Here is a 46,487-nt window from a genome sequence, read left to right as displayed (position 1 = left end):
GGCTCCGGACCGCAATCGGAGCCCCGCCCGCCCCAGGCCCACGCCGCGCCGGGCGTCTAAAGAACCCCAGTAATCAGGATCGCTTGAGATCCGCAGCAATACGAGCAAGCTTGTCCGGATTGCGCTGCACCAACACTCGCGTCAACCGCTCGCCATCGGTCTCGTAAGACTGCACAGATTCCAGCTCGCCGTCGATGAAACGCAGCAAGGTCCATTGTCCGTTCACCTGCACCACCTCGACCTCCAACGCATCGCGATAGCGGCGCTTGCCGGCATAAAACAGCTGCGCCAGTCGCTTGCCGCCCACCAGGCTGGCAAACGCCGTGACCTTGTCGCCGCCGTCGCCGATGAGTTCTGCGTCGTCGCTCAGCAACGCAAGCAGCCCGTTGAAGTCGCTACGCTGCATCGCATCGGCAAACGCCTGCAACAGACGCTGCAGCGTTGCCCGTGGCACTGCTTCGCGCGGCGCGCCCTGGCGCAGCTGCTGGCGTGCACGCCGCACCATCTGGCGGATGGCGGCCGGGTTCTTGTCCAGAGTCTGCGCGATGTCTTCGTAATCCGCGTCGAACACATCGCGCATCAGAAAAGCGGCGCGGGCATCCGGCGACAGGCGTTCCAGCATGAAAAGAAACGCCACCGACACGTCGTCGGCCATCTCGTGGATCTGTTCCGGCGTCGACGGCGCGGCCATCAGCATGGGCTCCGGCAGCCAGACGCCCACGTAGTGTTCGCGCTCGGCCTTCGCGGCGCGCAGGTGGTCGATGGACAGCCGCGTCGTGGCGGTCACAAGCCACGCTTCCGGGTTCTGGATGACGGTGCGGTCGGCGCCGTGCCAGCGTAGCCAGGCCTCCTGCACCACGTCTTCGGCCTCGGCCACGGCGCCCAGCATCCGGTAGGCGATGGCATAAAGGCGGGAACGGTGCTGGTCGAAGAGGGCGACAGAGTCGGTCATGGAATGGGCCAGCGCCGGGATGAGGGGGGAAGGAGGCAGGTATTTTGCCGCAGGGGCCCGACTGCGACAAGCGCGCGGGGCGTCCATGCCGGCCTCCCCTCCTGTCCTGCGCGGGCTACAGCACGATGTCATTCGTGCACAGCGGCGGCAGCGCCGTGGCGCCGCGCATCTGCTTTAAGTCGCGCTCCACCATCGTGCTCAACTGGCTGATCGGCACATCGTTGGCGTTGCCTTCGAACGGGTTTTCGGTGCTCTGGCCCACCTGTTCCAGCGACGTGTAGATCCACGCAATGATGACGCTGAAAGGCGCTGCCAGCCACGCCATCTGGCCTTGCATGAAGCCGCCGGCAGCCTCGCCGATCTGGTCGAACTGAGCGGTCAGGCCAAAGGGCAGGGCCACGCAGAATGCGCGCACGAAAAGCGTGTTGATGATGGCGTACTGGCGGGGATACGGAAAATCCTTGATGCGTTCGGCCTGGCCTTGCAGGTCGAGCAGGTCGCGCAGGCGCCCGTTCAGATCGGCGTATTCCGAGGCAGTGATCGTGCCCTCGTCCAGCAACTGCCTTGCCGTGCGGCCTTGCCCATTCAGCAGCTGCACCGCCTTGTTGTCGGCCGCAGCCAAGGCCGCGATTTCCGCCGCCGGCAGGTAACGGGCCAGCGCGGTTTCAAGCGGCATGCGGCGCTCGGGGATCGCGTAGCGCTTGCCGTATTCCGCATTCGGCCGGCTCTGCATGGACTCCCAGACACGGGGCGCGCGAAGCTGATAGCGCAGCGCAGTCAGCCACGCCAGATGCCGGTCGACCAGTCCGGCGTCGCGTCCCGCATCACCGGCGTAGTGACCGCACAGCACGCCCCACGCGCGGCTGGCGCTGACGATGCCCATCCAGATCTTCTGCGCCTCCACGGTGCGCGTGTAGGTCTGCACATTCTTGAAGCCCACGACGAACGTCGTCGCGGTGCCCAGCAGTGTCACCACCGATAGCGGCAGCGTCAGCCACTTCATGCCGGCCACCTGATACAGCAGCACGGGCACAAGGCTGAAGGCGGCGAGGCCGTAGATGGTCCGGCGTGTCCAGACGACGAATTCGCACAGGCGATAGGATTTTCCGAGGTGCATGATGTCGATCCTTGATTGCCTTCAAACGTCCGTTCAATGAACAGACGGACCGGCTTGGCGCGGCGTCTTCGCGCCCCACGCGCGCCGGGCATAGCGATAGACCAGGAAAAGCGCCACCGCCGCGCCGGCAACGACAGACGCGCGCCCGCCCAGCGCGCTCGACGCCGCCAGCAACGCTTCCACGCGCGCGGAAAACACCGCGCCCAGCAGCAGCCCCGCCGCGGCCCACAACGCCAGGCCCGCGCAGTCGTGCCAGACGAACGACCGCAACCGCGTGCCGCTGGCGCCGCACAACGGCACAGCCACCATCGACAGGCCGGGCATGAAGCGCGCGACGATCAAGAGGCGCACGCCCCAGCGGTTGAAGAAGCGCTCGGTCCGGCTGATGCACGCGTCGCGCGAGAGCGACAGGTTGCAGACGGTGTGCAGCGTGCGGGGGCCGTAGCGTCTGCCGCCGCGAAACCACAGCAGGTCTGCCAGCACGCCCGCCAGCACCGCGGCGGCCAGCATCACGGCCAGCGGCAGGGCGACGTGGCCCGCTGCGCCGGCGGTGGCCGCCTGGCTGGCGCCCACGGCGATAAGCGTGGGCATCACGGGCAGCGGCAGGCCGAGCGATGCGCCGAGCACGTTCAGGAACACGGCCAGCACCCCGTATTGCGCGATCCATTCATGCGGCAGCATGTGGCGCTCCGTGCGTCTGGCCGTGGCGGGCGATGGTGGGCGTGCGCATGGGGGATCTCCTGGAATCGCCGCGCCGCGGTGCGTGGCCGGTCAGGACAGATCCTAGAGATTGCGCCCGCGGCGCGGTAGACCCGCGCAGGGACGCACGGTGTTGTCCGGGCGACAACAATGTGCTGCGGGGACGACGCGGGCGAGGCTTACGCGCTTTCGCGGGTCACGATGCGAAAGCCGATTTCCACCACCGATTGCGCGGGACGCTGGCCGTTCGCGCGCAGACCGATCATCTCGGCAGCCTGCGCGCCGATCGCGGCGCCGTCCACGTGCACGGACGTAATGGCCGGGGACATCGACGCGGCGATCTCCATGTCGCCAAATCCCATCACGGCCAGTTGCCGCGGCACCTCCAGCCCTTGCGCGGCGGCTTCCGTCAGGACGCCGGCGGCCATCATGTCCGAGCTGCAGAACACCGCGTCGATGCCTTGGTTTGAGCTTTGCAGGGCGCGCAGGCCTTCGCGGCCCTGCGCGTGCGTCGTCGGCGCGGGCATGTAGTGCACCAGCGGTTCGGGCAGCCCCGATTCGACGGCCGCGCGAACCAGGCTTTCGGCGCGCAGCCGGGCGCGGTGGTCGTCGCCGCTCAGCACCGCCTGCCGCGTTTTGCCCGCGTCGCGCAGGTAGTGGCTGACGGCTGCGCCGATCGCGTCGTGCGACAGGCTGAGCAGCATGTCGATCGGCGCGTCCGTGGCGTCCCACGTTTCGACGATGGGGATGCCGGAGGCTTTCAGCAACTGCCGGCCTTGCGGCGAGTGCATCACCCCCGTCAGCACGATGCCGTCGGGACGGCGGCCGATGATGGCGCGCAGCAGGGCGTCTTCGCGCGGCGAGTGGTAACCGCTTTGGCCGACCATGAGCTGGAAACCCTTGGCCTCCAGCGACTGCGTCAGCGCGGTCAGCATGCCGCCAAACAGGGACCCGGCGATCGATGGCACCAGCACCATCACCAGATTGCTGCGCGACAGGCGCAGGCTGCCGGCCATCAGGTTTGGCACGTAACCCAACGCCTGGATGGCGGCGTTGACCTTGTCCAGCGTGGCGGGCGAGACCTGCTGAGGCGTATTGATGGCGCGCGACACGGTGATCATCGACACCCCGGCCGCCTGCGCCACCTCGCGCACGGTGACGTTGGCGCGCTCTGACGAGCGGGACGGGGAATCGGCTGGCGGCATTCGGGGCGGGTGCATCGGAAAAAGGGACGAAAAACGTGGCGTGAAACTGGCGTCAAGCCTAACCGCAGACGCCGCTTTTGCGGGCTGGGTGTGCTCAGGGTTTATCCGGATGGCGGACGGCGAATGGGCCGAAATATGCTAACCGCGCATTGATGTTAACGTTAACAAATGAAATGTTAACGTTAACGTACATAAAAGAACCTAAATCGGAGACAGTAATGACGAGCAATGCGCGCAAGTGGATTCTTGGTGTGACCCTGATGGCCGCCGCCAGCGTGGCGCACGCCTGGCCCGATAAGGCCGTCACCGTCGTCGTGCCGTTCCCGCCGGGCGGCGCCACCGACTCGGTGGCGCGCGCACTAGCCAACAAGCTGGGCGAACAGCTCAAGCAATCCTTCGTGGTCGAAAACAAGGCTGGCGCCACCGGCACCATCGGCGCCTCGCAGGTGGCCCGCGCCGCGCCCGACGGCTACACCCTGATGGTCACGTCGCTGGCGCCGCTGGTGGTGGCCCCGCACCTGATGAAGGGCATCACCTACGATCCGGCCAAGGACTTCACGTACCTCACCGTGGCCGTGCAGACCCCGAACGTGCTGGTGGTTAGCCCGCAGCTCGCCTCCAAGGTCAACAGCGTGCAGGACGTGCTGGCGCTGCTCAAGGAAAAGCCGGGCGCGATCAGCTTCGCGACGTCGGGCGCGGGATCGTCCGACCACCTGACCGCCGAACTCTTCTGGCAGAAGACCGGCACCAAGGGCCTGCATGTGCCTTACAAGGGCGGCGCGCCGGCCATTTCGGATCTGCTGGGCAACCAGGTGGAGATGTCGTTCCAGAACGTGAACGCCGTGCTGCCGCACATCAAGTCCGGTAAGCTCAAGGCCATCGCCGTCACGGGTTCCAAGCGTTCGCCCGTGCTGCCCGACGTGCCCACGTTCGCCGAAGCATCGGTGCCGGGCGTCGACGTCTACGCCTGGCAGGCCGTCGTGGCCCCCAAGAACCTGCCCGCCGACGTGCGCGACAAGCTGTCCGCCGCCCTGACCGCCGCCCTGAAGGATCCGGCGATCAGCAAGCCCTTCACCGACATCGGCCTGGAGGTCGTCGCCAACTCGCCAGAAGCCTTCACCAAGTTCCAGCAGCAGGAAAGCGCCCGCTGGAAGCAGGTCATTGAGACCGGCGGCATCTCCGTGCAATGACGCAACGCGCCCGGCCGTCGCGGCCGGGCTTTTTCAAGAAGCAATCATGACTCTTCACGCATCGCAAGCCTCCCAGACGCCCACGATCACCGGCATGCGCGTCGTGCCGGTGGCCGGTCAGGACTCCATGCTGCTCAACCTGAGCGGCGCCCACGCGCCTTACTTCACGCGCAACCTGGTCATCCTGACCGACAGCGCGGGCAACACCGGCGTGGGCGAAGTCCCCGGCGGCGAAAAGATCCGCAACACGCTGGAGGACGCGCGCGCCCTCATCGCGGGCAGCTCCATCGGCAACTACCAGCACACGCTGAACCAGATGCGCCAGGCGTTCGCCGGGCTGGACAGCGGGGGACGCGGCGCCCAGACCTTTGACCTGCGCGTGGCGATCCATGCCGTGACGGCGGTGGAATCGGCCTTGCTGGACCTGCTGGGCCAGCACCTGGGCGTGCCTGTTGCAGCGCTGCTGGGCGAAGGCGTGCAGCGCACGTCCGTGCAGATGCTGGGCTATCTGTTCTACGTGGGCGACGCCGCGCAAACGCCGCTGCCGTACCAGACGGCGCCCGATGCCGAAGGCTGGCTGCGCGTGCGGCACGAAAAGGCCATGACGCCCGAGGCTATCGTCCGCCTGGCCGAAGCGGCCCACGACCGCTACGGCTTCCAGGACTTCAAGCTCAAGGGCGGCGTGCTGCGCGGCGAAGAAGAGGTCGAAGCCATCCGCGCCCTGCACGAGCGCTTTCCCGAGGCGCGCGTTACGCTCGATCCGAACGGCGGCTGGCTGCTCAAGGACGCGGTGCGTCTGTGCCGCGACCTGCATGGCGTGATGGCTTATGCGGAAGACCCGTGCGGCGCCGAAGGCGTGTTTTCCGGCCGCGAAGTCATGGCCGAGTTCCGCCGCGCCACCGGCTTGCCCACCGCCACCAACATGGTCGCCACCGACTGGCGCGAGATGGCGCATGCGCTGTCGCTGCAATCGGTCGACATCCCGCTGGCCGATCCGCATTTCTGGACGATGCAAGGTTCGGTGCGCGTGGCGCAGACCTGCCAGGCCTTCGGCCTGACGTGGGGCTCGCACTCCAACAACCACTTCGACGTGTCGCTGGCGATGTTCACGCACGTGGGCGCCGCCGCGCCGGGCCGCGTCACCGCGATCGACACGCATTGGATCTGGCAGGACGGCCAGCACCTGACCCGCAACCCGCTGCAGATCCGCAACGGGTACGTCGAGCTGCCGCAGACCGGCGGCCTGGGCATCGAGCTGGACATGGACGCGATCGAACGCGCCCACCAGCTCTATCTGCAGCACGGCCTGGGCGCGCGCGACGACGCCACCGCGATGCAGTATCTGGTGCCCGGCTGGAAGTTCGACAACAAGCGGCCTTGCATGGTGCGCTGATCGGCCCCGCGCCGGTGACGGCGCAGGGCGCATGGCGCGGGGCAGGGGCCTACCTTGCCCCCGCTGCCTCCAGCGTGTGGGACAGGCAATAGACTTCTGACCAGGACGGGGCATCACCCGTCAGCGCGCGCATCTGTGCCGAGTTCAGGATGTCGCCGTCGCAGGCGGTCACCGCGTTGATCGCATAACCGTTGACGATGTAGATCCAGTCGGCCGCGCGGTCCTTCCCGCCGCGTATTTTCTGTTCCGTCGTGGCGTTCATTGCCGGCGTGTCCGTCACGATCAGATGTGCGCCGCTCAATCCGGGCTGCGCCGCCGCGCTCGCCGCATGCGTCTTCAGGTACGCATGCAACGCGTCCTCCGATCCCGGCCGGGGTGACAGGCGGATGGTCAACGCATATCTTGCCAGGCCGCCGCCGACGCTCTCGAGCACACGGCACTGGCTGCGGATCATGTTGCGATGCTGCGGCATGAGCTTCGTGGACCACGGGGTGGGGGCGTTGAGGCGCTGGAGGTAGCCGGGGGAGACCAGCGTCGCGTAGGCGTCCAGTTCGTACATCACGAAGAATCCTTCGCCGCCGTGCGCGCTGGTCCAGCGCGTCCCGCGCAGAAATCCGGGAACGCCCATGCGCTCCGGGAAGTGCTCATGGGTATGCCAGTCTTCGAACTCCGCGCGCCAAGCCGGCGCAATGTCCCACCACATTGCGATTGCGGCCTTTCCGAGCATGCCCATGGTCAGTTCTTGGCCCGCAAAGCGGCAAGTTCCGCGGTGACCTGCTGCATGACGTCGGGCCCGATTTCACCCGCGAATTTGTCCACCACCGGTTTGACGGCGCCGCGCAGGCGCTCGACCGCTTCAGGCGTCAAGGTGTTGACCTGCATGACCTTGCGCAGATCGTCGATGGCCACCGCTTCCTTGGCTTGCGAGATCCGCCGTTCCTCCGCCTTGGCCTCGGCGGCCGCTTCCAGAATGATCTTGCGCTCGGATTCCGACATGCTGTCCCACGTCTTGCGGCTCATCAGGAACGGCATGCCCGTGTAGATATGGCGCGTGAGCGACAGGTATTTCTGCACTTCGGCAAACTTCGCGGACAGGATCACTCCCACCGGGTTGTCCTGGCCGTCGATGGCTTTGGACTCCAGCGCGCCGTAGACCTCGCCGAACGTCATGGGCACCGGGTTGGCGCCCAGGGTCTTGAACATGTCGATGTAGACGGGGGCCGCGATGACGCGCATCTTCAGGCCTTGCAGATCCTGCGCCTGCGCGATCGGGCGTTTGCTGTTGGTCATGTTGCGAAAGCCCAGGTCCCAGATGCCCAGGCCAATCAGGCCGTGATCGGACAGGCCGTTCAAGAGGCGCTGGGCAACGGGTCCGTCCGACACCGCATAGGCTTCGCGTGCGTCGTTGAACAGGAACGGAAGGTCGAAGACCATGAAACGCTTGTCGATGCCGGCCAGCAGTCCCGTGGCCATCGAGGTGAAGTCCAGCGTGCCCCCGCGAACTGCCGACAGATTCTGGGGATCGCCGCCCAGCACCGCGTTGGCGTAGATCGACACCTTCATCTTTCCGCCGCTTTTCTCCGCGACAAGATCGGCAAATTTTTGCGCGCCCTGACCCAGGGGATGGTCCGCGGCCAGGCTGAACGCGAACTTCATCGTGCGCGCCTTGATGTCTTGCGCGGCTGCGGTTCCCGCCACGGCAAGGCAGGCCAGGACGGTCGCTGCCGCATTCACGGCGATGCGCAAGCACGTTTTCTTTGAATTCATCACAAGCACCTTCTTCGGTTGTCGTTGGCAAAGGTCCGGTTGATGCAGCTTCGGCGGCGGGTCATCGTGTGAATACCCGGCTGCGAGCATAGGGCATAATTTTGAATGCCGTTCAAAATTTGATCGAATTCAAAAATTGAACGATTTTCATGGACGGTCACCCGGAGAGCGCGATGAGCGGGGCAATCGAAAAGACACTGGCATTGCTTGAATACCTGGCTGCGCATCCGGACGGGGCAAACCTGGCCGACATCGCGGACGACCTGCACCAATTGCGCAGCGGATGTCACCGGACCCTGCACGAGCTGATGAAGTTCGGCTACGTGCGCCAGACATCCGTGCGCGGGGAATATGCGCTGACGACCAAGCTTGCGTCGATGGGCTTGAGTTTCCTGAGCCGGTCCGGCGTGATCGACATCGCCCAGCCGGTCATCGACCGTTTTGCCGCGGCAACCGGTGAGCTGGTGCGCCTGGCCATCGTCGACGGCAAGCGCTTGACGCTGGTGGCCAAGGCGCAAGGCGCGAAATCAGGGCTGCTGTACGACCCGGACATGGGCATCGACCTGCGTCTTTCTTGCAGTGCGGCGGGCCACGCGTGGCTGATGACGTTGCCCGAGGACCAGGCCATCGCGTACGTCACCGAACAAGGGTTGGGAAAACCGCGGGATTTCGGGCCGAACGCGCCCACGTCGATACGGGCGTTGCTGGCCAGCCTGGACGCGCATCGGCGCCGCGGCTACAGCATTCTGCAAGACGTTTACGCGGCCGGCATGAGCGCGATGGCGGCGCCCATCCGGCGTCCCGGGCATCAAAGCACCGGCATCCTGGTGGTTGCAGGTCCGTCGCAACGCTTGACCGTTAAAGCCATGGAGAAATTCGGGCCGGCGCTGCTGCGCGCGGCAAGCGAACTGGCGCAGGCCGGGGACGCTTCGCCGCTGTTGCGCTCGGCGCGCATAGGCACCTGGGGAAATGGCCCTGCGCGGGGTGAAGATCCGCCTGCGGATTAATCCGAAGACGCATCGTCTCCAGAATTGCGGCCCTGCATCGGAAAGCGCGTCCTGAACATCGGTGATGCCAGGCTGGCCAGCGCCAGTTCCTGCGCGGCCGCCAGCAGGTCGGGACCCAGCGTCTCCATCCGCGCTTCGGTCAGACGCATCGCCGGGCCGGCGATACTCAACACGCCGATGGCCGCTTCGCCCTTGCGCTGCACGGGCGCGGCCATGGCGGTCATGCCCGGCGCGAACACTTCGTTGATCATCGCGTAGCCGCGCTTGCGGCCGGCCTGAAGCATCTTCGTCAGCGCGGCGATGGTGGTGGGGGCATTGGGACCGTATTCCTCCGGCGAGCCGAAGCCCTGGCGTGAGACCAGGTCCAGCGCGCGTTCGTCGGCCATGGTCAGCATCCACGCGTGACCGGAGGCGCTGCAGGACAGCCTGGCTTCGGATCCCATCTCGGGGTCGTAGCGCAGACCGTGGCGCGCGCCCTGCGCCTTCGCAACCCAGGTCAGCCGCTCTTCGTTATCCACGATGGCCAGCCGCACCAGTTCGCCGGATATGTCCGCCAAGCGGTCCACCAGCGGCTGGGCGATGTCGACGATGCCGGTTGCCGCCAGGTAGCTCAACCCGATCGAAGCGACCCGGGCCGTCAGCGCGTAGTCGCCGTGATCCCGGATCTGGCGCACATAGCCGCAGCGGCAAAGGTCTGTCAGCAGACGGTGCGCGGCGCTCTGCGGAATCTCCAGTTGCTGGGCAAGTGAAGCGAGGGGCACGCCTTCGGGTCTGGAGGACAGGTACTCCATGACGGCGAGCGCGCGTTCGAGGACTCCGGCCATGTCATCTCAACAAGTAGTGGGGTGATGGATGATAACCCTAGGTGGAAAACTATTCCACTCGGAATTACATTCCACTACCGAGTCTTGCCAGACATCGAAAAAATTCCAAATAACACCGGAGACAACGATGAAGACCAGCCTTTTCCGCATTGCATTGACGGCGGCCTTGTGCGCAAGCGCCATGACGGCCGCCGCGCAGGACATCCAGGAGCGCACGATACGCTTTGGCCATCTGAACAACACGGATCACCCCGTCAGCGCCGGGGTGCAGAAGTTCACGGAACTGGTGGCGGCCAAGAGCGGCGGAAAGCTGAAGGTGAAGGAGTTTCCCGCCTCGCAGCTCGGCAATGAAATGCAGCAGCAGTCCGGGCTGCAGGGCGGCGTGCAGGAGATGTCCGCGCCGGCTTCCACGTCGCTGGCGGGCATCGTCAAGGAGTTCGGGCTGATCGATCTGCCGTTCTCCGTCACCGACTTCGGCCAGGCGGACGCGCTGCTGGACGGCCCGCTGGGCCAGGCGCTGATCGCCAAGCTGCCCGAAAAAGGCCTGGTCGCGCTGGGATTCTGGGATCTGGGCTTTCGCAACGTAACGAACTCCAAGCATGCGATCGGCAAGCCGGAGGACCTGGCGGGCCTGAAGATCCGCGTGATTCCCAACCCCGTTTTCCTCGACACGTTCAAGGCGTTCAAGGCCAATCCCGTGCCGATGCCCTTTGCAGAGCTGTACGGTGCGCTGGAGTCGCGGGCGGTCGACGGCCAGGAAAATCCCTATTCGGTGATCCTGTCCAACAAGTTCTACGAAGTGCAGAAGTTCGTCAGCGCGACCAACCACGTCTACGCGGCAAACATCGTGCTGGTCAGCAAGAAGTTCTGGGACAAGCTGTCGCCCGCCGAGCAGAAGATCCTGCAAGAGGCTGCTATTGAAGCGCGCGGCTACCAGCGCAAGGTCAGCCGGGCCGCCGCCCAGAAGGCCGTGACGGAATTGCAGGCCAAGGGCATCCAGTTCAACACGATCGAACCAGGCGAAAAGGCCCGCATGCAGCAGGTCGTCAAGCCGGTGATCGAGCACTTCACCAGCAGCTACGACCCGGCGATCGTCAAGCTCTACAACGACGAACTCGCCCGCATCCGCAAGTAAACCGCACCGGCATCCCCATCATGAAGATCCTTGTATTGCACGGCCCCAACCTCAACCTGTTCGGCCGCCGCGAGCCGCACATCTACGGCACCACGACGCTTGCAGAGATCAACGACCGCCTGGCCGCGCTGGCCGCGGAATTGGGCGTCCAGTTGTCGACGCTGCAATCGAACCATGAGGGCGCGTTGATCGACTTCCTGCACGAGAACATCGACTCGGCGCAGGGGGCATTGGTGAATCCGGCCGGGCTGACGCAGCACGGCGTGCCGTTGCACGATGCCATCAAGGCCATGCCGTTTCCCACGCTGGAAGTGCACATGTCGAACATCGCCGCGCGCGAGACCTGGCGCGCGCATTCGATCATTTCGCCCGCGGTTCGCGGCACGGTGCAGGGGCTGGGGCCCCAGTCCTATCTGACGGCCTTGCGCGGCCTGGTTGGCCTTTTGCAGGACGCCAAGGCATGAGGCGGGCGCACGTGCATCCGAAGCCGCAAGGAGGCTGGCCATGGTCGTCATAGACAGCTTCATCGGCGCCGTCTGCCGCGTGCTTGAGTTCGCCATCGCCCTGCTGCTGGCGGCGATGGTGGTGCTGGTCTTCGGCAATGTCGTCGCGCGCTACGGCTTCAACTCCGGCATCACGCTGTCGGAAGAGCTGTCGCGCTGGATGTTCATCTGGCTGACCTTTCTGGGGGCGGTCATTGCCCTGAAAGAGCGCGGCCACCTGGGCATGGACATGGTGGTGGCCAAGCTGCCAACGGCCGGTAAGAAGATCTGCCTGGTCGTGGGGCAGCTTCTGATGCTGTACATCGTGAGCCTCATGTTCAAGGGCAGCTGGGACCAGGCGGTGATCAATGCCGATGTCAGCGCGCCCGTGAGCGGCTTGCCGATGGCCATCGTCTACGCATCCGGGCTGGTGTTCTCCGTCATGGCGGGCCTGATCATCGCCATGGACCTGTACCGCGTGCTTTCCGGCAAGCTGCAGGATCAGGACCTGATCATGGTCCAGGAATCCGAAGAGGCGGTGCAGCTCAAGCAGATTCTCGAGGATGCCGGCAACGGCGCGCCAGGGAGAAGCGCATGACCATCGCCGTGTTCATCGGATCGCTGCTGGGCGTCATGGCGCTGGGCGTGCCCATTGCCTTTGCGCTGCTGGCCAGCGGCGTGGCGCTCATGTGGCATCTGGACATCTTCGACGCGCAGATCCTGGCGCAGAACGTCATAGGCGGGGCGGACAGCTTTCCGCTGCTGGCCGTGCCGTTCTTCATGCTGGCGGGCGAAATCATGAACGTGGGCGGGCTGTCCCGCCGCATCGTCGACCTGGCGCTTGCGCTGGTCGGCCACGTGAAGGGCGGGCTTGGCTACGTCACCATCATGGCGGGCTGCCTGCTGTCGGCCCTGTCAGGATCGGCCGTGGCGGACGCCGCCGCGCTGACTGCGTTGCTGCTGCCCATGATGGTCAGCGCCGGACACAAGAAGCAGACCGCCGGCGGCCTGATTGCGGCTACCGGCGTGATCGGTCCTGTCATTCCGCCCAGCATTGGTCTGGTCATCTTCGGCGTGGCGGCCAACGTGTCCATTTCCAAGCTGTTCATGGCGGCGATTGCGCCCGGTCTCATGATCGGGGGCGCGTTGTGGTTGACGTGGGCGTGGCTGGTCAGGCGCGAGAAGATCGTGCCGCCGCCGCGCAAGTCCCCGCAAGAAATCGCCACCGCGTTCCGCAAGGCGATCTGGGCGCTCATGCTGCCGGTGATCATCCTGGTGGGGTTGCGGATGGGTGTCTTCACGCCGACCGAAGCCGCGGTGGTCGCCGCGACCTACGCGTTGCTGGTGTCGACGCTGGTCTACCGCGAGCTCAAGCTCAACCAGCTCTATGCGGTGTTCGTGTCGGCAGCCAAGACCAGCGCCATCGTCATGTTCCTGATCGCCGCCGCCATGGTCAGCGCATGGTTGATCACCGTGGCCGACCTGCCATCCAAGGTGGTGGACATGCTGCAGCCGTTCATGGGCAACAAGATCCTGCTGATGGCCGCGATCATGGTGCTGGTGATGGTGGTTGGCACCGCCATGGACATGACGCCGACCATCCTGATCCTGACGCCCGTGCTGATGCCGGTGGTGCGCGCCGCGGGCATCGATCCGGTGTATTTCGGCGTGCTGTTCATCATCAACAACTCGATCGGCCTGGTCACGCCGCCGGTGGGCACTGTGCTCAATGTGGTGGCCGGCGTCGGGAAGATGAAGATGGACGACGTGACGCGCGGCGTTCTGCCGTTCATGGCTGCCGAGTTTCTTGTCATGTTCCTGATGGTGGCCTTTCCGGCCCTGGTGATCATTCCCGCGCGCTGGTTTGGCGGGTAGGCGCCCATGCGCCTCCCGCGCGGCGCCCGCGCACCGTAAAGCCTGATTCATTGGAGATTATTCGCAATGTCCGATCTTGCTCAATACCGGCGCCCCTTCTGGGACACCCAGCCGGGCTACCGTTTCGATCCGTATGGGTCCACCCGTTTGCGCTCGCCGAACGAACCGCTGATCGCCGTGCCGCAGACGCTCTCGGAGGTCACGGGGCCGATGTTTGGTGCGGCGTTCGTCAGGCAGGGCGATAACGACCTGACCCGCGTGTCCACCGCTGAGGCCATCGGCGAGCGCATCATCGTTTCCGGCCGGGTGCTGGACGAGAACGGCCGGCCGGTGCCGGACGCGCTGATCGAGATCTGGCAGGCCAATGCCGCGGGCCGTTACCTGCACAAGCGCGATCAGCACGATGCGCCGCTGGATCCCAACTTCAGCGGCGAGGGGCGAACTGTCACGGACGCGCAGGGGCGCTACCAGTTCAAGACGATCCGGCCGGGCGCGTATCCGTGGGGCAACCATTACAACGGGTGGCGTCCCCAGCATATTCACTTTTCGCTGTTTGGCCGGGCCTATGCCACGCGCCTGGTCACCCAAATGTATTTCCCCGGCGATCCGCTGCTGGAGTTCGACCCCATCTTCCAGTGCGTACCCGACGCCAAGGCGCGCAACCGGCTGGTTGCCGCGCTGGACTGGGAGACCACGGTCCCCGAGTACGCGCTGGGCTATCGCTTCGACATCGTCCTGCGCGGCCGCAACGCCACGCCCATGGAGTAACGCATGCTCTATCCCACCAGTTCACAGACTGTCGGTCCCTATCTGCACATCGGGCTGTCCGGGTTGAACCGTGACGATCTGACGGAAGGATGCGCAGACCTGGGTGCGCAGGCCGTCGTCATCGAGGGACGCGTGATCGATGGCGAGGGCAATCCCGTGCCGGACGGCATGGTCGAGATATGGCAGGCCGATGCACGCGGCGTGTATGGGCATCCAGACGATCCCCGGCATACCGAGGGCACTGCGGGCTTTGGCGGCTTTGGCCGTGTGGCCACGCAGCCGGACGGCGGCTTCCGCTTCACCACCATCAAGCCGGGCCGTGTGCCCGGGCCGGACGGACAGCTGCAGGCGCCGCATCTGGTGGTGTCCGTCTTCATGCGCGGCCTGCTCAAGCATCTGTCGACGCGGATGTATTTTCCGGATGAGGCTGGCGCCAACCAGGCGGACTGGGTTCTGGCCAAGGTGCCCGCCGGCCGGCGCGGCACGCTGGTGGCGCAAGCGGCGGAAGCGGGCGTTCTGCGCTGGAACATCATCCTGCAGGGACCGCAGGAAACCGTGTTCTTCGATATCTGACCCGGCGCGCGACGAGATCCACACGATGAACAACGTTTCCGGGCTGACCGAATCCATCTATTCGGATGAAGCGATCCTGACGATGCTTTCGGGCCCGGCGGCCATCAGCCAGATGCTTGCCGTGGAGGCGGCCCTGGCGCGCGCGCAGGCGCAATGCGGCGTCATTCCCCCTGGCGCCGCGACGGTCATTGACGAGGTCTGCCGGGGCGGCGGAATCAGCGGCATGCTGGACACGGATGCCATCGCGACGGCCGCGGTGGTCGCGGGCAACATTGCGATTCCGTTCGTCAAGCAGTTGACCGCGGCCGTCGCGCGCGTGGATGCAGAAGCCGCCCGCTACGTGCATTGGGGCGCGACCAGCCAGGACGTTCTGGATACCGCGCTCGTCCTGCAGATAGGGCAGGTGGCCGCCAGGCTGGACGCGAGCCTGCAGCGCGCCACGCTGGCGTGCGCGCGGCTGACCGGCGCGCATCGGGACACCATCATGGTGGGACGCACGTGGTTGCAGCATGCGCTGCCCACGACGTTCGGCGCCAAGACGGCCGGCTGGCTCGAGGCCTTGGAACGCAGCCGGCTGCGCGTGCGGCAGGACGCCTCGCAGATCGCACTGCTGCAATTCGGCGGCGCCGTGGGCACGCTGGCCAGTCTGGGGCCTGCGGGGGCCGATGTGGCGCGGGCGGTGGGCGCCGAGCTGGGTCTGGGCGTGCCGGCGATGCCCTGGCACACGCATCGCGACCGGCTTGCCAGCCTGGCCGCGTCGCTGGGTGTGCTGACCGCCACGATGGGCAAGATTGCGCGGGACGTGTCGCTGATGGCGCAATCCGAGATCGGCGAAGTGAGCGAGCCGTCCGGCCCGGGGCGCGGCGGATCGAGCACCATGCCGCACAAGCGCAATCCCGTGGCTTGCGCGGCCATCCTGACCGCCGCGATCCGAGTGCCGCCGCTGGTGTCGACGATGCTGTCGGGCATGATCCAGGAACATGAACGCGCGTTGGGCGGCTGGCAGGCCGAGTGGGATGTGCTGCCCCAGATTGCTGCGCTGACCGGCGGCGCGTTGCGCCATTTGGGCTGCATGCTGGATGGGCTGGAGGTGTATCCAGACCGCATGGCAAAGAATCTGGCGCTGACCGACGGCCTCATCCTGAGCGAGGCCTACATGCTGGCGCTTGGCGCCCGGCTGGGCCGCCTGCCCGCGCATGCGCTGGTGGAGCGCGCGTCGCGCGATGCCGTCGCGAACAAGCGTTCACTCAGGGATGCACTGCGCGAGGCGTTGGAAAGCGATGCCGCGACGCGCGGACTGCTTAGCGGCGATGACCTGGATCGTCTGGGCGATCCGGCGAACTATGTTGGCGAGGCGCCGGCAATCTGCGACAGGGTGCTGGCGGCGTGGAGGGAGGGCGGGGATGGAGCGACGTCGGTATAAAGTGCCTGCGCCTTGCAGCGCCTCAGAACGCTGAAAGCCGACCCGCGCGAATCGCGCGGTGGTTCAGGACTGCCCGCGCAACCGCGCCAGTTCCGCCGACAGCTCCGCCACCAGCGCTTGCGCGCGCGCCAGCGGGTCCTGTGCGTTGACTGGCGCCTGCGGCTCGGGCGCGGTTTCATGCAGCCGGGGCTGCACGCTTTCATGCCCCATGCTGACGTCCACGTCGAACACCAGTTGTTCGGCGCGATGCCAAGTGGTGAACCATTCCAGCGGCTTGCCGTGCTGGTCCATGCCCTGGCCCTGCAGCATCAATAGCGGCGTGCCGGCCTGCGTGTCCAGCAGGGCGGCAAGCTCGCTGTTCGCCGCGACTGCGCGGATCTGGTTGCGGCCGGCGCCGGGGCGCAGGCCGAATTGACGCGTCAGCACGCCGTGCAGGGACGCGTCGGCAAGATGTTCGGCGCGCAGGCCCGGCACCGCGTCGGCGGGCAGCCAGGTGCGCACGTAGGCCAGCGGCGCTTCGGCCACGTGGCGCAGGCGTTCCAGCATCAGTAGGCGGGTGGTGCCGAAGAACTCGGCGACCTCGGCGGGCGGCTCGCCCGGGCCCAGCGCCAGCACGCGCGTGCGCAGCGCAACGCCCGACTGGGCGAACTGCTCGTATAGACCGGTGGACCGCTGCACGAGGCGGCGGTGTTCCTGCGGCGCGGCCACGGTGGCGGGGCGGCCGGTCTCGCGTTGAATGAGGCCTTCCGCCGCAAGCGCCGCGAGGGCCTGGCGCACCACGCTGCGGGCCACGCCGAAGCGGTCGCACAGCGCGGCTTCGCTCGGCAGCACGGCGCCCGCCGCGAGCTTGTTCGTGCGGATGTATCCGCGCAACCGCGACGCCACCTGGGCGTGCAGCGGGATGTCTCCCGCGCGGTCAAGATCGGGCAATGCGTCGTGCGTGGCGGGCGCCATGGGAATCAACCTCCGGTTTGTGCCCGCGCAGTTTCCCATACATGCGTCCAGCCCGGGGCCAGATGCGCGGCGCGCTCGGCGGCCAGGATCAGGCTGTCTTCGCGCGCGATGCCCTTGCCGGCGATGTCGAAGGCAGTGCCGTGGTCCACGGACACGCGCACGACGGGCAGGCCAACCGTGATGTTGACGCCGTCGTCGCCGTACACGGACTTGAAGGGCGCGTGGCCCTGGTCGTGGTAACAGGCGATCACGAACTTCCACTTGCCGCGCACCGCCTGCGGGAACAGCGCGTCGGCCGGGATGGGACCGGCGGCCAGGATGCCGGCGGCATTCGCTTCGGCCACCGCCGGCGCCAGGATGTCGGCGTCTTCGCTGCCGAAGATGCCGTTCTCGCCGGCATGCGGGTTCAGGCCGGCGACGGCGACGGGTTCGTCGCCGCGGCCCAGGGCGGTGGCGAACGAACCGGCCAGGCGCAGGACGGCGCGCATGCGTGCAGGGTTCACGTCTTCGATGGCCTGGCGCAGCGAGACGTGCGTCGTGGCATGGAAGATGTAGAGGTCGCCGGCCGACAGCACCAGCGAGAAGGTCTTGACGCCGAACTCATGGGCGAGCAATTCGGTGTGGCCGGGCCACTTGTGGCCTGCGGCGTGCATCGCGGCCTTGTTCAGCGGGGCGGTGACGATGCCGTCGATCTCGCCGGCGCGCGCCAGGGCGCAGGCCGTGGTGACAAAGCGCACGGAGCCGTCGCCAGCGTCCGCGCTGATCTCGCCCAGCTTCACGTGCGCGAGCGACGGGCCGGCTTGCAGCACTTCGATCGTGCCCGGCGTGTTGGTGGCGTCGGCCGCGCGGTCCAGCTTGCGCACGATGGCGGGGTCACCGCCCAGGCCGCGCACCGCATTGGCCATGACGTCCACGTCGCCGACCACGAAGAGGCGCGCCTTTTGGCGCAGTTCGTCGTGGCCCATGAGCATCTTGGCCGTGATTTCCGGCCCGATGCCCGCTACGTCGCCCAAGGTCACAGCCAAGAGGGGCAGCTTTGCGGGAGGGGTTTGTGTCATCGCTTGAATCTCCTGTCGCGGATCGCGCGCACGGCGCGAACCAGTACGTCTTCGGTGCCAAAGCCGCCGGCCTTGGTCACCACGGGCAGGCCAGCGGCCGTGCCTCCGGTCAGCGTGCCCAAAGGCACGCCGCCCATTACTTCGTCCACCAGCGCGATGCCGTTGGCCTGCAAGGCCACCAGCACGCTGCGCGCGCCGTCGCCGCCCGTGGCGACGACACCCGCCGCGCGCGAGGCGGCAATCAATTGCGCGGCAAGGCTGCCGAGCCGGTCGGCGACCGTATCGGAGTCCAGGCCGGCGCGTTGGCCTTCGGGGGCCAGCAGCAGAATGGTGCCGGCTTCCAGTGGGGCCTGAGCGTGCGACTGCAGGAGCGGCTGGCTCCAGGCCTGCCACTGCGCGTCGTCGGCCAGTTGCTCGAGCGACGGGCTCCAGGTGTCGGCGCCCGCGGCCTGCAGCGCGGCGGCCTGGCCGCGCGCGGCGCTGTGCTGCGACGTCACCACGACCACCACGGGCGCGGTCTGGTCGGCGCCGGCCCACACGCGGGCCAGCGGCACGGCCAGGCCGCCCGCGCCCACGGGCAGGGCGCGTTCACCCAGCAGACCGACGGCGCGCGCCAGCCGTTCCAGGTCGGCATCGGTGGCCGCGTCCACCACCACGTCGCCGCCCGCCTGCGCGATGCGCGCGGCAAGCGTTTCGGGCGTGTCTTCAGCCAGCGGCGCCACGTGGGCGCAGCCGAGCAGGGTGGGAATATGGCTTTCGGTTACGGGGGTGACCGGATCGGTCGCCGCCGAGGTCTCGGTGACCGGCTTGCCGTTCACATACAAAATGCCTTGCTCGACGGTGCGGCCCGTCGCCGGAAAGGCAGGGCAGACCACGGCGATCGCGTCATCACGCCAGGCGCCGCGCGCCGCGTCGATCTCGGCCTTGAAGGCGCCGCGCAGCGTCGAATCCACCTTCTTGTACAGGCGCGTCACGCCGGCGTCGCGCAACTGGCGCACGTTGCCGCGGATGACCTCGGCCGCATCGGCCGCGCTGAGCGCCCGGCTGTTGGTCGTGACGGCCAGCACCTCGACGCCGTCGTGGGCGGGCCCGGACAGGGCCTCGTCCGCGCCGCCGATCGACAGGTGCGTGCACCAGCCGGCGCGCACGAATTGCACGGCGGTGTCGCCGGAACCGGTCAGATCGTCGGCGACGATGGCGATGGTGGGTTTCACAAGGCCTCTCCGCGGGCTTCGGTCAGGGGCGGTGCGACGGTGGCGTCGGGGTCCTCGGACTTCAGTTCACCGGCGCGCTTGAGGAACCAGGATGCCAGCACCGGAGCCAGAATGGAACTGATCAGCACGCACGCGGCGACTTGCGCGGTGGCGGTCGAGACGTATTGCTGGAAGTTGGGGTCGGCCGCAGCCACCACGGCGGGCGTGGCGATGGCGTTGCCGGCGGTGGTGCCGGCTGCGAAGCCCAGGCCGCTCTTGCCGCCGCGGCGCAGGATCATGCGGTAGCCCAGGTAGACCAGGCCGCCCGTGATCGGGCTGATGATGAGGCCCAGGATCAGGCCGCTGATGCCGCCGCCGACCACGGCGCCCAGGTCGATGCCGGTGCCCAGCGCAAAGGCGAAGAACGGGATGACGATGTTCGGCACGGGCTTGAGCACGTCGCGCCACTTGGGGTCCAGGTTGCCCACGACCACGCCCAGCAGGAACGGCACCAGCGCCGCCACCAGGGCGATCATCGGGATGTCGGCCAGACCCGACGCGCCCAGGAACAGCAGGCTGAAGAAGGGGCCGTCGTTGACCGCGCTGGCCACGTAGGCGCCGCGGTCACGCGCATCGCCGTATTGACCGGTGTAGGCCAGCCACAGGCCGCCGTTGCTGTTGTCGAACGCGGCAAGCATTGCCAGGATCGACACGCCCCACAGGCCGTCCAGGCCGACGTAGCTGCCCAGGATGATGATGAGCGTGGCGGGCACGATCGTCTTCATCAGCAGGATGGTGCCGGCCGTGGCCAGGATCGGGCCGCCGGTGCGGGCGTTGACGTGCGTGCCGGTCGCGAAGATCAGCAGCGCGATCAGCGGCAGCGCGCTGTTCTTGAAAAGGGCCGTGGTGAAGCCGCCGATGGCGAGCGCATCGGGGGCGAAGGTGCCGATCAGGGAACCCAGGATCAGCGGCACCAGCATCAATCCACCAGGGATTTTCTGCATCGTGCCAAAAAAGGGCGAGCGGGTAGTTGCGGTCGACACTATCGAGGTCTCCAGGACGATTTTTCTGGGTTGCAGACGTTCATGCGCGCGTCTGTCGGACGGGTGAAAAAATCGTAGTGTACACCTGTACGTACAGCATGTACGTACAGGTTGACCCCAATTCCCGTCCCGGATATGGGGACGGTTGTGCCGTCAGAAGCGGTAGGCGCCGCTCAACATGACCGTGCGGCGCGCGCCGTAGAAGCAGTCGCCACGATCCAGGCAGACCACTTCGTACGTGCGGTCCGCGATGTTGTTGACGTTGAGCGCATAACGCCACGGGCCGTTGGTATAGCTGACCATCGCATCGAACAGCGTCACGGACGGCGTCTCCGGCGCGCCGCCGTCGCGGAACTTCGACAGGAAGCGCGCGCCGGCGCCGACCGCGAAGCCAGGCTGGCCCGCCACCGCGAAGCGGTACTTGCTCCACAGCGACACCATGTGCTTGGGCATGCCTTCAAGCTGCGGATCGATGTCGGTGTAGATGTAGTTGGCGATCACGTCCACGTTCTGGGTGACGCGGCCGCGCGCTTCCAGTTCGACACCGCGCGTGCGCGTCTTGCCCGCCTGGATCTGATTGTTGGGATTGTCCGGATCGTTGGTCTGCCGGTTGCTTTCGCGCAGGTCGTACGCCGCCGCCGTGAATTCCAGGTCGGCGCCCGGCGGCATGTATTTCAGGCCAAGTTCCCACTGCTTGCCGCGCATGGGCTTCCAGCGCTGGTCGTAGAAGTCCGCGCCCGCGATGGGGGTGAAGGACTCGCTGTAGCTCACGTACGGCGACCAGCCGTTGTCGGCCGCGTACATCAGGCCGAAGCGCTTGGTGGTGGCCTGATCGGTTTCCTTGTCCTGGCCCTCGGCCGTGCTTTCGACGCGATCGCGGCGGATGCCGGCCAGCAGGATCCAGTTCTTGTCGAACGTGATCTGGTCCTGCGCATAGAAGCCCAGTTGCTGCTGGCGTTGCTTGGGCGAGTCGCTGAGTGTGTAGTCCGGCGCGTTGCCGTACACCGGGTGGTACAGGTTCAGCGGCGATCCCAGCCCGCTGTCCGATTGGCTGGTTTCGCGGTAACGCGTGTAGTCCATGCCGACGATGACGGTGTGCTGCGTGCGGCCCCAGTTCAGCTTGCCTTCCAGGTTCTGGTCGGCCAGCAGCGTGCGCATGCGGGGCTTGTTGATGTAGTAATAGCGGTCGACCGTGGTCTGCTCGGGATCGATGTACGAATTGCCGCGGCGGTCGCCGTACACGTTCGGGTACAGCGAGTTGTAGTCCACGCTGCTGACAGTATTGCGGAAGCTCTGACGGACTTTCCAGGTGTCGTTGAACTTGTGCTCGAACAGCCAGCCCACGTTGAATTGCTCGGTGTCGTAGGTGTCAAAGCCCGGTTCGCTGGCAAAACGGCGTGTCGGGATGCGGCCGTTGGGATTGTGATCCACGGTGCCGCTCCACGGCAGGAACGATTGCGTCGTGCCCGACCGGTCCTTTTGCCATGAGGCCTGCAGCGTCAGCGACGTGGCCGCGCTGGGCTGCCACGTGAGCGACGGCGCGAGGAACATCCGGTCGTCCTGCGCGTACTGCACCTGCGTGTCGCTGTCGCGGCCCAGCGCCACCACGCGATACAGCCACTGGCCGTCCTCGGTCAGCGGGCCGGTGATGTCGGCCTGAATCTCGCGGCGGTTGAAGTTGCCCAGCTGTACGCCGATTTCGCCTTGCTGCTCGGCCTGCGGGCGCTTACTGACCAGGTTGACGATGCCGCCCGTGCTGCCCTGTCCGTACAGCATCGACGACGGACCGCGCAGCACCTCGACGCGTTCCAGGCCATAGACCTCGGTGCGCGGGTTGTTGAAGCTGAAGAACTGGCGCAGCCCGTCCAGGTATTGCACGGGCTCCACGCCGCGCACGCGCACGTAGTCGCCGCGGTTGTCCACGCCGTAAGCGTTGGGCCGCACGCCCGCTGCGTAGTTCATCGTGTCCTGTACGTTCTGCGAACCCTGGTCGACGATCTGCTCGCGCGGGATCACGGTGATGGCCTGGGGTGTTTCGGACAAGGGCGTGTCGGTCTTGGTGCCGGTGGCGCTGCGCCGGGCGATGTAGCCGTCGACGGGGCCGGTCGCGGTTTCGCCGGTGCCCAGCACCTGCACGGCCGGCAGGGTGGCGGGCTGTTCGGGCTGCGCGTGCGCGGCGCCCGCGCCCAGGCAGGCGGCCAGCGCGGCGGCGGCGGGAACACGGGTGTGCAGCCGCGCGCGCAAGGCGGCCTGGGTGTGATGGTGCTTCAAGAGGATCTCCCCACTGGCGTCGGTTTGGTACGGCCAGTTACGTACAGAAATGACAACGATAATAATTATCAATTGTGGCGATATGGCCAGCCAATAGCGCGCATCGGGGGAAGATGTAAAAAAGCCCTGCGGCGCGTCAAGGCGGCAGGGCTTTGCACAGGAATCTCCTGTGAATTCATCGAGTTGAAGCGGCGCGTGATGGCGGACGCTCCCGCGGCCGCTGTTGGCGGCGCGCGACAGTGTTGCCCGCGCAAAAACGGGGTGCGGTCGGCGGGGCGGGGATCAGTCCTCGCGGGTCGCCTGATTGGCGATGTCGGGAGGGTTCACGGCGCGCGTGGCGGCGGGCGCCTGTCCGTCGGGACGCAGCTCGCGTCGCAGGATCTTGCCGACGTTGGTGCGCGGCAGGTCGTCGCGGAACTCGATGTGGCGCGGCACCTTGTAGCCGGTAAGCTGGCTGCGGCAATGCGCGATCAGCGTTTCGGCATCCAGCGCGGGGTCCTTGCGGATCACGAACAGCTTGACCGCCTCGCCGGAGCGCTCGTCCGGCACGCCCACGGCCGCGACTTCGCGCACGCCGGGGTGGAGGGCGGCCACGTCCTCGACTTCGTTCGGGTACACGTTGAAGCCCGACACCAGGATCATGTCTTTCTTGCGATCGACCAGATACACGTAGCCGGTCTCGTCGACATAACCCACGTCGCCCGTGCGCAGGAAGCCGTCCGGGTACATCACAAGCGCCGTCTCGTCGGGCCGGTTCCAGTAGCCACGCGTGACTTGCGGACCGCGCACGCAGATCTCGCCGTTTTCGCCGATGCCCAGTTCGCGGCCCGCGTCGTCGCGGATCGACAGGTCGGTGGACGGTACGGGCAAACCGATGGACCCGTTGAAGATCTTGGTGTCCAGGGGATTGATGGTGACGGCGGGCGACGTTTCGGTCAGCCCGTAGGCTTGGGCGATAGACACGCCCGTCGCCGCGCGCCAGCGGTCCGCCACCGACCGCTGCACCGCCATGCCGCCGCCCATGGTGAGCCGCAGGCGCGAAAAATCCAGGTGGGCAAAATCCGGGTGGTTGAGCAGCGCGTTAAAGAGCGTGTTGACGCCGGTAAAGGCCGAGATCGGCACCTTGCCCATTTCCTTGATCAGCCCCGGGATGTCGCGCGGATTGACGATCAGAAGGTTGCTTGCGCCCAGCTTCATGAACGTCAGGCAGTTCGCCGTCAGCGCGAAGATGTGATACAGCGGCAGGGCCGTGACGATGCATTCCTCGCCGTCCTTGACCAGGGGTCTGACCCACGCGTAGGCCTGGCTCACGTTGGCGACCATGTTGCCATGCGACAGCATGGCGGCCTTGGCCACGCCGGTCGTGCCGCCCGTGTACTGCAGGAACGCCAGGTCGGCGGGCGAAAGCTGCATGTTGGTGAACGGCAGGTCGCGCGCCGCACGCAGGGCATCGCCCAGCTTGTGCGAGCCGGGCAGCGACCATGCGGGCACCATGCGCTTGACGCGCCGGACCGCGAAGTCCACCAGGCGCCCCTTGATCGGCCCCAGCATTTCCCCGATGGAGGTGACCAGCACGTGCTCGACCTGCGTGCCGGGCAAGGCCTTTTGCAACGTGGCCGCGAAGTTGTCCGCGACCACGATGGCGCGCGCGCCGGCGTCGGCCAGTTGGTGTTCGAGTTCGCGCGCGGTGTATAGCGGATTGCAGTTGACCACGATGCAGCCGGCGCGCAGGGCGCCGAAAAGGCAGACGGGATACTGCAGCAGGTTGGGCATCATCAGGGCGATGCGGTCGCCGCGGGAGAGGCCGTTGGCGTGCAGCCATGCCGCGAAGCGGCGCGTCAGCGCGTCCAGTTCGGCATACGTGATCGATTTGCCCATGCTGATGTAGGCCGTCTTGTCGGGAAAGCGCCGGAAGCTTTCCTCGATGATCGTCACCAGCGTTGTCTCGCCGTCAGTGTCGATCTCGGCGGGCACACCGTAGGGATAGCTCTTGTGCCAGATTCGTTCCATGTCTTGCGGTTCCGTTGGGGCGCAAGGCCCTAGTTGCCCAACAGGGCTTTCTTCAGGGAAGCCTGCGCGGGGCTGTCGCCCAGCCAGACGCGCAGCAGCGCGCGGGCGAAGGCGGGATCGTCGATGCGGCCGCGCGGCTTGCCGTTGCTGGCGATCGCAACGCCGCGGGCGTCGAAGTCCAGGTCGATGACATCGCCTTCGCGCGCGGCGCCGATGTCGGCCATCAGCCGCGACAGGCGCTGGGCGGGTTCCTTCAAGGTGGCGAGCACCTGCGAGGGCGTATTGTCGCGCAAACCGTCCTGCAGCGCCCCGTCCAGGCTCTTGCTGTCCACGTCGCGCAGCATTTGCAGACGGATTCGGCGTGGTTCGGTGCTGCCGATGATCGCGGCAGCGTCGTGGGTCTTCGTGGTGACGTACAGCGCCGCCACGTAAACTTTCACGACGAAGCGGGTGCGCAGGCCGGCGCCGTTCAGCGTCAGCGAGTGGCCGCCTTCGGCAAGCTGTTCGGGCACGCGCACGCCGGCGACGTCGACGTCAGCGTGGGCCGGCGCGCCCGCCAGGCTGGCGGCAAGAATCAGACTCAGGGCGGCGGCGCGCCCTCCGGGGTTGAAACGCATTTGTCACCTCCAGTGTTCTTCTGTTTGTAGAACTTCTTGTCTGCGATGTAGATCGTGCGTTCCACGACGGCGTACACGACGTCGTCCTTGTCCTTCAGTTCGACCGTGTAGGTGCGGGTCGTTTCGTGAAGCGAGGCAAGCAGGCGCCGGATTTCCGCAATCTCGCCAGGGGGTAGGCGGAAGTCGACGTAGAGCGTGGTGTAGGCCGGTTTGCGGAAGCGGATGGATGCCGCCTTGTCCCACACGACGTGATCGGGGCCCAGCGCCGACATCAGCATGGTCGGATGCGCGCCGTCCGTCACGGCGAACAGCGAGCCGCCGTACATCGATCCCACGATATTGCGCGTGCGGCGCAGCAGCGGCAGCTTGATGCGGATGTGCTGGAAATCCGGCGACACGTGCAACACGCGGCCGCCGGTGGCGCGAAAGGCCGGATGCAGGTTGAAGCCCACCCGCATCAGGCGCGCGCGCCACTCGGGCGACAGGTTCTTGAACCAGTAGGGCTTCACGCTGTCCGCCGCCTGCTTACATGGCCTCGAACAGGCCGGCCGCGCCCATGCCGGTGCCGATGCACATCGTGACCAGCCCGTACTTGCCGCCGGTGCGGCGCAGTCCGTGCGTGATGGTGGCGGTGCGGATGGCGCCCGTCGCGCCCAGCGGATGGCCCAACGCAATGGCGCCGCCCAGCGGGTTGATCTTGGCCGGGTCCAGGTTCAGCTCGCGGATGACGGCCAGCGACTGCGCCGCGAACGCTTCGTTGAGCTCGATCCAGTCCAGCGCGTCCTGCTTGATGCCGGCGCGGTCCAGTACCTTCGGAATCGCGGCGACCGGGCCGATGCCCATGACCTCGGGCGGCACGCCGGCCACGGCAAAACCCGCAAAGCGGGCGAGCGGGCTGAGGTTGAATTCGCGCAGGATGCGGTCGGATACCAGAATCACTGCAGCAGCACCATCGGACATCTGCGAACTGTTGCCGGCCGTGACGCTGCCGCGCGTCGAAAACACAGGCTTTAAACGGGCCAGCGCTTCCAGGCTGCTGTCGGGACGCGGGCCTTCGTCGGCCTCGACGAGACGGCGCGCCACGCGCACCGCACCGCTGGCGCTGTCCGGCAGATGCGTGACCACTTCATAAGGCGTGGTCTCGGCGCGGAAGTGGCCGGCAGCGATGGCCGCGCAGGCCTTCTGGTGCGAGGCCAGCGCAAAGGCGTCCTGGTCTTCGCGCGACACCTTCCAGCGCTCGGCGACCTTTTCGCCGGTCAGGCCCATGCCGAAGGCCATGCCGATGTTCTCGTCGTGCGCGAAGATCTCCGGATTCATGGACACCTTGTTGCCCATGATCTGCGGCATGGCGCTCATGGATTCGGTGCCCGCGCCGATCATGATGTCGGCCTCGCCCATGCGGATGCGGGCGGCGGCGTCCGCCACGGCCTGCAGCCCGGACGCGCAGAAGCGATTCACGGTAACTCCCGCCACGCTTTGCGGCAGGCCGGCCAGCAGCAGGCCGATGCGGGCCACGTTCATGCCCTGTTCGGCCTCGGGCATGGCGCAGCCGGCGATCACGTCCTCGATGCGCGCCGCGTCCAAACCCGGCACCTGCGCCAGCGCACCATTCAGCGCGGCGGCCAGCATATCGTCAGGGCGGGTGGTGATGTAGGCGCCGTTGCGCTTGCCCACCGGCAAGCGCGTCGCGGCGACGATGTAGGCGTCTTGGATTTGCGTGCTCATATCCATTTCCTCAAAGTTCAATAGCGAGAGAAACAATCCGACTCCCCCCACTCACCACGCCTCCTCCAGGCGGGGCGGCGCGGATCCGGCTCTGCCGGTCCGCAGCGCGCGCCCCTGGGGGAGGCGCCGCAGGCGCCTGGGGGGGCTCCGTACGGCGGCTCCGCCAGTCCGCCACCGGCGCCCCTGGGGGAAGCGCCGCAGGCGCAGGGGGGGGCCTAATCAATTCCGTAGTGGTTTGCCGGTTTCAAGGGTGTGGCGGATGCGGGCCTGGGTTTCCGGCGTGCGCAGCAGCGCCACGAATTCCTTGCGCTCCACGGCCAGCAGCCATTCCTCGTCGACCTTCGTGCCGGTCTCGACCTCGCCGCCGCACAGCGCAACCGCCGCGCTGCGTGCCACCCGGTAATCGTGCGCGCTGATCATGCCGCCCTCGCGCATGTTGACCAGCACCATCTCGAAGTTGGCGATGCCATTGCGGCCGGCGACCGGCACGTTCTGCAACCGCGCGGGCGGGGTGTAGCCGGCCTGCGCGGCGGCGCGCGCCTGGCCGATCGCCACAAACAGCAGCTCGCCTGGATGGAACAGCACGATGTCGTGTTCGCGCGCAAAGCCGGCCTCGATGGCTTCCAGCCCGCTCTTGGCGACCTGGGCCATGGCAATCGTCTGGAAGACCGGTTGCAGGTAGGGGAAGACTTCGCCCGGCGTGGCCGTCTTGGCCGCCAGTGCGGCGGCCCGCGCGGCGAATTCCTTGCTGCCGCCGCCCGCCGGGATCAGGCCCACGCCGGCCTCGACAAGGCCGATGTAGCTTTCCAGCGCCAGCACGCGGTGCGAGGCGTGCATCAGGAATTCGCAGCCGCCGCCCAGCGCCATGCCCTGCACCGCGGCCACCGTCGGAACCTGCGCGTACTTGAACGATTGGGAGGCGCGCTGGAATTTCTCGACCGTGGCTTCCAGCATGTCCCATTCGCCGGCCGCGCAGGCTTCGACCACCTGTTGCAGGTTGGCGCCCACGGCAAACGGTGCGTCGTGCCAGATCACCAAGCCGTCGAACTCGCGTTCGGCCTTGGCCACCGCCTGCAGCACGCCTTCCAGCACTTCGGCGCCCAGCGTGTGGTTGCGCGACGTGACGGACAGGATGGCGATGCCCGCGTCTACCTGCGGCAGGTTCCACAGGCGCACGCCTTCGTTTTCCCAGACGGTGACGCCCCGGTCGTCGGGAGCCTCGCCCACGACGCGTTCCGGGAACAGCTGGCGTGCGTATACCGGCAGCGTCAAGCGCGGATGCAGCTTGCCGGTGCGCGCCGAATACGAACCCTCGGGCGCGTGCACGCCCTGGCGGCCGGGCTCCAGCGCCCAGGCAGGCAGGGGCGTGTTGCTCATGGCGCGGCCGGCGGCGATGTCTTCGGCCACGGCGGCGGCAATCGCCTGCCAGCCGGCAGCCTGCCAGGTTTCAAACGGGCCTTGCGACCAGCCAAAGCCCCAGCGCATGGCCAGGTCCAGGTCGCGTGCGTTGTCGGCCACGTGTTCAAGCTGTACGGCGCTGTAGTGGAAGATGTCGCGGAACAGGCTCCACAGGAATTGCGCCTGCGGATGATCGCTGGCGCGCAGCGCGGCAAAGCGCTTGGCCGGATCGCGTTCCTTGAGCAGCGCCGCAACCTCGTCGGCCAGCTTGCCCGTGCCGGGCGCGTAATCCTGCTTTTTCAGATCCAGCACCTGGATCTCGCGGCCCTGCTTGCGGTAGACGCCGGCGCCGCTCTTCTGCCCGAGCGCGCCCTTGGAGATCAGCGCCGACAGCCATTCCGGCAGCGCGAAATACTGATGCCACGGATCGTCGGGCAGGTTCTTTTCCATGGTGCCCACGACATGGGCCAGCGTGTCCAGCCCCACTACGTCGGCGGTGCGGTACGTGGCGCTCTTGGGGCGGCCGATCTTGGGGCCGGTCAGCGCGTCGACTTCGTCGAAGGCCAGACCCAGGCGCGCGGTGTGGTGCATGGCGGCCAGAATCGAGAATACGCCGATGCGGTTGGCCACGAAGTTCGGGGTATCCAGCGCGCGGATCACGCCCTTGCCCAGGGCAGACGTCAGCCAGGTTTCCAGCTGGTCCAGCACGGCCGGCTGCGTGTGCGACGTGGCGATGATTTCCACCAGGCGCATGTAGCGCGGCGGATTGAAGAAATGGATGCCGCAGAAGCGGTCGCGCAGCCCGGCGGGCAGCGCATTGGCCAACGCGTCGATGGACAGGCCGGACGTGTTGGAGGCGACGATGGCGCCGGGCGCCACATGCGCGGCAATACGCTCGTACAACGCCGTCTTCCAGTCCATGCGCTCGGCGATGGCTTCGATGATGAGGTCGCAGCCTTGCAGGCGCTCCAGGTCGTCATCGTAGTTGGCGGGCGTGATCAGGGCGAGGCGCGATGCGCCGGCGAGCGGCGCGGGTTCCAGCTTCTTGAGACCGGCCAGCGCTTTCTTGACGATGCCGTTGCGGTCGCCTTCGCGGGCGGCCAGGTCGAATAGCGTGACCGGCACGCCGGCATTGGCCAGGTGGGCGGCGATCTGCGCGCCCATGACGCCGGCACCCAGCACGGCGACGTGTTTGACGACGAACTTGCTCAAGGGAGTCTCCTGAAAAAGCGGGCGGACGGCGCGCGGCCGTCCGCCCGTTCACGGCTAGAAGCGGGACGAGAGCTGCAGGCCGAAGATGTGGCCGCTGCTGTCGTAGGTGCCCGCAACGCGGCCCTTCGTGGCCTGGCTGCCGGACGTGGTGTCGATGTCCGTCTTGCGCAGGTACAGGTAGGTGTAGCCGACGTCGATCGTGGTGGACTTGGTGGCGGCCCACTGCACGCCGGTCGAGAACCAGTAGCGGTCGTTGTCGGGCAGGGATGTGGGACGGTCGGCGGCATCGTGCACCGGCGACTGATCGAAGGCCAGGCCGAACTTCCACTTCCAGTCCGGGGCGAACTTGTAGTTGGTGCCCACGGCAACGCGCCAGGTATCGCGGAAGTTGAGCGGCAACACGTCATCCCGCGCGCCCGGACCCGAGTTCTTGATCTTCAGTTGGGGGATGCTGCTCCAGCCCGTCCACGACACGTCGCCCAGCAGTTCCCACCTTTCGTTGAGCTGATGCGTGGCGCTCAGGATCAGCGTGTCGGGCAGGTCGACGTTGGCCTTGGCGTCAAACGACACGGACTGGCCGGTCGGGCCGATGTTGTCGATGTCGGTGTCGCCCTTGGCCGAGTGCTTGATCTTCGAGCGATAAGACAGGCCGATGCGGGTGTCTTCGGTGGGTTGCAGCATGAAGCCGACGTTCCAGCCCCAGGCATCGCCCTTCAGGTTCAGGTCCGCGTCGCCATTCGTGGCCAGCGGCAGGCCGGCGATGGGCACCACGGTCTTTTTCTTGTAGTTCGCGTCGATGTGCTGCCAGTTCAAGCCAAAGCCCATCGAGAACTTCTCGTTGACCTTGTAGGCGATGGACGGGTTGACGTTGATGGTCTTGATGTCGAACTTGTTCGAGTGGTATTGGCCGACCCAGCCGTCGTCGTATTCGGTCATCAGGCCGAAGGGGGCGCCGATGCCCAGGCCGATGTACCACTGCTCGTTCAGTTGCCAGGAGGCATAGATGTTGGGCACGACGCCCAGGTGGCCCGCGTCCCCGCCATTGCCGCCGGTGGGAACCGAACCGTTCAAGCCTGATCCGGGGATGCCGGGCACGCTGGGGTTGCGGCTATTGCCGTTGTCCGAAAACTTGAACGACGGTTTGATCAGGTTTACCCCACCGGAGAAATTGAGCCCAGGCAGATAGGTCAAGCCTGCCGGGTTGAAATACATGATGCTGGCATTCTCCGGGTTTGCCGCCGAGCCGGCATACGCGTTGCCCAGGCCGCTAGCGTTCTGCTCCAAGAGCTGAAAGCCGGCAGCGTAGGACGTTGCGGATGCGCCCAGGCCGACCAGGATGGCCGACAGGGTGCTCAGGGACAATGAACGTCTGCGCATGGTACTGACTCCTCGAGTTGAATGTGTGTCTCTCTCTACCACTGCCGGCGTGGAGTGCCGGTCTATTCGGCGCGAGCCGCCGTACTGCGGTGCTGCTGGGTGCTGCCGTCTTCGTAATGCAATGGGCCGCCCGTGAAAGGCGCGAAGCCCGTTCCAAAAATCACGCCGGCGTCGGCCAGGTCGGCGTCGGCCACGATGCCGCCTGCCACGCGTTGCCGCGTGGCGTCGATGAGCGGCTGAATCAGTTTCTGTGCCAGGCCGGCAGGTGCGGCGGCGGGATCGCGCCGCTTGACCGGCTTGCCGTCGCGCCAGGTGTAAAAGCCCTTGCCGCTCTTCTTGCCCAGTTCGTTGCGCGCCAGGCGATCGGCCAGGCAGCGCGGCGGTTCCGCGCCGCCGGCCAACTGCGCGCCAGCATCGCGCGCGATGTCCAAGCCCACGGTGTCCGCCAGTTCCAGCGGCCCCATCGGCATGCCGAAGGCCACCATGGCGGCGTCCACGGTTTCCGGTGCGACGCCGTCGTCCACGCTGCGCATGGCCTGCAGCATGTAGGGCGCCAGCACCGCATTGACGAGAAATCCGGGCGCGCTCTTGACCGGCAGCGCCAGCTTGTCGATCTGGCCCACGAAGGCGCAGGCGCGGGCCGCGATGGCGGGATCGTCGCCGTCCACGTGCACGACTTCCACCAGCGGCATCTTGGCCACGGGGTTGAAAAAGTGAATGCCCACCAGACGTTCCGGACGGGCCAGGGCCTCGCGGAGCGTTTCCAGCGACAGGCTGGACGTGTTGGTGGCCAGCAGCGCGTCGGGCTTCATGCGCGGCTCCAGCGACTGGTACAGCGCGCGCTTGGCCTCGGGCTGCTCGCTGATGGCTTCGATGACAACGTCCGCCAGCGGTAAACCCAAACCCGCCGGATCCGGAACCAGCCGGTCGAACGCGGCGCGTGCCAGGCGCGGATCTTTCAGGCGGCGCGCGTAGAGCTCGGCGGCGCGCTTGATGGCTGGCGCGATGCGGGACATCTCCTGGTCCTGCAACGTGACCGTCATGCCCTTGAGCGCGCACCAGGCCGCGATGTCGCCGCCCATCACGCCTGCGCCCACCACATGCACATGGCGCGCTGGCGCGACGCCCGGCTGCTTGCCATTGGCCTTCAGTCGCTCTTGCAGTCGGAACACGCGCAGCAGGTTGCGCGCCGTGCCGGACGAAATGATGCGGTCGATCAGGTCGGGCGCCTTCAGCGCATTGCCGCCATGCTTTTCCCAGATCTCCACAATGGCGGGCGCGGCCGGGTAGTGGCCGAGCGGATCCTTGGCAGCGATTTGCTTGCGGGCGCGGTTGGCGACGATGGCCTTGAACGGCCAGCGGTTCAGCAGTCCGCCCAGGCCGCGCGCACGCCGCGCGGGTTTGCGCGACAGCACGGTCTGGCGCGCCGCGGCGAGCAGCAGCCGCGGAGGCACGCGCGCGTCGACCAGCCCCAGCGAGGCCGCGCGGCGCGCATCGGCGCCGCGGCCGGTCAGCATCATGTCCAGCGCGGCGGGCGCGCCGATTACCTGCGGCAGGCGCAGCATGCCGCCCCAGCCGGGAAAGATGCCCAGCATGACTTCGGGCAACGCCAGCGAGGCGCCGGGCTGATCGGCCACCAGCCGGTAGCGGCAGGCCAGCGCCAATTCAAGACCGCCACCCAGGCAATGGCCCTGGATCAGCGCCAGCGTCGGATAGCGCACGCCGGCCAGGCGGTTCATGAGGTTCCAGCCGCGCGACACCAGCCCGCGCGCCTGCTCGGGCGTGTCCAGCGTGGCGAATTCGTTGACGTCCGCGCCCACGATGAAGCCCGTGGCCTTGCCCGATTGGATGATGAGGCCCGTGGGCGGCTCGGCGTCCAGCGCGTCCAGCACCACGGAGAGTTCGGCCAGGGTGTCGGCCGACAGCGCATTGACCGCGCTGCCCGCCCGGTCGAAGGTCAGCCAGGCGATGCCGTCGGGGTCGCGGTCCAGGCGCCAGTGGGAAAGCGTATCCAGTGTCGTCATGGGCGGTCCTCGTCCAGGGTTTCGACCAGCATCGCGCCGCCTTGGCCGCCGCCGATGCAGATGGCCGCCATGCCGCGCCGGGCGCCGCGGCGCTTGAGCGCGTGCAGCAGATGCAGCACGATGCGGGCGCCCGATGCGCCCACCGGATGGCCGATGGCGATGGCGCCGCCGTCGACGTTGAGCCGCTCGGCATCCAGTTCGCCCCAGGCGGGCGTGCCGAAATTCTGCTGGCAATAGGCCTCGTCGCGCCACGCGGCCAGGCAGCCTAGCACCTGCGCCGCGAAAGCCTCGTTGATCTCCCACAAGTCCAGGTCATTCAAGCCCAGGCCGTGGCGTTGCAGGATCGGCGTGGCGGCATGCACGGGGCCCAGCCCCATGATCGCGGGATCCAGTCCGGCCCATTGCGTATCGACGATGCGGCCCAGCGGGCGCAGGTTCCATTTTTGAACGGCCTCTTCCGAGGCCAGCACCAGCATCGCTGCGCCGTCGGTCACCTGCGAGCTGTTGCCCGCGGTGATGTTGCCCCACGGTTTGTCGAACACGGGCTTGAGCTTGGCCAGCTTGTCCGGCGTGGAGTCATCGCGCACGCCGTCGTCGTGCGGGTGCAGCTTGCCCTGCGTGTCGATGAGCGGCGTGATCTCGGGCATGCCCGCCGCGCGTGCAGCGAGTGCGCGCTGGTGGCTGCGCGCCGCGTACGCGTCCATCGCGGCGCGGTCGATGTGAAAGAGCGTGGCGACGTTTTCGGCGGTCTGACCCATCGACAGGCCCACGACCGGGTCGGTCAGGCCCTTGAGCAATCCGATGACCGGCGCCAGGTGCTTCGGCCTGAAGCCGCCCAGCGCCTTGAGTTTCGCGCCCAGGCCGCGCGCGGCGTACCAGCGCGACAGCCAGCGCACCATGCCGTCCGAAAACAGCACCGGCGCGCGGGACAGCGCATCGGTGCCGCCGGCCAGCACCAGATGCGAACGGCCGTTCTGGATGTTGGCAATGGCGGAGTCCAGCGCCTGCATGCCCGATGCGCAGTTGCGCATGACGGTCCAGCCGGGCACCCGATCGCCGCAGGCCAGCCGCAGCGCAATCACACGGCCGATGTTGACTTCGTCGGGCGACGGCGCGGCGCAGCCGACGATGACCTCGTCCAGGTCCGTGGGCGCGTAGGGTTGGCGCAGCAGCAGGGCGCGGCCGGCCTGTACCGCCAGATCCCCGGCGGAGAAGGGCCCTGGACCCGTGCGGGCCTTCAGGAAAGGTGTGCGTGAACCGTCAACGACGTAAACCGGTTTGAATGCCATCCGCTTCCTCCCTCAGGCGACCTTGCGTTCTGCCGTGGGCCGGTCTGCGTCGGCGGCGCCGAGGTCAAAGGGGAAATCATCCACTTTGACCACGGTGTCGCGCAAGCGGTTGCGGCGCTTGACGACCGCATACTCTTCGGCGGTGATCGCGCCGATGGTGACTGCCGCATCGGCGATGTCGCGTACGTTGGCTTGCGGATTGCCGTCCAGCACGCCGCGTTTTTCGATCTCGCGGATCTTGGCTTCGATGGGCTCGGCTTCCAGCGTGGCGGCCAGCGCCTGTTCGATGGCGCCCACGGGTTCGTCGGCGGTGTCGGGCAGATGGCAGCCGGCCGTCAGTCGGTCGCGCGTCGCGCTGGGGCTGATCAGCAGCCGGGCCACGTCTTGGCCAAGCTGGTCGGACGGCGGGATCTGGCTGTGACCCCACGGGAACACGACGCGGCGGATAATCCACGCGACCGCGCGATTCGGGAAGTTGTCCAGCACGCCGTCAAAGGCCTCCTGCAACTTGCACAGCGCGTCCTGGATCGACCAGTGCGCAAGCGGCGCGTCGGCCTTTTGGCGGCCTTCGTCCTCGAAGCGCTTGAGTGTGGCGCTGATCAGGTACATCTGCGACAGCACATCGCCCAGGCGCGCCGACAGGCGCTCGCGGCGCTTCAGGCTGCCGCCCAGCACCAGCATCGAGGTGTCCGCCAGCAGCGCGAAGGCGGCCGAGTAGCGGCCCAGCAACTGGTAATAGCGCTTCATGTCCGGTGCGACGTCGGCGTTGACGGCGACAAAGCGGGCGCCAGTCAGGGAGGTGCCCAGCGCCCGCAGCGCGTTGCGCACCACGAAGCCCGCATGGCCCCAGAACGCGGCATCGAAATCATCGAGCCCCTGCTTGCGGTCCGGCGATTGCGCGGCCTGCATCTCCGCCAGCACGTAGGGATGGCAACGGATCGCACCCTGGCCGAAGATGATGAGGCTACGCGTCAGGATGTTGGCGCCTTCCACAGTGATGCCGATGGGAATCTGCTGGTAGGCGCGGCCCAGGAAGTTGGACGGTCCCAGGCAGATGCCCTTGCCGCCGATCACGTCCATGCCGTCGTTGACGACCTGGCGCGCGCGTTCGGTGACGTGGTACTTCACGATGGCCGACACCACGGAGGGCTTTTCACCCAGGTCCACCGCGCCTGCCGTCATGGTGCGCGCGGCGTCCATCATGTAGGTGTTTCCGCCGATGCGGGCCAGCGCCTCTTCGACGCCTTCAAACTTGCCGACCGGCATGCGGAACTGGCTGCGCACGCGCGCATAGCCGCCCACCGCACGCGCGGTGAGCTTGGACATGCCGGTGTTGGACGAGGGCAGCGAGATCGAGCGGCCCGCGGCCAGACATTCCATCAGCATGCGCCAGCCCTGGCCGGCCATGGCGGGGCCGCCGATGATGAAGTCCAGCGGCATGAAGACATCGTTGCCGCGCGTCGGACCGTTCATGAACATGGCGTTCAAGGGGAAGTGGCGGCGGCCGGTGTCCACGCCGGGGTGGTCGTGCGGCACGAGCGCGCAGGTGATGCCCAGGTCCTTCTTGCCGCCCAGCAGGCCGTCCGGGTCATACAGGCGGAACGCCAGGCCCAGCAGCGTGCAGACGGGCGCGAGCGTGATGTAGCGCTTGTCCCACGTGACGCGCATGCCGATCACCTCGCGGCCCTGCCATTCGCCCTTGCAGACGATGCCGCTGTCGGGGATGGCGGCCGCGTCCGAGCCCGCCCAGGGACTGGTCAGCGCAAAGGCTGGGACTTCTTCGCCGCGCGCCAGGCGGGGCAGGTAATGGTTCTTCTGTTCCTCGGTGCCGTAATGCAGCAGCAGTTCGGCGGGCCCGAGCGAATTCGGCACCATGACCGACACGGCCAGCGCGGAAGACCGCGTGGACAGCTTGGTCACGATTTCGGAATGGGCATAGGCGGAAAACGCGAGGCCGCCGTATTGCTTGGGAATGATCATGCCGAGGAAACCCTCGGACTTCAGGTAGTTCCAGACATCGGCGGGCAGGTCGAAGCGCTCTTGGGTGACGCTCCAGTCATTGACCATGCGGCACGCGGTTTCGGCCTGGTTGTCCAGGAAGCGCTGTTCTTCGTCGGTAAGGCGAGGCCGCGGATAGGCCAGCAGGCGGCTCCAGTCGGGGCGGCCGCGAAACAGCTCGCCTTCCCACCAGACCGTGCCGGCCTCGAGCGCATCTCGCTCGGTGTCCGACATCTGCGGCAGCACCTTGCGATACAGGTTGAAGATCGGCGCTGAAAGCAGCGCCCGCCGGATGGGGCGAACGCCCAGCAACACGGCGGCCAGGAGCGCAATGACAACCAGCGCGACGATGACTGCGTACATTTTCTTGTCTCCTCGTTGTTCTTCAGTGCCTGGCGGTGACCGAAGGCGGCTCGCCGGCCGGGTTGGCTTTGGAAGGCGGGTCAGGCGCCTCCGGGGCTTGCGTTCAGGTGCGGCAGGGGCGAGCGCAGCCCGCCCAGCAGGAAACTCATCAGGCGCGGAAGGAGCAGCTCGCGGTCGTTGGGCTGCTCGGCTTCGTCGCCGGCCAGTCCGGTGACCGAGCGCAGCAAATCGGTGCCCATGATTGCGTACGACGTCGCGCCCAACATGAACTGGAAGCGCCAGATGATCTCGGCGCGCGGCACGTCGGGCAGGGCGGCAAACAGCGCGTTGCGGTAGCGCGCGAGCACGTCCGCATATTCCTCGGCAAACAGCGCGCGGATGAAATCCGTGGGATCGGTCATCGTGCGTTCCAGCAGCGGCAGAAAGGTGCTGCCAGCCTGTGCCGGATCGGCCGCCAGGCGCAGCAGCGTGCCGAAGAACGCGTCCACGATCTGGGAAGGCTTCAGAGGCTTGCCGCCGGATTGCGCCTCAAGTTCGTCCAGAAGGCGCATGCGTTCGCGGTTCAGCACTTCCAGGCGGCGTTTGAGCACCGCCTGCACGAGTGACTCTTTCGAGCCGAAGTGATAGTTCACCGAAGCGAGGTTCACGCCGGCCGCGCCGGTGATCTGGCGCATCGACGTCGCTTCATGTCCTTGTTGCGCGAACAGGGACTCGGCGGTGTCGAGGATGGTTTCTCTCGTGGAAGTGGAGCGGATTTCTTGCATAAGGTTGAATTCAAACGTTTGTTTCAAAGCATTATGCGGGAGGCAGGGATGAGAGGCGAGCCTCTGCTATCCCCAATAGGGTTTACCCCTAACTCGACGCAACCGATGTGTCGGTTTTGCAGCACGTTTGCTTCGCATCGGGCGTAAGGACGAGATGCGCCGGGAAGAAGCATGAGGCGCCTCATGCCCGGGAGGTTGAGGTTTGGCCGATTGGCCTCGGACACCGGCCCTAGGATGAATGTGCTCTGGAATGCACGCCCAAAACCCCGCAGTATCAGCGCGAGAACATGAACGCATTGCCCCGGGTGTGTGCTGGGCGAGGCCGCTGCGCAGTCACGGCGCGGCAAGCCAATCGCCCTGATACAGGAGCACGAGATATGAAGACGTACAAGGTGGGATTGCTGGTCGACGGGTATGAGCAACCCGGCTGGATGCACGAGATGGTTGAGTGGCTACTCCACAGCCAGGAATTCGACCTGACGGCATTGCTGGTGATGAACGGCGAGGCCGCCGACACGGCGCCCAGATTGAGCGTGAAGGCGCTGTTCGGCTCGCTGTCGCGCCTGGAGGGCAAGCTGCTGCCGCAGAAGCAGCGCGTCATGCTGGCCTGCCGCGACATGCGCGACGGCCTGCAGGAGGCGGGCACATCGGTGATCCCGCTGGCGCCGGGCGACGAGGACCCGCACGCGCGCGACGAGGTAAAGGCGCTGGGGCTCGATCTGGTGATCACATTGGGTGCGTCGCTGGCGACGCGCGCGCAGCTCGCCAGCTGGTCACGGCTGGGCGTCTGGCAATTGAGCTACTCGGATATTGCGGTGGCCACCAGCCGTTATGCCGGCTTCTGGGAGGTCTTTCAGCGCGAGGATCACACCACCGTGAAACTCTGGCGCGTCGGCGCCAGGCAGGAAGACGACGAACTTCTGGACCAGCGCAGTTTCAACACGGAAGTGTTCTGGCTGAAGAATCAGGCACGCGCATTCAGTTTGGGAAACTTCATGGTCTATGACGCCTTGCAGGCGCTGGCCCATGACCGCCCGGGGGTCGCGCCGCCCGCCATGCAGATCATGAGCGGCCCGCGCCGCGCCGATCCGGCGGAGTGGGATAGCGCCGCTTATATCGCGCGCCAGGCATGGTTAATGTCGGATCTCGTTGTGCGCCGCGTCATGAAACGCAATGTCCGCTGGCGGATCGGTATGTTTCCCTCCGCACGCCAGCAGGCCGTGGTATCCGAAGCGATGGTATTGCAGCCGCCAAAGGGCCGCTTTTTTGCTGATCCCTTCGTTTATACCCACGATAAAAAGCCATATATTTTTTTCGAGGACTACGATTTTACTTCCCGCAAGGGAACGATCTCGGTCGCGACCTACTCCGACGGGGCTTTCCGGCTGCTGGGCACTGCGCTGAACCTGCCTTATCACCTTTCGTTTCCGTATATTTTTGAACACGAAGGGGTGACTTACATGGTCCCGGAAACGTGCGGAAATCGAAGTATTGAACTGTGGAAATGCACCGAATTTCCACTGAAATGGGAGCTGGATGTTAATCTGATGACCAATATTTCAGCCGTGGATACCATTATTTTTAAACATGGCGAATACTGGTGGCTATTAACAAATATCGACCGGACCGACGGCCAGAGCCACTGCGACGAGCTGTTCGCGTTTTTCTCCGATTCACCGCGCTCCACGAGCTGGACGCCGCACGCCTGCAACCCGATCGTGCGCAACCCGATGCGCGCCCGCAACGCCGGAATCGTTGTGTCGCCTGGGGGAGACGTGATCCGGTGCGCCCAGTACCAGGGGTTCTGTCACTACGGCAAGGGCGTCTCGCTCAACCGGATCGAGGAGCTGACGCCTTCCACCTACATCGAAACCGACGGCGAAATCCACTACGCAAACTTCCTGAGAAAACGCCATGCTTCAATGCACCATTGGCATCATCAGGGGGGGCACACGGTATTTGACTTCGCCTATATGGAGTAAATCCGCCTGCGGGCGTGAAAATAAAAAATGTTACCGTTATTTCGAATACAGGGACTGTTCACGGGCTTGATGTGTCTGCGGATACAAGTTGACAGGTTTCCCTCTTCCTCCGGCTATTCGACGCCGCGTCCGGCAGATGTCCAGACGCGGCTTTTTTTCGTCTGTAACAAGGGCCAGAGCGCCTGTGCGGGCAGCCTTGTACCGCCGCTTCATAGGGAGCGTCCTCCCCGAAGCACCTTGGTGCTAGTAAAAACCCTAGCGGCGAAAAGGACGAGATGCGCTTCTCATCCATATTTACGAACGTGATTAAGGCTAACGATTGATTTCTGATTTTGTCGGATTATATCGCCCTGAAACGTCTTGATTTTGACAAATCCGAACCATAAGATGGGTTCCATGCCATCCGTTATGTTGGCTACCAAAGTTGCCCAGCCCAAATGTCCCGGTTCAGCTTCATTAGATATTCCGGGATATGCGGACCACCCCCGCGGGGCTGGAAAAAAAAATAGTCTTCAGCACAGCGAAGATCCCTTCTAGGCCCGTCGAAAAACCGGGAGGACACCATGGCCAAGATGGTCCTGATTGAAGCTCATCCGCTCCTGCGGTTGGGTTTGTGGCAGATTCTTAGCAAGTTGGATGATGTGTGGGAGATCGAGGGGATGGGCCTTGCGGACGTGTCCAAGGCCGACGGCGTGCACGCGGGCGCCGATCTTCTGATCTATGGTTTGCCAGTGGATACCGATGAAGCATGGAGCGCCTTGCACGAGATTCAGCGCGTGCTGACGCCCAAGCGGATTCTGCTTTTGACGGACGTCATGCCCTTGCCCATGCCGGTGCAAGGCCTGCCTGGCGCCAGCGTGTACGGTTGCCTGATGAAAACGGCTTCGGTCGAAATCCTCGAGGCCGCCATACGCCTGGTGATGGCGGGTGGGCAATGCTTCCCGAGCGAACAGGCGTTGCAGGCTCCGGCCTCCACCGTATGCGCCTTGCCGTCGCGGGACGTGGAAGAAGCCGGCTCGAAGGGCACCATGCCCGTGAGCGCGGGGGCACAGCTCCTGCAGATCACGCCGCGCCAGTACGAAGTGCTGGTGCTGCTGGCGCGGGGCTATCCCATCAAGACCGTCAGCCGGATGTTGAACATCTCGGTGGCGACCGCCAAGACGCACGCGTGCACGCTGTATCAGCGCCTGCATGTCAAGAACAAGGGCGAAGCCGTTTACGCGGCGCTGCAACGCGGTGCGACCTTGGAATGGCATGAACCGAACGGGCGTGAAGTGGATGCCGGGCAGATCTATGGGCGCAAGCTCGGTTGAGTCAGGTTTGCGCTGCCTGCCCGGCAGCAGGAACGCCCAGTTCCAACGCTGCCGGGGTTGCGCATAGCCAATACGGCTAAGGCATAGAAAGCAGGTGTTCGGGTTGCTGTCGCCTCGCTTTCCGCCACCAATCATCCTCCTGAACGAGATTCAGCGAACGTAGCCGCTGATAGCATGAGTTGTGTCCGCAAGCATGGATTGATAGGGCGAATCACTTAGTCTCGCCACTGCAATCCCGAGGCTGCGGGCAGTATTCCCATGAACCTGGCAAAGCGCGTGAACCCGCGCCTTGCGCGGTGTTGCGCCAGCGCCATGGGAACCGTAATGGGCCATGCGTCACAAGGTTCTTCCCGGGATGACAACCGTACTGATCGAAGACTACGCTCTGCTTCGTGTCGCAATTCAGCATGTGCTGGAACGTGTGCGCAACGCCGACGATATCCTGGCCATCTCGCCAGCCCACCTTCTCAATATGTCCAGCTCGATCAACAAGCCAGTGGAGTTGCTGGTGGTGGGTTGCAGCGGTTCGGCTGAGCAGGACATCGGGCTTTTGTCCCAGGCAATGGCATTCTTCATGCCGCGCCTCGTGCTCGTTTTGTATTCGGCGATGGACCAGAGCGTCATGGCCGCGTGTGCGCGCGCCGGCGTCGCGGGCTATCTGCCCAAGGCCTCCAGCCCCGATGCATTGGCCGCGGCGGTCAGCCTGGTGATCGCGGGCGGCGAGTGCTATCCCCAACCCGCGGGCAGGCCGCCCAGCACGTCACACGCCTCCGTGCAGGAACTGCGCGAGCTCACGCAGCGGCAAGAGGAAATCCTGCAGCTTCTAGTGCAAGGCAAGACCATGCGCGAGATCGGCCAGCAGGTCGGCATATCGGTCGCCACCGTCAAGAGCCATGCGCGCACGTTGTATTGGAAGCTGAATGCGCGTAATCAGGCCGAGGCGGCGTACATCGCGGTGCAGATGGGGTTGGTGCGAAGCTCGAACGGGCAGCCTGCGCCTGGCAAGGGCGACGCGAGCTGATGCGAGGACGTGAGTCAGGGCCTGTGCGGGTGGCGATGCTGCCTGCACAGGCTGTGGCTTTATTTGCGCGCCTGAAAGTTGTCGCAATAGAAGTGGTTCGTTGGGCGTCGCGCCATTGGGTGTTATGTCATTGAGCATTGCAGCTGCGCGTCGCTGGCGTGGTCACGGCCTGCACCCTTCGAACGTCTTGCGAACGCGGTCACGTTCTCATCTGACGAACTTCAAAATCGTACTTGTCTGATACCCAAGCCTGGGCAGGCGTGCCGTAATGGGCGCGCGCAGGCTAGGCACGCATTGGTGGTGTGGAAGGCCTGTGGTTCCCGGGAGCCCGACATTCCTATCCAGTCCGATTTCGCTTCGCATTTGCCATCGACGACAAGTCCTTCGACGTCGTCGTGTTCACCTTACGGGAAGGTCTGTCCGAGGCCTTCGTGTTGCTCGTGGGCCATGAGGCCCGCGCTATGACAACGCCCCACAAGAAAGCGCTGGGTCCCGACCGCCCTAATGAAAAACAACTGGGCAAGGCCATCTCACCGCCACCGTGTCAGCGGTGTGTGCCCATCTACCCTTTGCGCTACGGCGTTGCAGAGCGCACCTGGGATAAAGGCGTGTTTCCCACGCTCAGCGCTGAGGGCTATCCCGCGCTGGCCGCTGGCAAGGCGTACGGTCTGCGCGTGCTGCGTCCAGGCACCTACGTCTACCTCTGCTATTTCGAGCATGGCCGGATGTGGACGCAGCACTATCAAGTTACCGACGACATGCGATTTGCGCGCATCTGGTGGACTCCTGCAGACGAAGAGGATGCCATCCCCGGGCGGCTCGCTCGCCCCGAAACGGTCAGCGCCAAACCTTATCTATCTGCCCCAGCGACCAAAGAAGCAGACGTCGTCTATCTGCTGACCAGCGAAACGATGCTGACCCATGCCAGGCTCTGGAGCATCGAGAACGATAGCGGTGGCATCCGCACCAGGTTGGCGACAAAAGTCAGGCCCGCTGGTGGTGTTGAGCAACTCCACGTGTTCAACATCGCGTTGCTTGCTTACGCGACGCCGGAACTGCGACGACCCGACTTGAATGGCAAGTCGGGGTACTACACATGGAGCGAGATATCAGCGCCGCAGTCGTTCCCCACCTACGAAACCGTCATTCCGGGCGCTCACGTCGAGCTTGTTCCGATCAAGGATATCGTTCCTCTGGCGGTCGTGCTGCACGACCCCATCGGCGTCATGAGTGAATTGGCGCATCTTGTCGCAGTTGCGGCGGCAGATCGGCAAGCTTATGAAATCGATAACAATCATGCCTACACAAGCGCCACCGTCATAAAACAGTACTTGCAGAGCGTTCAGAAGCGTGCGACCCCAGAAGCCTATGCCAAAAGGCGAGACCTGGTTCGCTTTGACGCGAACGATGACGCGGACCGCTTCCTTGGCAATGCTGTTCCATACATGCTCTCGTATGAGCAGACAGTCAGGCGGAAACAGGCCGACATTGACACACTGGTGAAGGACCTCGAAGGCTGGGTCAGGACTGGCGGCAGCGCCATCGCCAAGGATTGGCAGGATGGATGGTTTGGCAAGGTGCTGTCCTGTTTTGACTTGGGTGCAAAAGAGAATGCACAGGACTACGAGCGCGTTGTTGCACACTGCGTGGGTAATCTGACTCACAGCGAAAGTGGTCGATCGACGTACCGAAGTTTGTTGTTGGCCCCACCTGAAAGAAGTCCTGTCTGGTTGGCGCTAGCGCACGGCATCCCTGAGTTGCACGCCAATTTCGCCAACCCTCCGCCGCTGAAGAACGTGCTGGACGTTGGGGTTGCGGCCTTTGCGCCCCTCTTTCAACTGAATGTCTCCTATCCAGCGACCCAGTCCTCGGATGTACTCGTAAGCCAGATGCTTTCTCAGCTTGGTGATACGCGTTTGCCCGAGGCTACAGCCAGCAGCATCGTCCGGCGATTACGCTTGTATGCAGAAGTCCGTGTTGGCAACACCATTGTCACGTACCGCGTGTCTAGCGCCGAGGCGAATTTTCAATACTCCCAGTTCCACGGTGAACGAAGCATGAACACCGAACAACTAAGAAAGTGGGGTATTACCGTCAAGCAGCCATTGCGCAATCAGCCAGCTACGGTGCTCCTTTACGAAACCGTGCGCATCGGTGATCAAGCAACCCGTATTTCTTCTGCCCAACCGTCTGTGCACAATCGGCAGCCGTTCCAACTTGAAGGCAATGTTTTCAAGCGGATGCTGGATCAGGTTCGTCAAAGTAAAGCCTACGGCGCCGCGCAGACTGGGATCGTACGCGGGGAATATGGGTTCACAGGCCTGGCCGCCATTTCCGCCATCATGGCACTTCGGTCGTCCGTTCGAGATATCGCCAGTGGAAAGGTTGACCGATCATTTAATGGCGCCGCCAACGTCGCCAGTGCTTTTGCGGCAGTATCCGGTGTCATTAGCTCCGTTTATTTGATGAAGGGCGACCTGCTCCAATTACGTGCATTGGCGAAAGGGAAGTCGCTTGCCCAAGCGCGAGTTGCTGCATTTGCTTCTCGAGTACTAGCCGCATGGGCCGGCGCGGCAACAGCCGCTCTTGCGGCCCTCGCGGACGGATTACGCGCTGGTCACGCCTTCACGACGCAACAAAATGCCGAAGCGGGTCGGATGTATCTTGCGTCTGCCGGATGTGGGGTCTTGGCGGCTGCGGGGGTGTTTCTAAGCGCCTCAGGCACAGTCCTCGCCTTCATCGGGCCTGTCGGCTGGTTTGTGCTGGCGTTCATTGCCACCGTCGGAGTGGCATATTTCGGCCTCCAGGCCGCGCACGCCAAATTTCAGCCCGACGAAATTTGGTTGGCACACAGCTATTGGAGCGTAAGTGATAGAACATACCGATATAAATCGCTGGACCAGGAAATCACCGCATTTCACGGTGCCGTTTACGGCGTCCGCGCTGTAGCGAGTTGGGAGACACCTTCGAGGTCAGCAAGCGACATCGTAGTTCGCAGCATCCCAATTTACGGGCTCTGGTCAGACAGCGTTGATTTAAAACGCGCTATCGGCAAGGAAGGCGTAGGGATACTTTCGCTCTCTGTGTTTCTGCCTGGCTATCCCGCGTTGGGCGAAGACACGGCTCTCTTAAGGCACGCCGATGTATTCAAATACACGCTGAAAGCTAAGCGCGGCGGCCAAATCCTGAATATGGTAGAAGGCCCCATCGCCGCCGCTCCGGGCTACCGCTTTCCTTATGACACGGAATGCATGGTCATTGCCAAGGACCTCATTCACGATGGCAACCGCCAGTTGAGTTGGCGAATTGCTATGCGCGAGGACACGGAGGTGATGCTGGACTACTGCTACAGGCCAGATATCGTGAATCAGCCTAGTCTTGCATTTTTCCCGCTCCGGGAACCGCTTGTCTTTACGCGCGGTACGTGGCTCACAGATCCCATTGACGAAAAAATGGTCGCTCCAGTCCAGGAGCCCAAATAATGCGGACTGCTAAAAAAATGGGGCAGCCCCGCCCTTCGTTCGATGAGATCCAGAGCAAGTGGCGGCTGTTTCGCTTCGCGAGCACGTTGTTGCCAGCGCTGCCCGATACGCAGGAACCCGCCGCCATCGTAGCAACACGGTTGAACGACCATTGCGTCGAGGTCGTTTCCAATACGTTGCAAACTGAAGGCGCGGGATTTTTACTTCGACTTTTCACCTTCTTTGGGCTGCTTTCTTTTTTTTTGGCAGTGTTCGGAGTATTCGGTGGCTGGTCTGCCGGTGTGCTCATACTTTCACTCGGTCTACCTTGCATGGGGCTTATATGGTTTTTTTTGCCATGCCTTTTGGCGCCACGTTATCGATACCGTTGTTCGAAAGTACGTTTTGACCGCCGTAGCCGCCGCGTCTACTACGTTCCATATCCTGAGGAAAGCTCGGATGCAATATGGGAACTTGAGTGGGATCGGCTTCAGGGCATCAGCTGGTCCACAGGTCAAGCGCAAGCGTATCTTTACCTCGTGGGCTATACCTGCAACCTGCCTGAGTCTCAATTGGTCAAGATACCCATAATGTTTAATGAGAAAATTTTCGCAAGCCACATATGGGCTTGGCTTCATGGTTTTATGGACAAGATCGAAGCCTTGCCCGCACCCAAAATTATCGCGTTCCCTCAAAATTCGCGTGATGTGCTTATGCGCTACGGTGGTCGTTGGATCACATGGTCCCTCACCACAAAGAAGGGACGGCTATGGTTGCCTTTGATGATCTGGGTGGATTTGGCGATTCTGCTGATATTCATGCCCCTCCTGGCGTTGCCGCAACTGATCGTTCTTCTGTATCCGGAGATCAGATTCACGGAAGAGAACGATCGACATTGCGGTTTTGCGACAGGCTAAATATGAATGGCGGAGCGACGGGACACTCTCCATGCCGCCCCGCACCTGCCAACACCTGCGCCAAGTCCCTCACACCCCCCCTCAAAC

The 46,487-nt window shown here is 65.2% G+C and carries 37 protein-coding genes; 15 read left to right on the top strand and 22 right to left on the bottom strand.

Annotated elements, in window-relative coordinates:
• Positions 1-73: 73 nt before the first annotated feature.
• The 4 genes from AC6LJW_RS22500 to AC6LJW_RS22485 all read right to left on the bottom strand — a co-directional run bounded on the left by AC6LJW_RS22500 (position 74) and on the right by AC6LJW_RS22485 (position 3,973).
• Complete coding sequence (locus tag AC6LJW_RS22500; RefSeq protein WP_498088284.1) at positions 74-952, bottom strand: RNA polymerase sigma-70 factor; 879 nt, start codon at positions 950-952, stop codon at positions 74-76.
• A 115-nt stretch (positions 953-1,067) separates the two neighbouring features.
• Positions 1,068-2,069 carry a bestrophin family protein gene (locus AC6LJW_RS22495; RefSeq protein WP_427985227.1) on the bottom strand — a complete coding sequence of 334 codons (1,002 nt, stop codon included), beginning with the start codon at positions 2,067-2,069 and terminating at the stop codon, positions 1,068-1,070.
• 33 nt (positions 2,070-2,102) lie between these two features.
• Positions 2,103-2,750, bottom strand: a complete 648-nt coding sequence (locus AC6LJW_RS22490) for a DedA family protein (protein ID WP_498088283.1) — start codon at positions 2,748-2,750, stop codon at positions 2,103-2,105.
• A gap of 197 nt (positions 2,751-2,947) precedes the next feature.
• Positions 2,948-3,973: a LacI family DNA-binding transcriptional regulator gene (locus tag AC6LJW_RS22485; protein ID WP_427985232.1), complete on the bottom strand. Its 1,026-nt coding sequence runs from the start codon at positions 3,971-3,973 to the stop codon at positions 2,948-2,950.
• A gap of 218 nt (positions 3,974-4,191) precedes the next feature.
• Between AC6LJW_RS22485 and AC6LJW_RS22480 the strand changes: the two genes are divergently transcribed.
• Together AC6LJW_RS22480 and gudD are read left to right on the top strand one after the other, a co-directional pair.
• A complete protein-coding gene (locus tag AC6LJW_RS22480) occupies positions 4,192-5,163 on the top strand; it encodes a Bug family tripartite tricarboxylate transporter substrate binding protein (RefSeq protein ID WP_056563426.1) in 972 nt (323 codons plus the stop codon).
• Positions 5,164-5,209: 46 nt separating this feature from the next.
• Positions 5,210-6,556 carry a glucarate dehydratase gene (gudD, locus tag AC6LJW_RS22475; RefSeq protein WP_498088282.1) on the top strand — a complete coding sequence of 449 codons (1,347 nt, stop codon included), beginning with the start codon at positions 5,210-5,212 and terminating at the stop codon, positions 6,554-6,556.
• Positions 6,557-6,605: 49 nt separating this feature from the next.
• Here gudD and AC6LJW_RS22470 read toward each other — a convergent pair whose 3' ends face one another.
• Both AC6LJW_RS22470 and AC6LJW_RS22465 read right to left on the bottom strand, forming a co-directional pair.
• On the bottom strand, positions 6,606-7,289 hold the full coding sequence (locus AC6LJW_RS22470; RefSeq protein ID WP_498088281.1) for a hypothetical protein: 684 nt from the start codon (positions 7,287-7,289) through the stop codon (positions 6,606-6,608).
• Between the two features lie 2 nt (positions 7,290-7,291).
• The gene (locus tag AC6LJW_RS22465; RefSeq protein ID WP_498088280.1) at positions 7,292-8,323 is read right to left on the bottom strand and encodes a TRAP transporter substrate-binding protein; all 1,032 of its coding nucleotides are present in this window, start codon (positions 8,321-8,323) and stop codon (positions 7,292-7,294) included.
• A 173-nt stretch (positions 8,324-8,496) separates the two neighbouring features.
• Between AC6LJW_RS22465 and AC6LJW_RS22460 the strand changes: the two genes are divergently transcribed.
• On the top strand, positions 8,497-9,330 hold the full coding sequence (locus tag AC6LJW_RS22460) for an IclR family transcriptional regulator (protein ID WP_056563413.1): 834 nt from the start codon (positions 8,497-8,499) through the stop codon (positions 9,328-9,330).
• On the opposite strand, the gene AC6LJW_RS22455 is transcribed toward AC6LJW_RS22460, so the two are convergent.
• Complete coding sequence (locus AC6LJW_RS22455; RefSeq protein ID WP_056563410.1) at positions 9,327-10,154, bottom strand: IclR family transcriptional regulator; 828 nt, start codon at positions 10,152-10,154, stop codon at positions 9,327-9,329. The two genes, AC6LJW_RS22460 and AC6LJW_RS22455, sit on opposite strands and share 4 nt — an antisense overlap.
• Positions 10,155-10,281: 127 nt before the next feature.
• Between AC6LJW_RS22455 and AC6LJW_RS22450 the strand changes: the two genes are divergently transcribed.
• The 7 genes from AC6LJW_RS22450 to AC6LJW_RS22420 all read left to right on the top strand — a co-directional run bounded on the left by AC6LJW_RS22450 (position 10,282) and on the right by AC6LJW_RS22420 (position 16,410).
• Entirely contained in the window at positions 10,282-11,289 is a 1,008-nt protein-coding gene (locus AC6LJW_RS22450; RefSeq protein ID WP_498088279.1) for a TRAP transporter substrate-binding protein, read from the top strand.
• A 20-nt stretch (positions 11,290-11,309) separates the two neighbouring features.
• On the top strand, positions 11,310-11,753 hold the full coding sequence (locus tag AC6LJW_RS22445; protein WP_056563405.1) for a type II 3-dehydroquinate dehydratase: 444 nt from the start codon (positions 11,310-11,312) through the stop codon (positions 11,751-11,753).
• Positions 11,754-11,802: 49 nt separating this feature from the next.
• Positions 11,803-12,369, top strand: a complete 567-nt coding sequence (locus AC6LJW_RS22440) for a TRAP transporter small permease (protein WP_498088286.1) — start codon at positions 11,803-11,805, stop codon at positions 12,367-12,369.
• On the top strand, positions 12,366-13,646 hold the full coding sequence (locus AC6LJW_RS22435; RefSeq protein ID WP_056563400.1) for a TRAP transporter large permease subunit: 1,281 nt from the start codon (positions 12,366-12,368) through the stop codon (positions 13,644-13,646). Before AC6LJW_RS22440 ends, AC6LJW_RS22435 begins: the two co-directional genes overlap by 4 nt.
• Before the next feature lie 66 nt (positions 13,647-13,712).
• Positions 13,713-14,414 (top strand): protocatechuate 3,4-dioxygenase subunit beta, encoded by a 702-nt coding sequence (gene pcaH, locus AC6LJW_RS22430; protein WP_427985241.1) that lies wholly within the window; start codon positions 13,713-13,715, stop codon positions 14,412-14,414.
• 3 nt (positions 14,415-14,417) lie between these two features.
• Complete coding sequence (gene pcaG, locus AC6LJW_RS22425) at positions 14,418-14,987, top strand: protocatechuate 3,4-dioxygenase subunit alpha (protein WP_498088278.1); 570 nt, start codon at positions 14,418-14,420, stop codon at positions 14,985-14,987.
• A gap of 25 nt (positions 14,988-15,012) precedes the next feature.
• Complete coding sequence (locus AC6LJW_RS22420; RefSeq protein WP_498088277.1) at positions 15,013-16,410, top strand: 3-carboxy-cis,cis-muconate cycloisomerase; 1,398 nt, start codon at positions 15,013-15,015, stop codon at positions 16,408-16,410.
• A gap of 63 nt (positions 16,411-16,473) precedes the next feature.
• Here AC6LJW_RS22420 and AC6LJW_RS22415 read toward each other — a convergent pair whose 3' ends face one another.
• The 15 genes from AC6LJW_RS22415 to AC6LJW_RS22345 form a co-directional block, all read right to left on the bottom strand.
• The gene (locus tag AC6LJW_RS22415) at positions 16,474-17,364 is read right to left on the bottom strand and encodes a GntR family transcriptional regulator (RefSeq protein ID WP_056563385.1); all 891 of its coding nucleotides are present in this window, start codon (positions 17,362-17,364) and stop codon (positions 16,474-16,476) included.
• Positions 17,365-17,369: 5 nt separating this feature from the next.
• A complete protein-coding gene (gene pdxA, locus AC6LJW_RS22410; RefSeq protein WP_056563382.1) occupies positions 17,370-18,422 on the bottom strand; it encodes a 4-hydroxythreonine-4-phosphate dehydrogenase PdxA in 1,053 nt (350 codons plus the stop codon).
• Positions 18,419-19,636: a D-threonate kinase gene (gene dtnK, locus AC6LJW_RS22405; RefSeq protein WP_498088276.1), complete on the bottom strand. Its 1,218-nt coding sequence runs from the start codon at positions 19,634-19,636 to the stop codon at positions 18,419-18,421. Before dtnK ends, pdxA begins: the two co-directional genes overlap by 4 nt.
• Positions 19,633-20,619 (bottom strand): 2-keto-3-deoxygluconate permease, encoded by a 987-nt coding sequence (locus AC6LJW_RS22400; RefSeq protein WP_056563377.1) that lies wholly within the window; start codon positions 20,617-20,619, stop codon positions 19,633-19,635. Before AC6LJW_RS22400 ends, dtnK begins: the two co-directional genes overlap by 4 nt.
• A gap of 192 nt (positions 20,620-20,811) precedes the next feature.
• A complete protein-coding gene (locus tag AC6LJW_RS22395) occupies positions 20,812-22,902 on the bottom strand; it encodes a TonB-dependent siderophore receptor (RefSeq protein ID WP_498088285.1) in 2,091 nt (696 codons plus the stop codon).
• Between the two features lie 309 nt (positions 22,903-23,211).
• Complete coding sequence (locus AC6LJW_RS22390) at positions 23,212-24,939, bottom strand: AMP-binding protein (protein WP_498088275.1); 1,728 nt, start codon at positions 24,937-24,939, stop codon at positions 23,212-23,214.
• A 29-nt stretch (positions 24,940-24,968) separates the two neighbouring features.
• Positions 24,969-25,556, bottom strand: a complete 588-nt coding sequence (locus AC6LJW_RS22385; RefSeq protein ID WP_056563371.1) for a chalcone isomerase family protein — start codon at positions 25,554-25,556, stop codon at positions 24,969-24,971.
• The gene (locus AC6LJW_RS22380; protein WP_498088274.1) at positions 25,520-26,065 is read right to left on the bottom strand and encodes a DUF4442 domain-containing protein; all 546 of its coding nucleotides are present in this window, start codon (positions 26,063-26,065) and stop codon (positions 25,520-25,522) included. The genes AC6LJW_RS22385 and AC6LJW_RS22380 overlap by 37 nt, the downstream gene beginning before the upstream one ends.
• A 16-nt stretch (positions 26,066-26,081) precedes the next feature.
• The gene (locus AC6LJW_RS22375; RefSeq protein ID WP_498088273.1) at positions 26,082-27,281 is read right to left on the bottom strand and encodes an acetyl-CoA C-acyltransferase; all 1,200 of its coding nucleotides are present in this window, start codon (positions 27,279-27,281) and stop codon (positions 26,082-26,084) included.
• A gap of 219 nt (positions 27,282-27,500) precedes the next feature.
• On the bottom strand, positions 27,501-29,891 hold the full coding sequence (locus AC6LJW_RS22370) for a 3-hydroxyacyl-CoA dehydrogenase/enoyl-CoA hydratase family protein (RefSeq protein ID WP_498088272.1): 2,391 nt from the start codon (positions 29,889-29,891) through the stop codon (positions 27,501-27,503).
• A 54-nt stretch (positions 29,892-29,945) separates the two neighbouring features.
• Positions 29,946-31,268 carry an OmpP1/FadL family transporter gene (locus AC6LJW_RS22365; protein ID WP_056563360.1) on the bottom strand — a complete coding sequence of 441 codons (1,323 nt, stop codon included), beginning with the start codon at positions 31,266-31,268 and terminating at the stop codon, positions 29,946-29,948.
• Positions 31,269-31,330: 62 nt separating this feature from the next.
• A complete protein-coding gene (locus AC6LJW_RS22360; RefSeq protein ID WP_056563357.1) occupies positions 31,331-33,292 on the bottom strand; it encodes a 3-hydroxyacyl-CoA dehydrogenase NAD-binding domain-containing protein in 1,962 nt (653 codons plus the stop codon).
• Positions 33,289-34,581 (bottom strand): acetyl-CoA C-acetyltransferase, encoded by a 1,293-nt coding sequence (locus AC6LJW_RS22355; protein WP_056563354.1) that lies wholly within the window; start codon positions 34,579-34,581, stop codon positions 33,289-33,291. Before AC6LJW_RS22355 ends, AC6LJW_RS22360 begins: the two co-directional genes overlap by 4 nt.
• Before the next feature lie 12 nt (positions 34,582-34,593).
• Positions 34,594-36,942: an acyl-CoA dehydrogenase gene (locus AC6LJW_RS22350; protein ID WP_498088271.1), complete on the bottom strand. Its 2,349-nt coding sequence runs from the start codon at positions 36,940-36,942 to the stop codon at positions 34,594-34,596.
• 80 nt (positions 36,943-37,022) lie between these two features.
• Positions 37,023-37,706 (bottom strand): TetR/AcrR family transcriptional regulator, encoded by a 684-nt coding sequence (locus tag AC6LJW_RS22345; protein ID WP_056563348.1) that lies wholly within the window; start codon positions 37,704-37,706, stop codon positions 37,023-37,025.
• 377 nt (positions 37,707-38,083) lie between these two features.
• Between AC6LJW_RS22345 and AC6LJW_RS22340 the strand changes: the two genes are divergently transcribed.
• The 5 genes from AC6LJW_RS22340 to AC6LJW_RS22320 all read left to right on the top strand — a co-directional run bounded on the left by AC6LJW_RS22340 (position 38,084) and on the right by AC6LJW_RS22320 (position 46,400).
• Complete coding sequence (locus AC6LJW_RS22340; protein WP_427985264.1) at positions 38,084-39,688, top strand: glucosamine inositolphosphorylceramide transferase family protein; 1,605 nt, start codon at positions 38,084-38,086, stop codon at positions 39,686-39,688.
• 563 nt (positions 39,689-40,251) lie between these two features.
• A complete protein-coding gene (locus tag AC6LJW_RS22335; protein WP_056563343.1) occupies positions 40,252-41,001 on the top strand; it encodes a response regulator transcription factor in 750 nt (249 codons plus the stop codon).
• A gap of 355 nt (positions 41,002-41,356) precedes the next feature.
• Entirely contained in the window at positions 41,357-42,022 is a 666-nt protein-coding gene (locus AC6LJW_RS22330; RefSeq protein ID WP_056563340.1) for a helix-turn-helix transcriptional regulator, read from the top strand.
• A 302-nt stretch (positions 42,023-42,324) separates the two neighbouring features.
• Positions 42,325-45,504 (top strand): toxin VasX, encoded by a 3,180-nt coding sequence (locus tag AC6LJW_RS22325; RefSeq protein ID WP_498088270.1) that lies wholly within the window; start codon positions 42,325-42,327, stop codon positions 45,502-45,504.
• Entirely contained in the window at positions 45,504-46,400 is an 897-nt protein-coding gene (locus AC6LJW_RS22320; protein ID WP_498088269.1) for a hypothetical protein, read from the top strand. Before AC6LJW_RS22325 ends, AC6LJW_RS22320 begins: the two co-directional genes overlap by 1 nt.
• The last annotated feature ends 87 nt before the right edge of the window (positions 46,401-46,487 follow it).

This window comes from Achromobacter sp. 1012554356, from assembly GCF_059760815.1.
This window is presented reverse-complemented; position numbering and strand designations above follow the sequence as displayed.

What these genes read in the sequence shown, in the direction of transcription:
- AC6LJW_RS22500 (WP_498088284.1), bottom strand. Translation starts at nt 952, where the DNA reads ATGACCGACTCTGTCGCCCTCTTCGACCAGCACCGTTCCCGCCTTTAT.
- AC6LJW_RS22495 (WP_427985227.1), bottom strand. Translation starts at nt 2,069, where the DNA reads ATGCACCTCGGAAAATCCTATCGCCTGTGCGAATTCGTCGTCTGGACA.
- AC6LJW_RS22490 (WP_498088283.1), bottom strand. Translation starts at nt 2,750, where the DNA reads ATGCTGCCGCATGAATGGATCGCGCAATACGGGGTGCTGGCCGTGTTC.
- AC6LJW_RS22485 (WP_427985232.1), bottom strand. Translation starts at nt 3,973, where the DNA reads ATGCCGCCAGCCGATTCCCCGTCCCGCTCGTCAGAGCGCGCCAACGTC.
- AC6LJW_RS22480 (WP_056563426.1), top strand. Translation starts at nt 4,192, where the DNA reads ATGACGAGCAATGCGCGCAAGTGGATTCTTGGTGTGACCCTGATGGCC.
- gudD (WP_498088282.1), top strand. Translation starts at nt 5,210, where the DNA reads ATGACTCTTCACGCATCGCAAGCCTCCCAGACGCCCACGATCACCGGC.
- AC6LJW_RS22470 (WP_498088281.1), bottom strand. Translation starts at nt 7,289, where the DNA reads ATGGGCATGCTCGGAAAGGCCGCAATCGCAATGTGGTGGGACATTGCG.
- AC6LJW_RS22465 (WP_498088280.1), bottom strand. Translation starts at nt 8,323, where the DNA reads ATGAATTCAAAGAAAACGTGCTTGCGCATCGCCGTGAATGCGGCAGCG.
- AC6LJW_RS22460 (WP_056563413.1), top strand. Translation starts at nt 8,497, where the DNA reads ATGAGCGGGGCAATCGAAAAGACACTGGCATTGCTTGAATACCTGGCT.
- AC6LJW_RS22455 (WP_056563410.1), bottom strand. Translation starts at nt 10,154, where the DNA reads ATGGCCGGAGTCCTCGAACGCGCGCTCGCCGTCATGGAGTACCTGTCC.
- AC6LJW_RS22450 (WP_498088279.1), top strand. Translation starts at nt 10,282, where the DNA reads ATGAAGACCAGCCTTTTCCGCATTGCATTGACGGCGGCCTTGTGCGCA.
- AC6LJW_RS22445 (WP_056563405.1), top strand. Translation starts at nt 11,310, where the DNA reads ATGAAGATCCTTGTATTGCACGGCCCCAACCTCAACCTGTTCGGCCGC.
- AC6LJW_RS22435 (WP_056563400.1), top strand. Translation starts at nt 12,366, where the DNA reads ATGACCATCGCCGTGTTCATCGGATCGCTGCTGGGCGTCATGGCGCTG.
- pcaH (WP_427985241.1), top strand. Translation starts at nt 13,713, where the DNA reads ATGTCCGATCTTGCTCAATACCGGCGCCCCTTCTGGGACACCCAGCCG.
- pcaG (WP_498088278.1), top strand. Translation starts at nt 14,418, where the DNA reads ATGCTCTATCCCACCAGTTCACAGACTGTCGGTCCCTATCTGCACATC.
- AC6LJW_RS22420 (WP_498088277.1), top strand. Translation starts at nt 15,013, where the DNA reads ATGAACAACGTTTCCGGGCTGACCGAATCCATCTATTCGGATGAAGCG.
- AC6LJW_RS22415 (WP_056563385.1), bottom strand. Translation starts at nt 17,364, where the DNA reads ATGGCGCCCGCCACGCACGACGCATTGCCCGATCTTGACCGCGCGGGA.
- pdxA (WP_056563382.1), bottom strand. Translation starts at nt 18,422, where the DNA reads ATGACACAAACCCCTCCCGCAAAGCTGCCCCTCTTGGCTGTGACCTTG.
- AC6LJW_RS22400 (WP_056563377.1), bottom strand. Translation starts at nt 20,619, where the DNA reads ATGCAGAAAATCCCTGGTGGATTGATGCTGGTGCCGCTGATCCTGGGT.
- AC6LJW_RS22390 (WP_498088275.1), bottom strand. Translation starts at nt 24,939, where the DNA reads ATGGAACGAATCTGGCACAAGAGCTATCCCTACGGTGTGCCCGCCGAG.
- AC6LJW_RS22385 (WP_056563371.1), bottom strand. Translation starts at nt 25,556, where the DNA reads ATGCGTTTCAACCCCGGAGGGCGCGCCGCCGCCCTGAGTCTGATTCTT.
- AC6LJW_RS22375 (WP_498088273.1), bottom strand. Translation starts at nt 27,281, where the DNA reads ATGAGCACGCAAATCCAAGACGCCTACATCGTCGCCGCGACGCGCTTG.
- AC6LJW_RS22365 (WP_056563360.1), bottom strand. Translation starts at nt 31,268, where the DNA reads ATGCGCAGACGTTCATTGTCCCTGAGCACCCTGTCGGCCATCCTGGTC.
- AC6LJW_RS22360 (WP_056563357.1), bottom strand. Translation starts at nt 33,292, where the DNA reads ATGACGACACTGGATACGCTTTCCCACTGGCGCCTGGACCGCGACCCC.
- AC6LJW_RS22355 (WP_056563354.1), bottom strand. Translation starts at nt 34,581, where the DNA reads ATGGCATTCAAACCGGTTTACGTCGTTGACGGTTCACGCACACCTTTC.
- AC6LJW_RS22350 (WP_498088271.1), bottom strand. Translation starts at nt 36,942, where the DNA reads ATGTACGCAGTCATCGTCGCGCTGGTTGTCATTGCGCTCCTGGCCGCC.
- AC6LJW_RS22345 (WP_056563348.1), bottom strand. Translation starts at nt 37,706, where the DNA reads ATGCAAGAAATCCGCTCCACTTCCACGAGAGAAACCATCCTCGACACC.
- AC6LJW_RS22340 (WP_427985264.1), top strand. Translation starts at nt 38,084, where the DNA reads ATGAAGACGTACAAGGTGGGATTGCTGGTCGACGGGTATGAGCAACCC.
- AC6LJW_RS22335 (WP_056563343.1), top strand. Translation starts at nt 40,252, where the DNA reads ATGGCCAAGATGGTCCTGATTGAAGCTCATCCGCTCCTGCGGTTGGGT.
- AC6LJW_RS22330 (WP_056563340.1), top strand. Translation starts at nt 41,357, where the DNA reads ATGACAACCGTACTGATCGAAGACTACGCTCTGCTTCGTGTCGCAATT.
- AC6LJW_RS22320 (WP_498088269.1), top strand. Translation starts at nt 45,504, where the DNA reads ATGCGGACTGCTAAAAAAATGGGGCAGCCCCGCCCTTCGTTCGATGAG.